This is a genomic window from Paenibacillus lentimorbus NRRL B-30488, from assembly GCF_000411595.1.
In the GTDB taxonomy this organism is placed as follows: Bacteria; Bacillota; Bacilli; order Bacillales; family Bacillaceae; genus Bacillus; species Bacillus velezensis.
The window spans coordinates 1-57,671 of record NZ_ANAT01000011.1; the positions used below are offsets into that span (position 1 = coordinate 1).

Consider the following 57,671-nt stretch of genomic DNA (forward strand, 5'->3'; position numbering starts at 1 on the left):
AAATACCGAAATAAAGAGCCGCACTGGCTAACAGATTAATCACAAAAATAAACAAAAAGATGTAACGAATGAATTTATTTTGCACGGGAGCAAATATAAAGAGATATAGTCCTGCCACCCCAAAAGTAAGAACAGGAAACAGCCACTCAAAGGATAAAGAAATGATATAACCGATAATCATAACAATCGGCACACCGATTAATGATAATTTACTTCTCATATGATTTCTGCCCCTTTTACTTAAAAATTGGTGTGATGTAAGCTTCAATAACGGCAGCGGCGATCAGCAGACAAATAATAAGCAGCACCAATATTCCAATATGCCTGAACATTGAAGCCATTATCTTTTTTTCCTTAGAAAAACACAGCCTGATGACCAATTCAACGCCCTTAAAACCAATGGCGCCACTTAATAATAACGCAGGAACTTCAAATATACCATGAGGAATTAGCAGTAAAAAAATCTGATAAAAAGGAACCCCGCTATGCAGATTTTCTATAATAGAGCCGCTTAAAATAAACCCATTGGTGAATAAATAAAAGATTGAGGTCAACCCAAAGGTAAAAAACCCGCGGCTAAAAACAGACAAGCGATTGCATTGTTTTTCAGCAGTTCAACCGCGCCTGACGAGCCGTTGTAAGACGCTGATGAAACAAAGTGATCGGAAAAAAACGCAGCGATCACACCGCCTGAAAAAAACAGCACTGACGCGGTTAACGGAATGGCGGACGTTCTGATTGCCGGCAACATGCGGTTCATCATGTATAGATACGCTCAGCCAATTCTTCAATCTCTTCTAATGAATGCTCGGATGACTGATACTCCGCCGCAAAAACGCCTTCATGTATAATACCGATCGTATCGCACAGCGAATGCGCCAGCTCCAGCAGGTGAGTCGATAACAGGACCGTATTTCCCTGCTTGACGTACTCCTTTAATAACGTCCGTATCGTTTTACCGCTGATTAAATCAATGCCCGTCAGCGGCTCGTCAAGAATTAATATCTTTGGCTGATGAATGAGCGCTGCCGCAATTGATAATTTTTGTTTCATTCCATGTGAATATGTTTTAATCAGCTGATTTCCGTCTTGAGAAAGCTTCAGCGTCTCCAACATATTCTTTATATAATCATTTGTCCGCTGAGACGGCACTTGAAACATCTCCGCTGTAAAACGCAAGTATTCGACTCCCGTTAAATATTCATACAAAAAGGCATGGTCGGGCACAAAACCGATATCAGCCGATATTTGCCCCCCCTCTTCTGAATCCAGTTCCTTGCCGTCAATCATGACGCGGCCTGAAGTCGGTTTAAGCAGGCCCGAAATGATTTTCAAAGTCGTTGTTTTCCCGACTCCATTAGTCCCCAGCAAAGCATAGATTGAGCCTTTTTTCACCTCAAACGAAATATCTTTCAATACCTGTTTTTCACTATAGTTTTTTTGTATATTCACTAATTTAATCATTGTTCGCAAACCTTTCCGCCATATTGATTCTGCGAAGAAACAGAAACATGACTCCATAGTTTAATAGTGTGAACAGGACAAAAATACCTGATGCAGAATGAATAAGCATCGTTTCAAGTTCCGGCTTTTTATAGATAAAATACGACGTGATCGCAGCGATTTGAAGCGACACAATGAAAATGAAAGAACTGTATAAGTTGTTATACGTCTTTGCTTTCCCCGCTTCTCCAATTTCGTACAGATGCTCCCAGTTTTTCTTAGGATACAGGGCGGTGCTTGAAATCTGGACAAGACTGTATAAAAAACCCGAACATAAAAACACAATAAACAAGTAGATCGTCAGCGCCGCGGAAGACGGAAAAAACACCGTAATCAAAATGGTGATGATGAACGAATAGATAAGAGCGGCGAGATTATAAATACATACTTTCGGAAACACCAGCTGCCACGCATGTTTGATATTCCGGTGAAACAGATGCTGATTTTTTATTTCCCCGTCAACTGATAATACTGTTTTGAGCGCATCTCCGACGAGCTGATACGAAAAGTTCGCAATGATAACCGCCGCAGACACGATGGCGGCTGCCGAATACCCGATAAAGTGATGCGATAGAAGCGGAATACAAAAACCTAAAAACAGCATGAACAAATACAGCATACTGCCGAAGTTCCTGATAAAAAACCCGTCAATTCTCGATAAAAACAGCAGATCCTTTTGAAAAACGGCATGAAATATTTTGTTATTTCTATATAATTTCAGCTTTGGCGCAAAATCTGCGTTTGTCAAAAACATGTAAGGAATAAGGTCCATTTTCTTCAGCGTGGCCGACCACAGTTTAAACATCCCCGCCGTTAAAAGGACGGCGGCCGCAAACACCGCGGCGAAAACGAGCACGGAATGTGAGCGGAATGCTAACCATACATACGGCGTATTCATGAGGACGTTCCGGAAAGCCGGTGACTCCGTAAAGCTTGAAATATCCTTTGCGGTATACTCCTCAAACACGAGAAGATAAACGGCATACCCGACTGCAAGCGGAACCAGCAGGCTGACGCTGAATAAAATGCCTTTCATGATTTTCAAGTAAAACAATTTGCTCCATATATTTGTAAGAAGATAAACAACATAAGAAAACAGCATAGATAAAAATAAATTGAGAAGAAAATAAACGAAGCCCAAGAAAAATACGATGATCGCCGCAGACCCGGTCATGCCTGCGCTCGATAAAAACAAAAAGACCGGAAAAACAAAAAGATACCATACGAAAATGGTTTTTTTGATCGCCTGGCCGGCAAAAACAGAAAACAGCTGTAAAAAACGCACCTTTTTTAATTGATGAATGACCTTGCGCGTATCCAGCAGAAAAGCATTGTGATGTTCTTTAAAGAAGCCGGCAGCCCAAAAAAGCTGCTCAAGTGAAACGGCAATTAAAACAAATTGCCCCCATGCGCTGAGGGGCAGCTGAATCAGTTTTGTCCCGAATACAACACCGCATCCCAGGAAAACGAGATATAAACATAACAGAGAAATAATAATGGCAGACAGCAGTTTGCTGTTGAGTTGAGGAATGCCCCAATCTTCCTTTCTTTTTCGAAACGATGACAGGGTATTATATTTGATAAGAGCCGCAATTTGTTTGACTATCATACTTTCAATCCTTACATATGTATTTGGGAGAGAGGCTCTTTTTGCAGCTTGTACAAAAAGAGCAATTATTTATTGGTCGATTTTACCAAGCAGCTGCGTATTTTTTGCCGTATTTCTTAATCATTGTTTTTGCTGTTGCAACGATTGCATAAGAAATCGCGCCTGCGCCTGTAACGATACCGATGAGAGAAATGATAGAAGCAATTGTTGATGCCGCATCAATAATATCAATTGCTTTTTTAGCTGCTGCTGTAGAGATGCCCAGAGTCGAAGCTAATTCAGCATTGGCTGAGAATGCATGAGCCGCCGCCACGTTTAATTCAGTTCCCGTTAATAATAGTGCATAAACCAATGTTGCTGCAGCAAGAGCCGCGCCAAACAAAATGAAAGACTTTTTATTAGATTTTACTAAGTTCATCATAACATCTCCCTACTTTGTTTTTAATTTATAATAAAATTCAGCTTAATTGACTCTCTCCCGAGCTAAATTTTATCCGCCATAAAATAATTAAAGAAAATAGTAAAAAGTTTTAATAAAACAAAACATCCAGTCAAAATGATTCTCTTGCCTTTACTGAGATCGGTAAGTTTTCCTGCGGCAGCATAAAGAGCCGCAATTGATATGAGCAGAAATGGATCCAGCAGCTGCAGACTCAAGCTGGTGCCGCCGGCAGAATATATAAGCGAGGAATCAGCCGTTAAGTAGTTAACAACTGAAAGAATCAACATTTTAAATGCCGAGGTTAAAGAAGTCAGCGTATATAGAAGCAAATATATTTTTTCGGTTTTTTGTACCGAGAATAAAAGCGGCAACGAATAACAGAAATCCGCCTATCAGAATTTCCACAAAAGTTGTGAAGATCATAAACCCTTGCAGAAACATGACAATCGTACGAACACTTTTCTCCCCGATATCGTAGGTACTTTCTCCGACGGAAGAATAATATGACTGCAGAACTTTATCTGAAATACTGAATTGGAAGAGTAATGAACAGATCAAAATGATGAAAAAAGAACTTAAAAATATTTTTTTATTGCTCAATTGACCTATCATATTATCATCCTTTTCTTACAAAATAAATTAACTATTCTATACTTTTACAATTTAGTTTATTCCTATCAAAAAATCAATATCCTTTCGAAAAATATGACTTTAGAACGTGTCGACTAAGAGCACATCTTTCAGAGTTTTTGGTTCTATATACCCTTTATTTTTTTCCGAATTTGCAAATAGTACGATTTGGACAATGGATTTGAGGTATTAGAGAAGAATGATCTGTGGAATGAGACGCAGGGTATAAAAAAGGAGGATATTGTTATTTATCCTCCGGATGTATGATCGCCAGCACCTGATGATCTTCCCATTTTCCATTTATCTTTACATTTTTTCTCGCAATGTCTTCTTTATGAAAGCCAGCTTTTTCGAGCACCCGGATTGACGCCTTATTGTGCGGCATGACTCCGGCTTCTATCCGATGCAGTTTCAGCTCATTGAATGCATAATCGACTGCCAGCTTGACAGCCTTCGTCGCATAGCCTTTTCCGTTATGTTCACCATCTGAAAAATAACCGATGAAAGCGCTTTGGATGGCGCCCCGAACCACCTGAAAAAGGCTGATCGTGCCAATCAGGGTCTGATCCTGAAGAAAAATGCAGAAGAAGTTGTATTCTGTGTCATTTTCCGCATTCTTCAGTGATTGTTCAATTCGTTTTTCCGGCCTTCCAGCGTATAAAAATCCTCCTGTCCCGACATGGCAAACCGTTCAAAAAACGTGCGGTTTTCCGTCTGCAAAACCAGCTCCTGCTCTGCATCATTCAGGCTGAGCGGCCTGATATCAACGCTGTTTCCTCCTGCATATACATCGGCATCACCATCCTTTTGTTTTGATCAGAAACGTTTTTTAATTGCCTCTCACCCTTGTTATACGGTACGCTTTATCGCATCGAGAAAATCCAAGACTTTACGTTCACCTTTCCTTTCGTGCAAATGAAATCACAAGGTTCTTTTGTTGACTTAAACCGCGCTTTAAGCCGTATCATCATATTGTGACAAGGAAAGAATAGTTTTGGCGGGTTTCCCGATGATCTAAAAATCAATTTTACAGAATCACTGCTGTCTTAGTTTGCGGGATGAAGCAATATATTGATTGGATCAAAGCTGAAATGTTGACAAAGAAATGTAAAACAATCGGAAAAGAGGAGTTAATATGAAACTGACGGGAAATACAATACTGATTACAGGCGGAAATTCCGGAATAGGATTGGCTTTCGCAGAACGTTTTTTAAAAGCGGGAAATAAAGTCATCGTGACCGGACGGCGTGAGCACGCTCTTCAAAAAGCAAAGGAAACATTCCCGGATCTTATTACCTATGTCAGTGATTTGAGCATTCCATCTGAACGTATATCACTGTTTGATTGGGTGAAAGAAAATTATCCGGAAGTGAATGTGTTAGTAAACAACGCGGGGATTCAACAACGTTTTCATGTGCTGAAAGCGGATGCGAAGGACAATTGGGACTATTTTAATAAAGAAATCACAACGAACATTGAAGCTCCCTTCCACCTGTCTATGCTGTTCGCTCCGTTTTTTGCCGGAAAAGAAGATGCGGCTGTCATTAACGTCTCTTCGGGATTGGCTTTTACACCGCTTGCCATTGCACCGATCTATTCAGCAACGAAAGCTGCGCTTCATTCATTTACAATGAGTCTGAGACATCAGCTTTCTGATTCATCTGTAGAAGTGATTGAAGTTGCGCCTCCGGCGGTGAATACAGATTTAGGCGGAGCAGGGCTGCATACTCAAGGAGAACCGCTGGATGAATTCGCGGATGGGATTTTTAAAGGACTGAAAGAGGGCAAACTAGAAATCGGTTACGGTTCTTCAGCGGAACGGCTGCGCATGTCACGGGATAAAGCCGATGAACATACGGCAAATATGTACAATGCGATGAAACATACAATTGAATAACATCTTGAAAAAGCAAAACCCGCTTCTGTTGAGCGGGTTTTGCTTTTATTAAACAGAAACGCCTTTCTTAACAATGGTGCAAGCGCCATCGAAAAGAAAGACGTCCTATTTTTTCATCCTGAGAATGGCGGGCTGACCCTTAGCACTCTTCCGGCGTGCCGGCGTTTTTGGCCGTGCGGAAAGAAGATCCGCAGCCGCAGGAAGCGATGGCATTCGGGTTGTCAATGGTGAAACCGCCGCCCATCATGGACTGTTTGAAGTCAATGATCGTGCCGGTCATAATATCAAGGCTTTCGCTGTCAACCAAAACGGTGATTCCGTGCTGTTCAAACATGCTGTCTTTTTCGCCTTTTTCGTGCTCAAATCCCATTCCGTAAGACAGGCCGCTGCAGCCGCCGCCTTTTACGCCCACACGGAGAAACGCGTTTTCTTCTTCATGCTCTTTCATCATATCTTTTATATGCAAAGCCGCTGCTTCAGTAATAGTTACTGGAACACTCATAGGTAGACCTCCTTTTTTAAAAACGGATGCTGATATCTATTATAAACCTTGAGGAGCGTATTTCTCAAACGAGCTGTTTACAAATAATAGACGCCGCTGCATACGGTTTCGGCGGGTCCCGTCATCAGCACGTGCCCGTTGTCCCGCCAATTAATCACAAGATCGCCCCCCGCTAAATGAACGGTGATATCCCGGTTTCGTTCGGAAACACCGTTCAATACGGATGCGACAGCCGCCGCACAGGCGCCCGTTCCGCAAGCCTGTGTAATGCCGGAGCCGCGTTCCCATACGCGGAAATGAAGTTCATCGGCGCTGACGGTTTCCACAAATTCGACATTGACGCCTTCCGGAAATCTCGGGTCTTTTTCAATGACGGGACCGAGCGTTGTAAGAGGCGCTTGATTGATATCCGCAACCGGAAAAACAATATGGGGGTTTCCCATTGATACGGCTGTTCCGGAAAGCTCCGTTTCTCCAAAAACAAAAGTTTCATCGATCGTCCGTTCATCTTCATTGCCGAGCATCGGCAGCTCTTTTTTGGTGAGGCGCGGTTCGCCCATATCGACGGCGACTTCACGCACAATCCCGTTGTCTTCCGTAATGTCTGCTTTCACAAGACCTGAAAGCGTCTCAATGAAAAAGGACGTTTCTTCTGTCAGCTTATGTTCGTATGCGTACTTTGCCACACAGCGAAGGCCGTTGCCGCAATTTTTCCCTTCTGAGCCGTCATTATTAAAAATCCGCATTTTGACCGGCGCTTTTTCTGACGGACAGATGAGGATCATTCCGTCAGAGCCGATGCCCGTGTGAATGCTGGACACTTTAACGGCAATCTCAGCCAGCCGTTCTTCCGGCAGCTGTTCTTCTAATTGATTTACATATATATAACTGTTTCCAAGACCGTGCATCTTGGTAAAACGGAATGAATTCATATCGGCCTCCAACTTTTTTCTTTTACTTAGTATAAAAGCTCTTCCCCTCGGACACAATACAAATATCCCCCGTTTTTCATACATAAAAGCTCCCTGCATATGCAGGGAGCTTTTATCGTTTACTAAATAAACATGCCGGCAATCGCCGCGCTGAGAAGGTTTGCGAGTGTTCCCGCAATAACCGCTCTTAATCCGAGGCGCGCAATGTCCGAACGGCGGCTTGGGGCCAAACCGCCCAGTGTGCCGAGCATGATCGCAATCGAAGAGAAGTTGGCAAATCCGCACAGCGCAAAGCTGATAATCGTAGACGTTTTTTTAGAAAAGTCCGCAATATGCGGACCGAAGTTTGAATAAGCGACAAACTCATTCAGCACAAGTTTCTGTCCGATATAGCTTCCCGCTCCAAGCGCTTCATGCCAAGGAACGCCGATTACAAATGCGATCGGTGAAAACACGTAACCGAGAATGGATTCTAATGTAATATGTTTGAAACCGAACCAGCCGCCGATTCCGCCGAGAATTCCGTTCACTACGGCGATGAGCGCGACAAACGCAAGCAGCATGGCGCCGACATTTAGAGCAATCTGAAGGCCCGTGGACGCGCCTTTTGCCGCTGCATCAATCACATTAGCGGCGCCTTCGCCTTCTTCGTCCATATTAAAATCGCCTTTTATCGTCTGCGTTTTTTCCGTTTCAGGTATTAACATTTTTCCGAACACGAGACCGGCGGGAGCCGCCATAAAGCTGGCCGCCAGCAAGTATTCGATCGGAATGCCTAACAGGGCGTAACCGAAAAGCGTCGAACCCGCTACAGCCGAAAGGCCGCTCGTCATAATCGTAAACAGCTCGGAACGGGTCAATCCCGCAATCAGCGGTTTAATGGCAAGCGGTGATTCAGACTGTCCGACAAAAATATTCGCAGCCGCCGCAAGCGATTCCGTTCTGCTTGTCCCAAGAAGTTTTGACAGTCCGCCTCCGATAACGCGAAAGATGAGCTGCATGATTTTCAAGTGATACAAAACGGCAATCAGCGCTGAGAAAAAGATAATGACCGGCAGAACGCTCAGCGCGAAAGCCGGGCTGCTGCCCACTTTTAACAGCGGGCCGAAAATAAAGCTGATGCCTTCGTTCGCATAATCAATGAGAAGCTGCACACGGCTTGAGAACCATAAAAATACGGCCCGGCCGGCGTCCCACTTTAATACGATGAATCCGAAGGCCATTTGTAAACATAAACCGACAATGACGGTTCGCAGGTTAATTTTGCTTTTCTTCTCTGATAACAAAAAAGCAATGGCTAATATAGCAACTGCCCCGAGCAGCCCCCAAACGATATTCAATGAATCCACCTCTAAAATTTTATTTAAAAAAAGTCTTTATTAAGATAACAATATTTATTTTTGCTGTCTACAAATTTTTTATTTTGCCAAAACCCGGGGCGCAATAAAAAAGAGACCCCGTTCGGAGCCTCTGATTAAAACATCGGATTTTCTTCTATGAATGTATATATGTTGTCAACCAATTCAGCAGGCGTGCCCCCCGTGACCACTTCCCCGTTAACCAAGGCGAACAGGGACTCCATGCATTTTCCGCAGTAGCTTAAACAGCCGTACTCAAGCACGTCCAAGTTCGGATCCTTCTCTAAGATCTCAAGTGCTTCCTGGGAACCGCGCGCTAAATTGCTGACACAGAATTCAATCATCGGATTCATGCGGTTTCACCTCACATATGTACCTTATCCTAACGGAATTTCCTCTATTCGTCAAAGATCCGGTTTCACGCTCAATGTTATCGTAACATATTAATTCAGGTTAAAGGTTTTACTATTGCGTGTTTTCTGGTCAATTTGTAGGTTATTTTAAAACTATTATTGTGGTTTTAGATCAAATTCGATATAATTCTAGATGTTATTTTACATAGTTCGTTATTTTGTAACAACATTGACTACCATATTTTTCGGGCAAAAGGGGAATCATTATGAAAAAATTGGTCTTGATCGGCGGGGGTTACGGAAACATGCGGGTGCTGCACCGCTTACTGCCGAACCAGCTTCCGTCAGATATATCCATCACGCTGATTGACAGAAACCCGTATCACTGCTTAAAAACAGAATATTATGCGCTCGCAGCCGGCACGATTTCTGATCATCATATCAGGGTGTCTTTTCCTGAGCATCCGAATCTGGATGTTCAATACGGTGAGGTGGCTTCCGTCGACACGAAAAACAAACAGGTTCTGTTTCATGACCGCGAACCGATTTCTTACAATGACGCGGTGATCGGACTGGGCTGCGAGGATAAGTATCATAACGTGCCCGGCGCGCCGGAACATACTTACAGCATTCAGACCATTGATCAGTCACGCGAAGCCTATCAAAAGCTGAACAACCTCGGCGCCAATGCATCTGTCGCTATCGTCGGAGCGGGATTAAGCGGCGTGGAGCTTGCCAGTGAATTAAGAGAGAGCCGTGACGATCTGAAGATTATGTTATTTGACCGGGGCGACCTGATTTTATCAAGCTTTCCGAAAAGACTCAGCAAGTACGTTCAGAAATGGTTTGAAGAACACGGCGTCACCATTATCAATAATGCGAATATTACAAAAGTGGAAGACGGCATCGTTTATAATCATGATGAAGGAATACCGGCCGATGCCATCGTGTGGACGGCGGGAATTCAGCCGAATAAAGCCGTCAGAGAACTGGACGCTGAAAAAGACCCGCAAGGCCGCATCGTTTTAACACCGCATCACAACCTTCCGGGCGATGAGCATGTTTACGTCGTCGGTGATTGCGCGAGCCTGCCGCATGCGCCGAGCGCCCAGCTGGCTGAAGCACAGGCGGAACAAATTGTGCAGATCCTCCTGAAACGCTGGAACAATGAAGAGCTGCCGGAAACAATGCCGCAATTTAAGCTGAAAGGCGTCCTCGGTTCACTCGGAAAAAAAGCGGGCTTCGGTCTTGTCAACGACCGTCCGCTCATCGGGCGTGTGCCCCGTTTATTAAAATCAGGCCTTTTATGGATGTACAAGCATCATAACGGCTGATAAGAAAAAAGCCGCTGATTGCGATCAGCGGCCATTTTTAAGAGCCCGCCACATAGCCGCGCTTTTCCATTTCTTCATATATATCTTTTAAATGCGGATTCCCTTCCCCCACAATGACATCCTCCACCAGCACGAGCGGATAGAAAAATTCATCGTTTCTGATGCGCTCCGCAAGCTCTTCTGTCTCCTTTTGCTGAGGCGGTGCGTCAATATCAATATACCGCATGTTAAAAGGCTGCTCCGGGTATTTCCGTTTCAGCGCCGCCTCCAGCCATTCAAACGTATCTTTGGCGCTCGGCATATTCACGCAGCTTGCGCAAAGCGTTTCAGCGCCGTAAACACTGAGCGTAACCGGCTTTGTCATGTATATCATCCCCTTTACACCAGTATACAAAGGACGGGGCAGCTTTTGTATAAAAAACGGTTTTTATGTTCAAGTTTAAATATGCTATAATGGAGAAAGCAGCTTTGCAAACCAAACATTAGATTTTTACCGTTACTGTGAATATAATGGTTTTATGTATATGAAAGGAGCGAATCTCATGACTGAGGTTGAAATGAAAGAGCAAGTACAGGAAGTATTGGATAAATTACGTCCGTTTCTGCTTCGTGACGGCGGTGACTGTGAGCTTGTTGATGTAGACGAAGGCATTGTAAAGCTTCGCCTCCTTGGCGCATGCGGCAGCTGCCCAAGTTCAACGATTACGCTGAAAGCCGGAATTGAACGCGCCCTTCTTGAAGAAGTACCGGGTGTCGTTGAAGTAGAACAAGTATTTTAATCATAAAACCAGGCTGCATGACAGCCTGGTTTTTTATTTTTACAAATAGTCATCAAACCATGAACAAATATAACGGATGCGTTTCATCCGCTGTTCGGGATGGCCGCTTCTCGACAGCTCATGCGTAGCTTTCGGAAATCGGATGAACGACGTCGTTTTGTTCAGTTTCTTCAACGCGGTAAAGAGCTGCTCCGCCTGCTCTATCGGACAGCGGTCATCGCGCTCACCGTGCAGGATCAAAAGCGGCGTCGAAACGCGGGATGCATATTTTACAGGAGAACGATCCCAAAGCTTATCCGCTTCCTCAAACAAATCATGTCCGAGCTGCCAGTCGGTAAAAAAGAAGCCGATATCGCTGACACCGTGGAAGCTGAACCAATTTGAAATGGAACGCTGCGTGACGGCTGCTTTAAAACGGCCTGTCTGTCCGACAATCCAATTCGTCATAAACCCTCCGTAGCTTCCGCCTGTCACACCGAGACGGCCGCTGTCAATAAACGGATACGCCTGAACGGCTTCATCCACCGCCTGCATGACATCACGGTAATCTCCGCCTCCGTAATCACCCCTGACACGATTGACAAAATCCTGCCCGTAGCCGTGGCTTCCTCTCGGGTTGACATACACGACAGCATATCCTTGTGCGGCCAGCACTTGGAATTCGTGAAAATACGTATGGCCGTACATCATGTGAGGCCCGCCGTGTATGTATAGAATGAGGGGATATGTTTGACCCTCTTCAAAAACGGCGGGCTTTAAAAACCAGCCGTTTACCGTCAGCCCGTCCTTTGTTTCATATTGCAGCTTTTCCGGCACGGATATGATACGCTCCTCTATAAACCGATCATTGTCAAATGTCAATTGCTTTTCTTCCCCATTTTCAAGTGAAATGCTGTAAAGCTCGGAAGGCTGTGCGGGTTTGGCAATTGCGGCGATACAGCTTTTCTGATCGGGATGAAAAGCAAAACCGTTCACGTACTCTTCTTCTAATCGGATCGGATATACGAGGCCGTCAATCGAGATATAATAAATACCGGTGCTTCCCTGCTCGCTCCCGAGAACGTAAAAACCCTGCCCGTCGTTTGCCCATACCGGCCGGGGCGTCACTCCTCCTATGATTGAATCCGCAATCAGCGCATCGCTCAAATGAACATCCAGCATATCGGTCAGGCAGGACAGCCGCTCAGTTTTCACGTCGTACAGCCACGCTTTCTCTAAAGTCGCATTGCGAAATTCATTCTCATGGCCCAGCATCGCGATATAAGAACCGTCCGGTGAAAACACGCAGGAACCGAAAGAACCGCGGTGCGGCGTAATCTGCTTCAGGCTTCCGTCCGCCAGATTCATCAGATAGACATCGCTCGGCTTTCCGGCGTCACCCGGTTCGCATAAATTGGCGGTAAACGCAAGCTGCCTGCCATCCGGTGAAAAGGCCGCGCCATAATGATCCGCTTCATGATCCGTCAGCTGCTGAATCTCACCCGTTTCAAGATGAATCAGCACAAGCTGGGCCCAGCTTCCGTTCAGCAGGCCTTTCCCGTCACGTTTATATGTTAATGACTGAATCTCAACCGGCTCATACTCGTCATGCTTCTTTTTTTCTTTCTCCTCGGCGCGCTCCGCTGATGTCAGACTGACGGACACAAGCACGGATCTGCCGTCGGGCGCCCATATCGGATCTGATACGCCCCAAGGAATATCGGCCGCCTGTTCCGCCTCTCCGCCGGCAGCGTCGATGATGTACAGCTGAGGGATGCCGTCCTCCCTGTCAGAAACAAAGGCGAGGCGCCGTCCGTCAGGCGACCACCGCGGACTTGTATTTTTATCGTCCCCGAAAGTCCACGGGTTTGAGATGCCGGATTCTGTGTCATATACCATAATGGCTGAGGAATAGGAATCCCGCTTATGATTGACTGTTGTCCGGACGTAAGCGGCTCTTCTGCCGTCAGGGGCATATTGCGGGTCTGTCACGGATACGAGAGACGCAATGTCCTCCTCGGTTATGAGTTTTTTCAAATCGTTTCTCCTCCTTTTCTTTTTATTTCGCTTCCCTAAATAAAAATCCTTCTCCAGAAAAAGAAAGCGTCCTTCTCTGATGGGAAGAACGCTTTTTTATCATTATACACTTTTCACCTGTTCTAAAGGATTCCGTTCAATTACGCTTCCTTCTGACGGGACAGTAAGCGCCGCAATCTCACAGTGAGGGAAATGCTCAGAAAGCTGCTTTCTCAGCTCTTCTCCCTTTCCTTTTTCAATCAGGACAAGAATCGTCGGTCCCGCTCCGCTCAGCGCCGTTCCGTAAGCGCCTTTCATTTCGGCCGCATGTTCCACCTTTGAAAGCTCAGGAACAAGCATGGCGCGGTACGGCTGATGGAGGATGTCTTTTCTCATCATTTTCCCGGCGAGCGCCCAGTCATTTGACATGATCGCAGCAACGAGAAGGTTGCTGACGGCGCTTGCTTTAACGGCGCGTCGGTACGGCAGCTCTTTCGGGAGCACGTCTCTTGCGTCCCTGGTCAGAACTTCGTAAAACGGAATCACTGCCACAACGTCGATATCCGCTTCGGCAACACGCACGATATGTGTTTCATCTTCTTCGTGAAGGCCGATTACAAGCCCTCCTGCAAGGGAAGCAGCGGCATTATCAGGGTGTCCCTCTTCAAGACTGGCTAAGTGCAGCTTGTCGCTTTCCGACAGCTGCAGGCCGCATAACTCATCCGCAAGCTCAATGGCAGCGACGATAGCGGCCGCGCTGCTTCCGAGACCCCGCGCAAGGGGGATATCACTCCAAACTTTGACATGGGCGGGCGGCAGCTCTTTCTGATAGCGGTCAGCCGTCCGTTTGGCGACTTGGTAGATGAGGTTGTCCGTTCCTTGAGGGATGCCCGCGACAGTTTCGGTTTCCGCCGAGAACTGCCATTCATCGTTTCGGAAAACGGAAAGCTTCAAATATCTGCTGAGCGCCATCCCGATGGAATCAAACCCAGGCCCTAAGTTGGCAGTGCTTCCCGGAACCGTAATGGAAAACAGCATCTCCGCCTCATTCATACACGCGCCGCTCCATTTAAGTATTCCAGAATACTGTCCTCATCTGTCGGCAGCGTGATCGGTTTTATGTCAGATACGTCCACAGCCGTATTCGGATCTTTCAGGCCGTTTCCGGTTAAGACTGCGACAACCTTGCTTCCTTTTGGAATTTCACCGGATTTCACCTGTTTTAAAACACCGGCGATGGATGCACAGGAGCCCGGTTCGGCAAACACGCCTTCTTCACGGGCAATCAGCTGATAAGCGTGAAGAATTTCTTCATCTGTGACTTCATCAATTTTTCCGGCTGATTCTTCCGCAGCGAGCACGGCTTTGTCCCAGCTGGCAGGGTTCCCGATCCGGATTGCTGTCGCAACGGTTTCGGGATTTTTAATGACTTCGCCGCGGACGATAGCCGCAGAACCTTCCGCCTCAAAACCGCGCATCTTCGGAAGTCCGGTGCCGTTTTTCTCATGATATTCTTTGAACCCTTTCCAGTAGGCCGTGATATTCCCGGCGTTTCCTACCGGGATCGCCAGAATGTCCGGCGCTCCGCCGAGCTGTTCACATACTTCAAAGGCCGCTGTTTTTTGCCCTTCAATCCGGTAAGGGTTTACTGAATTCACTAATGCAATCGGTGATTTTTCACAAATCGACCGGACGATGGCCAGCGCGTCGTCAAAGTTTCCGTCAATCGCGATGATTTCCGCACCGTACATGACGGCTTGCGCAAGCTTTCCGAAGGCGATTTTCCCGTCCGGGATGATGACGATGCATTTCATGCCGGCTCTCGCCGCGTATGCCGCAGCCGCCGCGGATGTGTTGCCTGTTGAGGCGCACATGATGGTATCATTGCCTTCTTCTTTCGCTTTGGCGACCGCCATGACCATGCCGCGGTCTTTAAAGGATCCCGTCGGATTAACGCCCTCTGTTTTCACATGCAGTTCAATTCCGAGCTTTTCAGAAAGCTTCGGGAGGTGAATCAGCGGCGTGTTGCCTTCATGCAATGTCAGGGCCGGCGTCCGATCCGTCACCGGCAGAAATTCTTTATATTGATGGATGAGTCCTTTCCACATTAGCTCCAACCGTTCCCTTCTACACGATATGTGCTTTTTACTTCTTGTACAACTTCGAGGTCATTTAAGTTTTGCAGAATGTCACTGAAATCTTCTTCCGATGTATGATGCGTGACGATCACGATTTCCGCGAGATCGTCATGGCCTTTGATCGGCAGCTGCAGAATTTTTTCAAAGCTGACGCCGCGCTCTGAGAAGGCTGATGTGATTTTTGAAAAAGAGCCGACCTGGTCTTTGACATGAATTCTTAAAAACTGCTGGGCGTAGATATCAGACGGCTGCTTCAGATTTCTTTCAAACTGCGGGGCGACAAAGCTGTTTCCGTTTACGCCGAGACGCATGTTTTTCATGACCGCGACCAGATCGGAAACGACTGATGTCGCAGTCGGCATGCTTCCGGCTCCGGGGCCGTAAAACATCGTTTCGCCTACGGCTTCTCCGTACACGTAAACGGCATTAAACTCGTTATGCACCGCAGAGAGCGGATGATGATCCGGGAGCAGTGTCGGCTGAACGCTGACTTCGATTTTATTGTCATCACGCTGGGCGATGCCGATCAGCTTCATCGTATAGCCGAGCCGTTTGCTGAAGCTGATGTCTTCATCCGTAATCCGGGAAATTCCTTTTACTTTGACATCGTCCAGATCGACGTTCATAGAGAAGCCGAGACGGGCTAAAATCGCCATCTTGCGTGCGGCATCGAGTCCTTCTACATCGGCGGTCGGGTCCGCTTCCGCGAATCCGAGATCCTGCGCTTCCTTCAGCACTTCTTCATACGGGCTTTTTTCTTTAATCATTTTCGTTAAGATGAAGTTCGTCGTTCCGTTGACGATTCCCATCATTTTTGTGATCCGGTCAGAGGAAAGGCCTTCTTCGAGCGTGCGTAAAATCGGGATTCCGCCGGCGACACTCGCTTCATAATACAAGTCACAGCCATTTTCCTTTGCGGCGGCTAAAAGCTCTGACCCGTATACGGCGATCAGATCTTTATTTGCGGTCACAACATGTTTTTTCGCTTTCAAGGCATCAAGAAGATATTGCTTCGTCTGTTCGACACCGCCGATGACTTCAATAATCACGTCGACCTCAGGGTCATCGATCACATCATAGACTTCTGTCGTCAGCACTTCTTTCGGCAGGTCTGCGTCTCGTTTTTTATCAATATCTTTAACCAGCACTTTTTTGATCGTCACCGGACAGCCGACCTGGTGCATAAGCTTATCCTGATGATCTTGTATAATTTTGACGACTCCGCTTCCCACGGTTCCCAGTCCTAACAGTCCAATACGAATCGCTTCCAAAGAGAAACTCCACCTTTCTTCCTTTTGTCCACTAGAAAAGGACAATTGTTAACCCTTCACAGACATTTAAGTTACAAATATTATATAAGCCCGCATTTGTTTTGACAAGCGGCTGAATATTGTTTCTGCGGCTATGAAAACGCTTAACACACTGATATGACAAGATTCCCTATTTTCTAAATATTTTTACGTCATATTTTCTTACGAACTGATTCCTTTTCCGAGCCACGCCACAGGCGGGACAAAAACCTGCGCCGCTCTGACATTCAGCATGTCGTGACATGTCTGCAAAAACTGTTCATAGCGGGTGCAGTCTGCAAGAATGTAGTCAAGCTGCTCTTCGTAAAACTGTTTTTCAGAATCATGAGAAATGTAATAGCTCTCCACCGTCTCAAAGAAATGAAGCGGAAACAGCAGGCGGCTGTAAAACAGGCGCTTGGAAAAGGAGGATAACGGCGTAACTTGCTCATATTCCTGCAAAAACGAAAACCCTTCGTTAAGCAAGTCGTCACGATGATACAAATATGTGCTGCGCATATATTCCGCAATATCACGGGCGGCATGGTCGAATACCCAATCGCCCGGAATGCGGATCAATGATTCCTCCGACCAGGTATCCCGTTCCATCCGCTGATGGCAGATTGTCCCCGAGTCTTCTGCGCCGGGATTGTCATCCAGCTCCGTATCCACTAAATATTGAATCGCATTTTCCGCTAAGCCTGAATAATAAGGAAATGCTTCGATCATTTTCTTTTCGAACGGTTCGAGCGGAGACATATGAATTTTCCGCATCCAGAATGATTCCAGCTGATCCACCCGTTTTCCCCATAAGTCCTTCCATTGGCCGATCCTGCCCGCTTCTTTCACTTCGTACGGAAAACCCCGCCCTTTTCTGTGAAATTCGGCAAGCTCCCCTCCGACAGAAAACGACCGGTTTGCGACGGGGATCGGCGCTTTTAAGAGCGCATACGTTTTGCCTTCGTCCTCAAAGGTCAGTTCTCCTTCCTTCGTAAAGATAAACACTGAAACGTATGGGTCACTTTGTTCTTGTAAATACTGACTCATGTAGTAAAGCTCCGTCAGCTCTGATTGCGAAAATCCGGAAACGGGAATAATAAGAAAGAAGGAATTAGGCGTCTGGAAGCATTGGTATTTCTGATAAACGGAAAGCTGTCTGACGTGGATGCCGTACTTTTCTTTAATGATGCTTTTCATCATAATCACCTGCCTGAAAAATTAGAGCTATTCACATCGTAGTCATACGCCGGCGGAATTATGAATACATATTGTAATCCTTTGAATCAAGTGGAGAAACATCGTACACATCGGAAGGGTGTTGTATAAACTAGTAAAAAAGATTGGGTGAAGCAAATGTCAGAAAAGGAACAACTGAATCACGTGGAAGCTGTCGCCAGAACGCGTTTAAAAGAACGGGGGGTTGAGACGGACGATATTGCCGAGCTGGTGTATTTCCTTCAGAAAAAATATCATCCTGATTTGACGATGGAAGTATGCAGGCTCAATGTGGACCGTGTCATCGCAAAACGCGAGGTGCAAAACGCCATTTTAACGGGAATAGAATTAGATGTGCTCGCCGAACAAAAAAGCTGTCTGAACCGCTTCAGACCATTCTGGCGATTGATGAAAGCCTGTATGGGGTTGACGAGGTGCTCGCCTTCTCTATCGTGAATATATACGGCTCAATCGGCTTTACGAATTACGGCTACATTGACAAAGAAAACCCGGCATTCTCGGGCGTTTAAATGATAAATCTACGGGCGAATGCCATACGTTTCTTGATGATATCGTCGGCGCAATCGCAGCAGCGGCTTCAAGCCGGCTTGCCCACAGCGCCAGAAATACAGAATAAGGACGGCCGTCATGGCCGTCCCTTTTTTATAGATATTCAATCCATTCGGTTAAAGAGTCAATCGCATATGTCGGCTTCCGATCGTAATCTGCCATATGCTCACGCTTTGTCACTCCGGTATGAACCAGCAGCGTATCCATGCCCGCATTGATGCCGGCCATAATATCCGTTGCATAGTTATCGCCGACCATGAGTGTTTCGGAAATATCCGTTCCGAGCACACGCATCGCCTGTTCCATAATAATCGATTCAGGCTTGCCGATAAAGACAGGCTCAACGCCCGTTGACACCGTCAAAACGGATGTGAGCGAACCGTTCCCTGGTAAAAGCCCTCTTTCAGTCGGAATGGCGACGTCGCCGTTTGTTGAAATGAACCGGGCGCCGTTTCTGATCGCAAGGCATCCCGTTGCCAACTTTTCATATGTAATGCCGCGGTCGATTCCCACAACGACAAAGTCCGCGTTTTCTTCTCCGAAGCTCAGCCCGTTTTCTTCAATGGCCTGACGGATGCCTTCTTCGCCGATCACATACACCGACGCGTCTTTTTTCTGCTGGGCGATATGCTGCGCAGTCGCCATGCTCGTCGTGAAGACCTGCTCTTCAGATGCCGGAATGTCAAAGCTCATCAGCTTGTCCGCCACCTGCTTCGGCGTCCGGGAAGAATTGTTCGTCACGAATAAATACGGAATGCCGCGCGCTTTAAGCGTTCTCACGAATTCACACGCTTCTTCGATTTTTTCCGTCCCGTTGTACATTGTGCCGTCCAAATCTATCAAATATCCTTTATAATCCTTCATACTCAACACTCCTGTGGATTTTCTCACTCGTTGTTATTTAAATGCGGAAACAGGCCCTAATTCTGTTTCCAGGTAGGTTCTTACACGGGCCGGAAAGGCTTTCAGCACATCCCTGTTTGACGTGATCAGCGTAAACAGTTCCTGATGATCGGCTTGCTGATATTCCTGAACAAGCCGCTTTCTGGAAGAGATCAGCTGCTTGAGCTTATTCGCTTCATCCTCAGCTACCACCTTTTCATCCGTCAGAATATCCATGATGTCGTCATAACTCCCCGGATCGCGCATGATAAAGCCGTCAATCATATCATTTCCGACATCGAGAATGCATTCGATCATAAGATGGCTGATCCGCTCAAGCGCCCTTTTTTCGATTTCGCTCTGCCATGCAGGCGTGCTGTCAAACAGCGCCAGCTGGGTCTCAAAAAAACGGAGTGTTTGTTCGATATTATTTCTGTCAACAAAATACACGTGACAGCATCCCCTTCTGCATCAATTATTTTCTGATTCGTTTTAAAACAAAATACGCGCAGCCGAAATTGCAGTATTCATAAATGTATTCGTCCAATGTGCTGATTTTCGTTTCAAAGGTTGCTTTTTGATTCTGGTCATCAAAGAAGCCTTTGAGCCGCAGCTGACTGTATCCCCAGTCTCCCACAATGTAATCATATTTATTTAATATGTCCGAATAGCGGGCTTTGAACGCTTCTTCATTAAAGCCGTTTTTAAAATCGTGTACGAGTTCAAACTCGGCATTTTGAATAAGAATCATGTCTTCACCTCTTTTATCACTCTTTACTATCATAATTCATTGACTTCTGTCCATCAATTGCAAAATGAGACGGTTCTGACGGACGGAAAAATTTTCCCCTTTTATATCCAGTGTAGCGGTTCTGACGATCCTTATTCAAGAATGACTTTTTCCCTGCACAGACGGCTCCATCACAAAAAACCCAAAACCTGCGGCGTTTTGGGTTTTTTCGGCTTATCTTATGCTTGGGCCTGGCGTTTTTTAGACGCTTCGTTCACTTGTTCATCCGCATGGTAGGAAGAACGGACAAGCGGGCCTGCTTCACAGTGGCTGAAGCCTTTTTGCATCGCGATTTCTTTCAGTTCGGCAAATTCGTCCGGATGATAATATTTTTGGACTTTTAAATGTTTTTTCGACGGCTGCAGGTATTGGCCGATCGCCATGATGTCGACATTGTTCGCAAGCAGGTCGTCCATCACTTCAATAATTTCTTCCTTCGTTTCGCCGAGACCGATCATAATGCTTGATTTCGTCGGGATGTCAGGCTGCATTTCTTTCGCACGGCGCAAGAATTCCAAAGAACGGTCATATGTTGCACGGGCGCGGACTCTCGGTGTCAGGCGGCGCACGGTTTCAATGTTGTGGTTCAGAATATCAGGACGGGTATCCATTAATGTTTTCAGGTTGTCGTAATTTCCGCCCATATCGGATGGCAGCACTTCAATTGTCGTGAACGGGCTTTTTCTGCGGATCGCCCGGACCGTTTCCGCAAAGACGCCTGCTCCGCCGTCTTTCTGATCATCACGCGCCACGGCCGTGATGACGGCGTGTTTTAAGTTCATCAGCGCAACCGAATCAGCTACGCGTTCCGGTTCCTGCAGATCCAGCTCAGTCGGCAGACCCGTTTTGACAGCGCAGAAGCGGCATGCTCTCGTACAGACGGAACCGAGAATCATGAACGTCGCCGTACGTCTGACAGCCCAGCATTCATGGATGTTCGGGCATTTTGCTTCTTCACATACGGTATGCAGATTATTTTCACGCATTAATTTTTTCAGACCCGTATAGTTTTCATTCGTGTTCAGCTTTATTTTGAGCCATTCCGGCTTTCTCAGATGCTCGTCTTTCTTTGCCATTTCCCCATCATCTCCATTATCCCTTTATTCATGTTCGTGTGCGAAAAATTTCTATTTCACGATGGATATAAAACTTGCAGATTTCTATTCAATAGTCACTTTAACATAGGAAAAATTTCTCGACAAGGGAAGAGAATTACTTACATTTTCTCGGATTGTTGCCGCAAACTATTTGTATTAATCCTGAAAGGAGATCATGTTGTGAAAGTTCTGTTATCTGCTCTTCTCCTTTTATCATTTTTCTGTCCGGCTGCAAGCGGGAAAGAACAATCGGCTCCTGTTTACGGCGAACGGATGCAGTTGTACCGCAAAGCCGAAGCAGTCACGCAGATTCCTTGGTATGTACTTGCGGCGGTTGATCAATATGAAGAAAATGTCCGCTCGAACCGAAAGGATCTGCCGGAAAAAGCGGGAATCATCAGCATTTATATTCCGGATCATTTGTGGAGCGGGCCTGAAAATCCAAATCCTAAGGACGAGGCGCCCCTCAGCATTAAAGTATTTGACGGGATCGGCCTGGACGGCGACGGCGACGGAAAAGCCGAGGTCAGCAATGATGAGGATATCCTTTATACATTTGCACAGTATTTAGCGGGATTCGGAACGAATCTTGACCATATCCGCATCGGCCTCTGGAATTATTACCGACGTGATCAGACGGTCGGCATTATCACCGAATTCATGACACTGTTTAAAACGTTCGGCCGCCTTGATCTCGGAGAGCACGCTTTTCCGCTTCCCGTGAAGACGGATTACAGCTACCGCAGCACATGGGGCGCCGCACGGGGTTTCGGCGGGCGCCGGATTCACGAAGGAACGGATCTGTTCGCTCATTACGGACTTCCCGTCAGATCGACCTGCTACGGTATTGTTGAAATGAAGGGCTGGAACCGTTTCGGCGGCTGGAGAATCGGCATCAGGGATATCAATAATACGTATCACTACTTCGCTCACCTGAACGGCTTTGCAAAAGGTGTGCATAAAGGCCAGATCGTCAAACCCGGAGAGGTGATCGGCTCTGTCGGCAGTTCCGGATACGGACCGCCGGGCACCGCGGGAAAATTCCCGCCGCATCTTCACTACGGGATGTATAAAGATAACGGCAGATCGGAATGGTCTTTTGACCCGTATCCCCATTTAAGGGCATGGGAGCGAAAAGAAATCCGCAGGAAAAAGTAAACACACAGCCGCCAGGAAAGATTGCGGCTGTGTGTTTTTATTTATCTTTCTTCTGTTTTTCACTCGGCAGCTGGACAGAAGGCGTCACACCTGATCCGCCGCTTCCGTTATAAAACTGCGGCACCTCTCCTTGAATCGCTTTAATGGAGACCGGAATATTATTTGTGACGACTGATGTCTTACTGGCAAACGGAATAATGACCTTCACTTTAATTTCCACAAAAATACTGATATCGATCAGGGCATTGTTAATGCCGTACGGCTTTATTTTTGTTTTTACATCAGTTAACGCATCACCGATCAGGTTAAAGCGCACGGGGATTTTCGGCCCCAGATTTCCGAGAATGCTGTTTCCCGTGACCTGCCCTAAAGGGATGTTAATCATAATTTCATCGGCCGTTTTCGCGCCTTTTTCCGTTTCATGCTGCTTATTGTTAGACTCCGCTTCCTTCAAATGAGCCTGAAGCTGCTTTGTCACTTTCGCCTTCATACTGTTGACCATTTGTGTATTAAAATCCATCGTTGTGACTTTTCCGTTTTCATCCGTTTTCATATCGACCATATCTTTCACATTGTCGCTGTGAGACATGTATTCTTCAATGGATTCCGTAATGACCTCTGTCGCCACCCGTTTGGTTTCCATTTCTCCTATGTTCATCAGCACCGGTTTGATTGAGGAGTTGATCATCCAGAGGCTGATGACCGTCGATATGATAAAAAAAGCAAACGACAGAAGAAGCACATATCGAAAAGGCAAAGGCCCTCTCTTGCGAAGAGCGCTCCGGTATCTAGGCAAGAAAAATCCCCCCTTACATATCACAATGTATGCTTGTAAGGGGGGACATAGTATTTTATTTTTACTCTTAAAAAGTCAAGCTTACCTTCACTCAAATGAGATGGAACGGCGGGCAGCTATTTGACATTACGGCTGCCGCGCGAGCTCCCAGGCGAGCAGATCTCTTAAAAACTCCGGCATAAAGTATTGTTTTCTTTTGAATCGCGGATGTAAGGGAACAGCTTTCCGAGTGTAAACATGTCGAGAACGGCAACCGAGTATATCCGCTCCGGATCCACCTCTTCTCCGTTCACTTTCACATTGAGGAGATGCGTCACACCGTCTTCAAGAATGCCGGCCTCTGCCTCCGCTCCGGCATATACCATCCTGCCCATCACTTCCCCGCGGAAGCCGAGGCCTTTAATCCGCAGCTGCTCCATTTGTTCCGAGGCGGCCTGGCTGATTGTTTCCTGGAGTTCCCTGCCTGAAAGACGAACGGCGACCGGATTGATCGGATGAGGGCAGATGCGGTGCAGGTCAAGCTTTGTGACAGGCCCCTTCTGTAAAGGCCCCAAAATGACGCCTGAATTCACCATGCTGACTTCACAGCCGCACCAGCTTTTCAGCGCTTCGGCTAATAGAAGCGGCAGCGGCGATTCCTCAAACCACTTCACGCCGGCTTCTTCATTCAGATTGGCGACTTGTACGGAGAGCAGGTTTTCCGCTTCCCGTTCTTTCTCTTTCAGAAAAGCCGCCGTATCTTCAGATTCTCCGTGCCAATCAGCCATTTTCTGTACAGATGCCTGTTTGCTGACAATGGTTCGTGATTCACTTTCTATCGTGAGCTCGACACAGCCGACATAGTTCCCGTATTTCTCCGCACATGCAAGCAATACGCCGTTTATGTCCTGTCCGTCCTCAAGAAGATGGTGCGTATGTGATTCAAGAATGACATCGATATCGGGAAATTTTTCCGCTGCGGCCCGGTCATCGATCAGGCCTAAATGAGAAAGCAGAATGATGATGTCCGCTTTGTCCTTGATATCGTCAAGTGATTCTTGAATGCTTTTTTCCGCATCCGTCACCGTCCAGCCGAGTTTTTGATAGACGGGATAATACGGCACCGTGACGCCGAGTATGCCGGCGGTCATCCCGTTTTTCAGCGTTTTGATCACGTAGGGCTTGGCCCATTCCGGCCGATGTCCGTCCGCGTCAAACAGGTTGGACACAATGACGGGAAACGCGGCATGAGTATATAAATCCGCCAGCTCATCGTGAGGCAGCGTAATCCCTTCATTATTCCCGACGGCAGCCGCATCAATCTCAAGACGGTTTAACAAGTCGACATTCGCTTTGCCGAAGGTCGCTTCCGTTATCATTTGGAATCGGTCCATATGATCGCCGATGTCGAATACGAGTGTTTCCTCCCCGTTTTTTCATGCTCTTTTCTCTTCTGCTCAATATAATGTACGATTTTCGGCCAATTTTCGAAATGGCTGTGCAAATCATTCGTATGATATAAACGGAGCTTCTCTAACATACCATCTCTCCTACCTTTTAGCTGAATATCCCTTGATAAATCAATTCACAGCCGATCAAAATCAAGACGACCCGCATGAAAAGCACGATCGTTTTCGTCTGCACCCGCTTATTGACCCACGCGCCCATTTTGCCGCCGAACCACGCGCCCGGAACGAGGCACAGCGCATACAGCCAATTGACATGGCCCTCTGCGATATGTGACACGGAACCCGTCACGGAGGATAAGAAAATAATGAGCATTGACGTCGCCACAGCCACTTTCGGCGGGAACAAAAATAACAGCATCATGGCCGGAACCATAAGAGAGCCGCCGCCGATGCCGAAAAGACCGCCCAATAAACCGACGAAAAAGGCAATGGCGATACCGGTAAAAATACGGTACGAATATGTATAAAGCTCACCCGATTCATCCTCATAAGTCCGGATCATGCCTTTATGCGCTTTATTGACCGGTTTTGCTTTCGCCTTCAGCATTAATGTAATAGAAATCAAAATCATAAAAAGTCCGAACCAGACGGAAAACGTATGCGCATTAAAAAGTTTAGACAAATACGCGCCGATGATGCTTCCCGGGCCGGAACCGATAAAAAAGATCAGTCCGCTTTTGTAGTCAACGGTTTTATATTTCATATAGGCCAGAGTTGATGACAGGCCCGTAAAAATAATCACCAAAAGGGACGTGCCGATGGCAGTCTGCGGTGTTACGTCATGGAAAAACGGAGTCATCGTGCTTAAATAGAGCATCGCCGGCACGATGATAATTCCTCCCCCAAGCCCGATCAGGCTGCCGACCGTTCCCGCGATAAATCCCAATATGATCAAAATAAGATAAGACATGTGTCTTGAAACCTCTTTTCTAGCTGAATAGGTCGAGCTGCTTCGGAGCAAGCCCGGTATATGAGATATCTAACATTTCAAGCATCTCAAGCCCGTTATCGGCGGCGTCTCCGCCTGAGTTATTGTTGAAGAGCACATACACATTGCGCGACTGCTTTTTCAGCTCCTGAAGATTGTTTTTCCAATCTTTGAGCTCCTGTTTGTTATAGCGGTATAAATATCTGACCTCACGCCAGTTTTGTCCGCCGTCAGGTTTAATCCAGCCCTGCTTGTTCCGTCCGTGAAAACGGACAAGCGTTTTTCTTCATCCGTTGCTTTCAGGACGGTCGGAATGCTGCCCTCGCCGATTTGCGGCTCGTCACATATGCTGTGAATCCAGCCTTCCTCCTTCATAAAGGAAAGGGTCTGCTCGTAAAATGGCGGGGAAAACCAAGACCGGTTGCGGAATTCAAGCGCGCACGGGATATCCCCCATCTGCTGCCTGCACCATCTTAAATATGCGACGTTTTCTTTCTTGCAGTCAAACCACGGCGGGAATTGGAACAGCACCATGGCAAGCTTTCCATGCTCTATATAAGGCGATAATGACAGCTTAAACGCCTCAAACATTTCTTCCTTCGATTCAAAGGGAATATCGCCGCGCTGATGACCCGTCATTCCTTGATATGCCTTAATGACAAATTGAAAAGATTCCGGCGTCTCTTTGACCCATCTTTCGTTATTGCGGGCGGGCTGTATCGCGTAAAAGCTCGCGTCCAGCTCAACGATGGGAAAATGGGAGGAATACGCCTGCAGTTTTTGCGGGCCCGCTGTTTTAGGCGGATAGATGCTGTCATGATCCCCCCACCCCGTCAGTCCGATATAAATCACAATCCTTCACCTCTCATTCTAGTTTATCACAGGTGTTTTTCTCTTTCCGTTTCCATGTTTTTTCTGAATGCACTTTTCAGGAACCGGTACTGATGTTCATTGGTGTCCGAAAATGCCTCATCTCTGGAAGAAAGAATGTGCTGATAGACGATCGGCTCTGAAAACTGACTGCTCGTGAAATCATATATCTCCCCGTCTATTCGATTATAAAAATGCCAGCTTGTGCCGGTTTTTGTTTTGAGAATGTCACCGCCGTAAACATCTTGGATGACTAAAGCCGTCACGCCGCACTGGCCTTTGGCCGGGCAATCTTCCGTCCATTTTGTACTGGTCTTGCGCGACCAGGATGCCGTTAATATGTTCAAGATTTGATTATACAATGTGTTTTACTCCTTTTTATAAAAAGATACCACGACACCCGCTTTCCAAACGACAAAAAAAGCCGATTCTCATCAGAGAATCGGCTCTTTTTTTTCAGAAGGCTTCAGGAATGTTCCGAAAGCCCCGCTCTGCTTCCCACCGCCATCCTGATACACACAGCGTCCCTTGCTGTAGGTCGCAGCAATTCGGTATGGAAAGGTGCGGCCTTCATACAGGCTTTGCTTATGTTTGGAAAACATCGTTTCTTTTGTGACAGTAAAAGGTTCCGGCCGGACAATGGCAAAATCAGCGTCAAATCCTTCTTCAAGCCGGCCTTTATTCGTTAAACCGAAGCGCTTGGCAGGTGCTTCGGCCGTCCATCGGGCCACATGTTCAAACGGAATCCCATGATCGATCGCTAATTGAATCATGCCGAGAAGCGTAAATTGGCCTCCGCTGATCCCGCCCCACGACAGGAACATATTATCCTCGCGTTTCAAAGACGGATGACAGGGAGAATGATCCGAAGACACCATATCAATCAGGCCCTCAGCCAAGACCCCGATCAATTCCTCTTTATCAGCCTCTGAGCGGAGCGGCGGAGCGCATTTGGCGGCCGCCCCTTTTTTGAGGAAGTCTTCAAAGCTGAATAATAAGTAGTGCGGACACGTTTCAACGGTGACATCCAATCCGTCTTTTTTCGCCTGCTGAATGGAGAGCACGGCCCGTTTCGTGCTGATATGTACAAAATGAAGCGCGCATCCCGTCGCTCTTGCATATTCAATCGCCCGCTGCACAGCCTCGCATTCGGCTTCTTCCGGACGGGAGGAAGCGTAAGCGCGGGCATCAATTTTCCCTTGGAGCGCGTACTCGGCTTCAAGGAATCGGGTGAGGGCGTCGCTTTCTGCGTGCAGGGCCAAAATCTTGCCGCACGCCGCGATTTCCTTCATTCCCTTTAAAAGAGTCCGTTCATCGGCTGATTGAAATTCATCCGTTCCCGATTTAGACAGAAACGCTTTAAACCCGATTGCCCCCGCTTCTGCCATCGGCCGGATATGTTCGGTATACCCGGGCATCAAACCGCCCCAAAGCGCAAAATCAACCGCTGACTTCCGTTCGGCGATTTCCGCCTTTGCCAGCAGGTTTTCAGCAGTTACCGTCGAAGGAATGCAGTTAAGCGGCATGTCAAAATAAGACGTACAGCCCCCGGCAGCAAGCATGTTTGAGCCGGTTTCAATGCCTTCCCATTCTTCGCGTCCGGGTTCATTGAAATGCACGTGACAATCGACCGCGCCCGGAAACACATACATGCCGGCTGCCTGCACCACTTGTTCCGCGTTTTCTTCAATGCCGGGCTCGATCAAGGCAATATTCCCGTCCTTGACGGCGATATCGGCCCGCTCTGTCCCGCCTTTTCGCACAGCTTTCGCACCCTTTACAATTACGTCATAGGCCATTTTATCTTCCTCCCTGTAAGGATGACGATTTTCTGTCAGTTTTTATCACAACATGCGTCTATGATTGCCAGTTTACTGCTACTATGATCGTAATACATCAGCAAAACCGCTATAATTTTTGATGATTTTTATTCATATTAACTAATGGTTGTCTTTAGAACCTGAAAGGAGATTGACTGATGAACATTTATGATGTGATGAAGATTCCCGCTTATGAGCGGGCGGCATTAATCGCAGGCAGATCCGGCGGCTGGAGGGAGGTGCAGCACGTCAACATGATGGATGCGCCGGACATCGCTGATTTTTTACATAAAAATGAATTGCTCGTCACGACGGCTTACCACTTGAAGGATCGCCCGCAGCTGTTGAAAGATTTGATCCGCCTCATGGCAAAACGGGGCTGCGCGGGACTGGGGATCAAAACGAAGCGCTATCTTAATGTCATTCCGAAAGATGCCGCGGAGCTTGCCGACCGGTATGAATTTCCGATTATTGAGCTGCCGGAAGACATCAGGCTGGGAGATATCGTCAACGCCACACTGAGCCATATTCTTGATATGCGTTCAAATGAGCTGCAGCAGGCCATTTACACCCATAAAAAATTCACAAACCACATCATGAGCGGCAAAGGGCTGCAATCCCTGCTTAAGAAGCTCTCAGACATTCTCCGGCTTCCCGTGCTGCTTTTGGATCAGCATACAAAACTCTTATCATCGTCCCACAGCATACCCATTGACACGTCTTTATTGAAAAACATCTGTTATTCCCTTTCCGGTCCTTATTTCACCTGCTTTTCCATGCTCTCCGACAGAAAGGCGTATTCTGTCCTGCCGATTCTGAATGTTGAAAAAAACTGCGGTTATCTGGTGATTCCGGAGCTGGTGCAGACCGCTGATAAAGGCATGATTTTGACAATTGAACAGGCGGCCAACGTCATTTCCTTTGAACTGCTGAAAGAAAATGCCGTCAAACAATTCGGCAGACGGGCGCGCAATGAATTTTTCAGCAATTTCATCGACCGCTCGTTTACAGGCCATGAAGAAATCAAAAGCCGTGCCAAAGAATTCCGGCTCCGCTGGGATCAGAAATACATGTGCATTTGCGGAAAACTCGACCGAAATGAGAAAACGATCAGCTTTACCGAAAATCAGCTCGTTTCCGATCATGTATTTGATCTGCTTGAAGGAGAGCTGTCATCCTTTCCGTTTCCCCCTCATCTCTTTATTAAAGGAAATGTCGGTATTCTTTTAATTGAAGCGACAGACAGCTGGAATGAAATGCACGCGTCTGTCATCAGCTTTTTGGAGCAGTTTCAAAAGCAGGTCCGGACGCAGTTTAAACGGACTGTCTCCTTCGGCATCTCAAACATATGCCAAAAGCTGATCGACGTCCCTGACGCTTTTACTGAAGCTTCAGACGCCATTTCATCCGGGCATTTGTCCAGAAGCGCGGAGTTTATTCAAATCTATCATGCCAAAGACGTGCCGGAGCTGCTCCGCCTGCTTCCGGCGGAAGATGTGAAGAAGTTTTACGAAGCCACCCTCCAAAGCCTGGCCGACCGGCAAAAGGAAGATCAGAGCCTGCTTCATACGCTGTCTGTTTACCTGGAGACCCACTGCCAGATTTCAGAAACGGCTAAGCGCCTGTACGTCCATCGAAATACGGTGATCTATCGTTTAGAAAAATGCGAGGAACTGCTCGGCAAAAGCTTAAAAGATCCGGAGACGACGATGCGCCTGCGGCTCGCGCTGAGAATGCAGCGGCTGATCGGTTAAGGAATCGTTAGAGACAGGGATGCGGGGTGTTCTCCCGCATCCTATTTAAGGTGAATCATTCAGCTAAATCCTCAAAAAATGCTGCCATCAAAACCCTGACGAGTATCCTTTCAGGAAGCCGTGAGCGGCCTTCTCAATTTCTGCAGCTGTCATGAAATCCTCGTGAGCATCCACGGTGTCCGGCTCATAAACGATACCGTAAACAAGTTTTTGTGCGTCTGCTTCTTTCGCAAGGATCTTCACTTACCTCTCTTCCTCAAAATAAATAAGTATCATCTCAAAAGATGATACTTAAATTAGTATTTTATCTAACTGTTTGGATTCCTCCAGGAGTGAGTTGACTAGCCGAAACTACAGCTGAACCAGCTATACAGTTTCCGCCAATAGACAAAGGAAATACTATAGTAACAAATTCTTGACCTGCTGGTGTATACTCAGACCTGTGTATAAACACACGTGTACCAGCAGTAAGCAACCGTCCATTTGGCAAAGTTAGATTAAAAAGGAGAGTGTGAAATTGACCAATTAAACCTTCAAAAGCACGACTTTCCCCAAAATATGGGTAATAATAATTTGGATACATTGAACATTTACCTCTTTCCTATATAATGAATTCACCTTACAATAATTGTATATTCCATATATTGAAAATTCGTGTGTGGAACAAAAGGCTCATTTCCTACGTATACAGCCGCCTATACGTCTGAGGTGTCACGTCTCGTTCCCATGATTTCTTCCCAATTCCTGTTCATCTGCCTTTGTAGAAGGACTTAACACTTTTTTAAGCTGCTGTTTCGTGTCAGCAGATAAAACGTCTCTCATCTTCATCTTTCTTTCATTTCTCCTTGCCGAATAAGCACCGCCTTACGCTATTCGCTTTTATTTATTTGCGGCCCGCCGCTTTATTCCTCAGAAGGTAAGCAAAGAAAATGAAGAGCCGGTTTAAAAAGACTTTCCTTGCAATGAGATTTCACTGCTTGTGTTCCCCGTGACTATCCGCGCACAATACTGCATACTTCAGTCGCCCTCCCGAGAAGGCACTTTCATTGTTTAAATTTTGATACGCAGAAATGACTTCCTCCTAAAGGAAAGAGGGAATGCTCTTTTCCTTTTTCACGCGGAGTTTTGGCTACGCTGATACATTCTCCGTTCACAGCGGAAAAAATCTCTCCAAAAAAGGAGGGGCGCTTCCCCTCCGTGAACCGTAATAAAGCTTCGTGTGTTGACTAATGGCTGTCTGGATAATGGTCTCACTGTCATCTTGGAAAGATCACTTACTTCTATAAGTCTTTCTTTTTAACAGAAACCGCAGATATAGCAGCAGAAATAACTATCCGCTCCGCTTCTTATGCACTCTCTGTAACATGGAGAATTATAAAAAGGAGGGCGCGCGGAAACATAGGGAGAGCTCCCTGAATGAGTCAATTGATGGGCCCATGGATAATAATTAAATTCTTGCCGCTGATACAAATGGAATGACGGGTAATAATACAACATTTTCAACTCCTTTTCCGTACACCATATTGTACTTACCGACACCCTTTTTAGATGATTGTCTCTTGCATAATTGTGTGTTGGCCTAATTGCGGGTTTTAATCTGCAAAATTCGTGCAGGAGAACCATCACAACATCTTCCGTGAGAGGTTATAAGATAACCTCTCCTTGTTGTCACCAATCGCCCCCTACTGAACAGTTCGTATTATTTCAATGACCCGTTTTATCAGAATGCTCTCCCCCTGCATACGAAACAGCAAGTTCCAAAACACTGCTTTTTCTTCCTCAGCATTTACGCCGCTCAATATTGTCCCTGCCTGACTGCTTTCTTTTTTGATCAACTTCCGGCAGATCAAATTCGTCAGACTCGTCAAGCAATAAAGCTGGTTTTACTTTATCTACACCTGTTCCGGTTTCCATTCGCGCCATGCTTGAGCATACGGAACAACTGGTTCGATATGATTTTCCCTCTATGCGCATCCCTGCAATTTCAGAGATGCAGACCGCCAAAGAATAAACGACAATCAGCAAAAAGCCTCCGGATACCCGGAGGCTTTTGATTCTTATCCTTGCTGCGTGAACGGCCGGGTCTGTGTCTTTTTGCCCCAGCCAAGCGCGGCCAGAAAACTGATGGCGAGAATGGCCGCTCCCAGCATATACGGAAATTCCATATTTACATCAAAGAGAAAACCGGCGGCTGACGGTCCGGCGATATTCGCTAAGCTGATGAATGAGGTGTTCATCCCGCCGGCAAACCCCTGCTGGTCACCGGCGAGCTTCGACAGCATCGTATTAACGGCCGGCCGGAGCAGCGATGTCAGCGTCAGAAAAAAGATTGCCGCGGCAAAAACGGCCCAATATGAACCCGCAAACCGGCACCACACAAGTCCTGCAGCAGCCCCGATCAACGTCACGTTAATGACGCGCTTTTCCCCGAACCTGCGGACGAGATAACTGACGCCGACCGCCTGCACAAACACGCCGATGAGACCCGCAGCCGTAATAATAAAGGCAATATCAGAGGCTTTAAATCCGTGTTTATGGTCAACGTAAAGGCCGAAAACGGATTCAAAGTTCATAATTCCGAAGTTCAGCACAAAAACCAGAACCAGCATAAACGCGAACGGCGATTTGAGCGCGCGTGACATTTGCTTAAACAGATGCTCACGTTTTTCCGTTTTCGCCCGGGCTTCCAGCTGCTTTTCACGTCCAAGCGTTTCGGGCAGAAAGAAAAATGAAAGCACCGTTGAAAAGCAGGCGAGACTTGCGGAGACGATGAACGGCACAGACATGCCGTAATGAACCAAATAGCCTCCGACACCGGGCCCGATGACGACACCGAGCGTCATCGCCGCGCTGAACAGCCCCATTCCTTTCCCGCGTTCTTCTTCGGTCGTAATATCCGCAATGTAAGCGAACATTGACGGCATTAAAAACGCCGCGCCCATCCCGCCCAAAAGCCGGGATGCGAACAATTGCCACAGGCTTCCGGCAAAGGCGAAGATCAATTGTGACACGGCAAAGGCGGCAATGCCGAAAATAATCAGTTTCCGCCGTCCGTATTTGTCGGTTATTTCCCCGGCAATAGGCGCAAATAAAAGCTGTGTAAGCCCCGCCGCCGCAACAAGCAGACCCATCGTGCTCCCCGTCGCTCCGAATTCGGTAATATATGCGGGCATAATCGGAATAATCAATCCGATTCCAAGCATCGCAATAAACATATTCAGCATTAAAATTGACAATCGGCCTATGTACGCCATGATTTCTTACCTTCTCCCCAGACAAACAGATGATCATTCCATATTTGTCATTTTTTATACCATTCAGTATAACGGGGAAAAGGGAAAAAGTCCAGATGATTTCAATCTCGTTTTCATGTCTCATGACAGCACACCGGTTTCAGCCGGCAAATCATATATGTTAAGGGCCGCCTGCAGCGCTTCCCCGGCTTTAACGGCAACTCCGTGTCTGATCAGAACCGCCTCAAGTCCGGCCAGCACAAACAGCACATTTTCCTTTCTGCAGCTGTAGCCCATCGTTCCGATTCGCCAAATTTTCCCCTGCAGCGGACCGAACGAGCTGGCGATTTCAATTCCGAATTGAGACAAAAGCATACTCCTGATCGATTCGCCGTCTGCTTCCGGCGGAATCTTCACACATGTGACGACAGGCAGCTTCGCCTCCGGATCGCCGAATAAATCAAGGCCCATCGCTGCAAGTCCCGCCGTAAGCGCTTTTTCATGACGCTGATGCCTGCGGAACCGTTCTTCAAGTCCTTCTTCCAAGACAAGGCGCACACCCTCCCGCAGCGCATAAAGCATTGCTGTCGCTTCTGTATGGTGATTCAGCCTTCTTTCACTCCAATAATCTTCGAGCTGGCTCAGATCAAAATAGTTGCTCGTAACCGGCCGATGACCGGACAGCATTTTACCGTCAGCTGCCGTCGCAATGCCACGTTCTACCTTTTTACGCGCGGCAATGACAGCTGCCGTCCGGTCATTATAAGTAATCGGCGCCATTCCGGAAGGGACCGATAGGCATTTTTTGCGTTCCCCCGATAACTGCGTCAATCTTCCATTCATCCGTTTTTACGGCGCAGCCTCCGATCGTGGCCACGGCATCCACGATAAAGAGTGCGTCTTGGGCGCGGCACGCTTCCCCGATTTCTTTCAGCGGGTGAATCCGCCCCGTTGATGTTTCTCCGTGCACCATAGCGACGATTTTCGGGGAAATCTTTTTCATCTCGCCGATAATCTCTTCAGGCCGGAAGACCGTTCCCCATTCACACTCGATCGTATGAACGTCCGCTCCGTACCGCTCGGCGATTTCAGTCAGCAGGTGTCCGAAGCGTCCGTATATCGGAACGAGCACGCTGTCGCCCGGTTCTATCACACTTGCGAGAACAGCCTCAATCCCCGCTCTTGATGTGCCGTCAATCGGATAGGCCCAGCGGTTTTCCGTTTGAAACAATTCACGGAGCATTTGCATCGTTTCGTTCATGATACCGGTAAATGCCGGGTCAAACTGGCCGAGGATCGGAGCGCCCATCGCCCTCAGCACTCTCGGTTCAGCTTCTGTCGGTCCCGGTGTCATAATCGTTCTTTGCGGAATGCACAATTCTTTTCTGGTCGGCACGCCGATTCCCCCTTTACGTTAATAGGCAAGTTTATGTAATACATTCGCCAGCGTAAGGACGCCGGTTTCAAGCTGATGTGCGGGTGTGAATTCAAGCGGCGAGTGGCTGATCCCGCCACGGCTCGGCACAAACAGCATGCAGGCCGGAAAGGTTCTGCCGAGCATCTGGGCGTCATGTCCCGCTCCGCTTACGATCTTCTCCGGGTCCGCCCCCTGCTCTTTTGCAGCCTCTGCTGCGGTTCGTGTCAGTGTCTGATCCATTTGAACCGGCTCTATCCTCATATATTCATCAATAACAGGTCTGACTCCTTTGCTGAGGCTGATGTTTTCAATAATCGACACCAGTTTCTGATGGAAGGCTGCCAGCACGTCTTCCTGCTGGTGGCGAATATCAACGGAAAACTGGATACGGCCCGGAATGACATTCGCCATATTCGGCTCAACCGTCATTTTCCCGCACGTCAGGCGGAGCTCTTCCGGCTGTCTTTCCGCTGAGAGCATGAGTTCGTGGATGATGCTGCTTCCCGCCGCGAGCGGATCTTTCCGCCATTTCATTGAAGTGGTCCCCGCATGGTTGCATTCACCGTCAAGCGTAACGGTATAGCGTCTCTGTCCGGCAATCCCGGTGACAATCCCGATATCCTTTCCCGATCGTTCAAGCGTTTGCCCCTGTTCTATATGAATTTCCAGAAAGGCACTAATATCAGTGCGCAGCGGCGCCGGATAACGGCCTGCACCGAAGCCGTTCTGCCGCATGGCTTCTTTCAGAGAAATGCCGGACGCGTCTTTCGGCGTTTCCGCATCTGAAAGCGAGAAAGCACCGGTGATATTGCCTGAGCCCCAATAGGTGATGGGAAAACGGCTCCCTTCCTCTTCACAGAGCGACACAGCCTCCAGCGTTTTTTTCGGACGCCCGCACGTCTCATGCAAATGCCGGATCGCCAGCATGCCCGCCAGCACGCCGAACGCACCGTCATATTTGCCGCCGTCAATAACGGTGTCAATATGCGATCCGGTCAGAATCACCTCATCAGGCGATTCTGTGCCGCTCAGACGGCCGAATACGTTACCGACATCGTCAAATGCCGTTTCCAGCCCGAACGCCTCCATTTTCTTTTTGACGGCAAGCTGGGCGTCCATCCATTCTTTCGTATATAAAAGCCTCGTCACTCCGCCGGAAGCGGAAGCGCCGAATTGAGACAGCCATTGTATGTCGTCGGAAATCCCGATATTCGCCGCCGAAAGCTGCTGATGTTCCATACACGCCCTCCTTTTAAACTGAAAAACTGACAAGATGATCTTCATTATAGAAGGAGCGCATTATGAGTTCATTATCATATCCTCTAAAAAATCAATGATTTTCCGGATACTTTGACCAAGAAACCGCCCCTCTGTCCCATAAGCCGAAGGAACCATTTTTCAAAAAAGATAGAATATTAGATTTATTTTTTGGATAATAGAGGTAAAGGAGGGCAAGTCATGACAAAAAAACTTTGGTTTCTGCCGATTGTCTGCCTGTTTTTCATTTTTGGATGGGCCGCGCCGTCAGCCTCTGCGGGCGAGCCGGCTGACACAAATCTGTACAGCCGGCTCGCGGTTTCAACTTCCGGCGGCACAACTCTTTTTCCGCAAACTGCCTCAGCTGTCATCACTCCGTCTGCGGATACGGACACATATTATAAAGAAGCTTCCGGAAAAAGCGGAACAGCCTTAAAGAGCGCCCTGCACCGCATCATCAGCGGACATACTAAGCTGTCTTACAGCCAAGTATGGAATGCATTGAAGGAAACTGACGAAGATCCGGCAAATCCGAACAATGTCATCTTGCTCTACACCCAGGAATCACGGGCCAAAAGTAAAAACGGCGGCAGCGTCGGGGACTGGAACCGTGAACACGTGTGGGCAAAGTCACACGGAAACTTCGGAACAGCTGCCGGCCCCGGGACGGACATTCATCATCTGCGCCCTGCAGACGTCCAGGTGAACAGCGCCAGAGGAAACATGGATTTTGATAACGGAGGCTCAGAATACCCGAAAGCGCCGGGCAATTATTATGACGGTGATTCCTGGGAGCCGCGCGATGAGGTCAAAGGAGACGTCGCCCGCATGCTGTTTTACATGGCGGTGCGTTATGAAGGCGGCGACGGGTATCCCGACCTTGAGCTGAATGATAAAACCGGAAACGGCTCAGCTCCTTACATGGGAAAACTGTCCGTTTTGCTCAAATGGAATAAACAAGACCCCGTCGACAGTAAGGAAAAACGGCGGAACGAAATCATTTACGAAGACTATCAGCATAACCGCAATCCGTTTATCGACCACCCGGAATGGGCGGACGAAATCTGGTAATCGTATCATAAGAAGTGATAAGGGAGCCCCGATCATCAGGCTCCCTTTTTCAATATACGGCGTTTTCAGTGTCGGCATCAAAAAAGACGGCCCGGTTCATATTGACCGCAAGCAGAATGGCATCGCCGGGTTTCACCTCTGAAGCGCCGTCAAGACGGATCGTCATGCGGTCATCTCCGCTCACCGCATGAACGTACATCTCCGCGCCTAAGTTCTCACATACTTCCGCCACAGCGCGGCACACCGCTTCAGGCGGGTGCTCTGATTGTCCGGCAAGCGTCAAATGCTCCGGACGCAGCCCCGCAGTCATCTCCTTACCGCTGTATCCTTTCTGCACAAGAACAGCCGCTTTTTCTTTCAGAATGGGCAGACGAACGGACGAACCGGCAAAATACCATTGCCCGTGACTTTCTTCTATGACGCCTTTTATAAAATTCATACTCGGAGAACCGATAAAACCCGCCACAAACATATTCGCCGGATAATGATAAATCTCATGGGGGCTTGCGGCCTGCTGAATATCTCCTTCATTCATCACGACAATCCGGTCGCCCATTGTCATCGCTTCCGTCTGATCATGCGTCACATAAACGATGGTCGCTTTCAAACGCTGATGGAGCTTGCTGATTTCGGCGCGCATCGTCACACGCAATTTCGCGTCTAAGTTGGAAAGCGGCTCGTCCATCAGAAACACTTTCGGCTCCCGCACGATCGACCGGCCGAGCGCAACCCGCTGCCGCTGCCCGCCTGAAAGAGCCTTCGGTTTCCGCTTGAGCAGATGCCCGATTTCCAAAATATCAGCGGCCGTCCGGACTCGCTTTGTGATTTCTTTTTTCGGCAGCTTTCTGAGCTTCAAACCGAACGCCATATTATCAAACACCGTCATGTGGGGATACAGCGCGTAATTCTGAAAACCATTGCGATATCACGATCCTTCGGGGGCAGATCGTTCACCGCGTCTCCATCGATATAAAGCTTCCCTTCAGAAATGCTCTCCAGTCCGGCAATCATTCTGAGTGTCGTAGATTTGCCGCAGCCGGAGGGACCGACAAGCACCAGCAGCTCCTCATCCTTTACATCTAAGTGAAAATCCTTCACTGCCGCCGATTGGGCGCCGTATGTTTTTTTGATATGGTCAAATGTTAATGATGCCATTCGAAACCTCCTCCAATACTGGAAACCGCCACATCTTTCTGTTATGTTAAAAATGTTCGGGGTTTCTGACAGATTCATAAATGAAAAGCAAATTTGTATTATAACGTCATAATACATATAATAGTACTACTACTTGACAAAGGAGGTCCGTCCCATTGTTAAATAACGGGAGCTCGAAACCTTTATATATTCAGCTGAAACAAATTATCGCGGACGATATCAAGAAGGGCGTTTATTCGCCGTCCGTAAAACTGCCGACTGAAAATGAGCTGTGCGAAACGTACAACGTCAGCCGCATAACGGTCAGGAAGGCCATCCTTGATCTTGTGGAAGAAGGCTGGCTCGTCCGGCAGCAGGGAAAGGGAACGTTCGTTAAAAGCCCTAAACTGAAGCGGGAGCTCATCGCGGTCAACGGCTACTCTGAATTTATGGAATCAACGGGAAAAAACCGAAACACCAGATCCTTTCCCATGAAATCATTGAAGCGCCTAAATCCATCGCTCAAAAACTTCGCGTCGCTTCCGAAAGTCCCGTTCTTGAATTAAAACGCATTTTATTTCACGACGACCAGCCGCTCTCATTCGAAATCGCCCACTATCCGCTCAGTTTATTTCCCGACATCGGCAAGCATATTAAAGGCGGCGTGTCGATGCATGACATTTTGAAACAGCACTATCAGGTGGTGCCCACTCATAATACAAAGCTGTTAAATGTCGTATACGCCAAGCAGGAAGAAAGCCGCTATCTGGCTTGTGATATCGGGGATGCGCTTTTTGAAATTGACAAAACCGCTTTTATGTCAAAAGACCAGCCGATATACAGCTCGCTGTTTGTAATGCATACCGACCGCGTCACGTTTACCATTAACAGTCCCTATGTGTAACAAGTATAAAAAACGAGACAATGCTTATCGTATTCTCGTTTTTTCACTGCTTTTCCCGCCGCCCGGCCTGTAGGGATGCCCGTAACCGAACGCTCCGAACCCTCCGCATGTTTTGGCAGCCGTCCCGGCGGCCGCAGTAAGCGCTCGCCGAATATCCTGATGCTCGAAGAAATCGGTAAGAAACCCGGCGATAAAAGAATCACCCGCGCCCAATGTATCTATTATATCAGCTCTTACCACCGGCTGATGATAGACGCGTTCCCCATCCGATAACACCGCGCCATGTTCTCCCCTTGTCAGACAGACGATTTTCGCTCCGAAACCGCGGGCTTTTTCGGCAAGCCGCACACATTCACTTTCACTCAAATCACTCCCGGAAAAAAATGCATACGTTACGTACGGACAGACCGCTTCTAAATAGGCTTCGTCACGTTTTACAGAGAAGTCAAAGGAAATCGGCACATGGCCGCTCAGCATCGGAAGGTCACGTTCTATCCTGCTGTATACGCTCGTATGCAGCAGATCATGTCCGGAGATAAATGAGATGTCATTCTCCTGAAAAGCGAGCGTCAGACGCGATTGCACGCCGCCTTTATTTGATCCGGCAAATATCCTGTCCCCTTTTTCATCAAGCGTGACGACCGCCATCCCATTTTCTCCGTATGCCCGGCGGATCAGATCGGCATTCACCTTTTCCAGTTTGAGCACATTCAATACGTGATCCGCCGCTTCATCACTGCCGAGAATCCCGATATAAGAAGTTTCGTGGCCTAAGCGCCGGGCAAGCACGGCTACATTTAACGCATTTCCGCCCGGGTAAAACGTCTCCTGATCCTGATAATAATCTACTACATTATCTCCGGCCGCTATCAGTTTCATCTTTTCATCCCCCTTATCCTTTCACGCTTCCCGCTGCAATGCCGCGGATAAAATATCTCTGCATCAATAAAAACAGCGCGATGATCGGAGCAGCAGAAATCGTCAGCCCGGCCAGCAGCACGCCCCAATCCGTCTGCAGCGCATCTCTGAACTGCATCAGCCCGGCCGGAATCGTCCGTAAATTTTCATCATCGATAAAAATAATCGCAAACATAAACTCATTCCATGTATGGTAAGCCGTCAAAATGCCTGATGTCACCAGAATCGGCACGCTCATAGGTAAGAATATTCTGAAAAATATTCCGAAACTTGTACATCCATCCAGATAGGCCGCTTCCTCAAGCTCTTTGGAAATCGACAAAAAATAGGAACGGATCAGAATCACGGTAAACGGAATACGGTAGGCTGCGTACGGAAGAATCAATGCCCAATACGTATTGTACAGTCCCAATGACTGGATAATGGAGTACAGCGGCACAAGACTGACCTGCGGCGTCAGCATCAAGCCGCCAAGACAAATGATCAGCACAAACCCTTTTCCTTTAAATTGAAAACGGGCCAGCCCGTATGCCGCCCAGGCACTCACAAATACGGTGATGAGACAAGTCAGCACGGTCACAATGACGCTGTTCATAAAATAAGCGGAAATCCCTTGGTTCCATGCGGATACGAAGTTTTCGGGATGCCAGACAGAGGGCAGCGACCAGCTGTGCTCAAAAATCTCATCCGAGCTTTTAAAGGCGCTGACCGCCATCCATAACAGCGGATATGCAACGGCAATGAGGTAGATAAAGAGAAACAGCCACACAGACGTTTCCCCGACATACCATTTTCTCGGTTTTCCGCCTGTTCTGACGGCCTGACGGGCATGACGCAAGTCCGTCTTTTCAGGAAGCATCGGCTACTCCTCCTTTCCGGTCTTAAAGAATTTCATCTGAATAAGCGACAGAGCAAGCGTCAGCAAAAGCACCACCGTCGCGATCGCAGAAGCGTAGCCCATCATATCCTTTGTAAAAGCGCTCTTATACAAAAATGTGCTCAGCACTTCTGAAGCATTGCCCGGCCCTCCGCCGGTCAGAATATACGGTTCATTAAATACGGTAAATGCGCCGGTCAGCGTCATCACCACGGCAACAAACGACATTTCTTTCGTCTGCGGCACCGTAATGTGAAAAAACTGCTGGATTTTTCCGGCTCCGTCCAGCTGCGCCGATTCATATAATTCAGCGGGAATGCTCTGAATCGAGACAATGTACAGCATGGCGATGTAACCGACAGACTGCCATTGAGACACAAAAATGACAGACAGCATAGCGGTGTTTTCATCGCCCAGCCACGCCCGGGTCAGTTCATCAAGTCCGACGGCTTCCAGCAGCTGATTCAAAAGCCCGATTTCCGGGTTATAAATAAAATCAAACAACAGCGCAATGACGGTCATGGAAATGACGACCGGAAGAAAAAATACCGTACGGAAAAACGGCGACCATTTTCTTACCAATCTGTCTTCCAGCACGGCCGCCAGAATTAACCCGCCGCCAACCTGGAAAATCAGCGATATGACCGCATACAGCACATTGTTGCGGAGTGCTGTAAAAAACACGGGATCGTGAAACAGGTCAATATAATTTTCCAAACCGATAAACGTCTTTTCGGGTTGAAATGAGCTCCATTCAAACAGACTGAAAAACACATTCTCAATAATCGGAATGTAAACGAACAGCAGAAAAATCAGCGCGGGCGCGAGAAACAGATACGGAATGAAACGTTTTCGGCTGACCAAGGAAATCCTCATCTCCTTTCTCCAAAGAAATCTGTTCTATTCAGATGACGCTTTGACCTGACGCGCCGCTTTCTGCACGGAATTCATCACCTCGCGCGGTGTCATTGTGCCGCCGAGCATCTGCTGAACGCCTGCCGCATACACATCGGCGATTTCAACATCAACATCCATATCAAACCACGGCACCATTGTTTCGGCACGGACGATATCCTGCACGGCTTCGCGCTGGATCGGGGTGGAATTGTTTTCTGTCGCCGTTCCCTGAACCGCGCTGTATTTACCGACGTCTTTTATCAGCTTCTCTCCCATTTTTTTCGAAGTTAAAAACTGAAGAAATTCCATGGCTTCTTTCGGGTGCTTCGTTTTTGAGGAAATCATAAATCCTTCGGGAGATCCGGTCAGTGCACGGGGAGATCCCTTTTCGCCGCTGATTTTCGGGAAAGGAAACAAGCCCAGATTGACCGGTTCGACGAGCTTAATTTCTGCCGTTTCCGCATAAATCATCGCCGCTTTGCCGCTCGTAAACTGCTGGCGCACGTATTCGTGATCAACGGAGTTCACGTGCTTTGTAAAGTACGGCAGAAGTTCCTGAAGCTTTTCAAGCGCTTTGACATAGCCTTCGTCCGTAAACTCCCCGGTTTCCGGGCTGTAATCCTTCGCCCGCGTTTTCTCATCCACCATACGCTGGTTCAGCGTCCCGATATAATGAGAAATGGTCCAAGGCGCTTTTGTGCCGAAACTGATCGGAATATATCCGTTCTCTTTCAATTTCTCACAGACTGTGATCAGTTCATCCCATGTCGCCGGGGGCTTCAAATGTAATGTATTAAAAATGTCCTTATTATAAAAGAATGATTTAGCGTCCATTTGCCACGGAACACCGTACTGTTTTCCGTCATGCGTAAAGGGTTTGATTTGTGACTGCACAAGCTGTGAGGACCAATCTTTATCCTGCTGATAGTAAGACGACAGATCGAGGGCTTTATCTCCTTTGATGAATTTATAAGCAAACCGGTCGCTCCATGAAAAGAAAATATCAGGGGGGCTCGTTGTTCCGAGCATGACTTTCACCTTGTCTTTATAAGAATCGTTTAAGACCGCTTCCGTTTGGATATGAATATCCGGATGAGCGGCTTCAAATTCTTTGACCGCTTCTTCAAAATAGCTTTTTTCCGGCTCCTTCGGCCACCTGTGAAAAAACTTCAGGGTCACTTTTCCGTCAGAGGAACTGCTTTGGCTTGAACAGGCGGCGGCTGACAGACATACGGCTAACAGAACGAACAGGCAGATGAGCTTTTTCAGATGCTTTTCCTCCTTTGTCACCGGACTATAACGTTATATATCATTATAGTCCGGTGAAATATAATGCGCGTTCTTAATATTCGACTTTCCACATGTAACGCCGCTGGCTTAACGGATGGTTCCTTGCTTCCGCCAGCGCATCCGCATAGCTTCTGAGCACCCGGTTTAATACGAGAGGAGCCAGATAGCCTTTTACAGAATCGTCAATTTCGGAAAAATCATATGCTGCCGCATCAAGCACAGTCAGTTTTTTGCCGTATCTTTTTGAGAAGGAAAGCGCCCGCTCTTCAAGGGGTCTTGTTTCGTCTAAGCCGAGCAGGATAATAAATGGAACGGATTCATCAATGATTTCGAACGGTCCGTGAAAATATTCTCCGGCATGAATGGCGTGGGAATGAATCCATTGCATTTCCATGAGAATGCAGATGCTGTAGGAGTAAGCGACGCCGTAGTTCGCACCGCTTGCCATCGTGTAAATGATATCTTCTTTTTCGTGGGCTTTCGCGAATGCCTTTGCGTGATCCGCTTCTTGTTTAAGCGCTTTGTCATATACGGTCTGGAGCTTATTGAGTCCGTCGATCGCCTGCTCAAACGCGGGATGGTTTTCCAGCACGTGTAAAGCGCCGAACACGATTTGATACAGAACCCCGTAATTCGTATTTATCGCCTGTGCGTTCTCACCCCAGTCATACACCGCGACATATTCGGCTTCTTTCGCTAACGGCGAATCAGGCTCAAAGGTCATCGCAATCGTAAGCGCGCCTTTTTTCTGGCGAAACCGGCGGCTTTCACCGTTTCCGGCGTATTGCCTGACTGAGAACATAAAATCACGAGAGAATTCTCTCCGAGCTGAATGGGATTGCGCTGAATAAATTCATTTGAACTGTAGAGATCAGAGCTGATGGCTTTCGCCTCTCTGTCAAACACGTACTTGCTCGGATACATAATGGCTGAAGAACCCCCGCAAGCGACGAAAAAGACGTGGTCAATCGTTTTTCCTTTCAGATCATCCAAGAAAGCCTGAACCTTGTGATTCACTTGTGCGGCAGTTTGACTCAAATCCTTCACTCCTCAGTGTTTTATTATATAATGTTATATAACATTATATAACGTTATATTAATCGCAACAAAGGTGCGTTGTCAATCATATTTTCTGAAATTTCTAAAATATAAAATAAACCCGTCTTATTCCCCGCCCTCTCTTGACCTGACCCTTAGAGACACGTTTAGAATGAAAAGCAGGGAGTGATTCAGAATGAATATAAAAGAAGCCGCCAGGCAGACGGGTCTCACGAAAAAAGCCATCAAATATTATGAGCAGGAAGGTTTAATCACCGTCAGCAAAAACCCTGATAACGGATACCGTGAGTATTCCGCTCAGAACGTGAATACGCTGAAAATGATTGCCGCCCTTCGAATGCTGGCACTGTCTGTAAGCGATATTAAAGCGTTCCTCTTAGAGGGCAGCAGTCTGCATGATATACTGCGCCAGCAGCATCAAAAGCTCAGCCGGCAGATTGAAGAGCTTGAGCAGGAACGGAAACTGACTGAAATGCTGATTAAGCGCGTGGAAGATGCGGAAAATGTCGATTCAATTCTGCATGATATCGGCGAGGTCAAAATAGATGAACCGAAGTATATGGGACTTCAGCTGAAAAAACTGTTCCCGGGAGATTTCGGAGAATTTATCGCCGCGCTGTTTGAACCGTTCCTCGACTTTTCTATTGATACAGATGAGAAAAAACGATATGGGCAAAGCTTATTAAAGTATTGGATGATATGGAAGAAGTTCCGGCTGCACACCCGATGATGCAGCTGGTCGGCAGGGAGGATCCGGCTCAGCTCCAGCAGCACAAAGTCCAGCATGACCAATTTATCGAGCGGATTTTGGAGAGAGACCCCGCCACTTGGGACACTCATAAAAACATCATCATTCAGCTTGTGAAAAGAGTGCAGACAGATGAAGAATACAGAGAAAGCCTGATCAAGGTCGGAGAATCCGCTTCTGATCTGCCCGCGCTGAAGGAAGGATCGCCTTTCAGCAATCTACTTCAAAAGCTCAGCCCGAAATATGACACGTATGTGCGACTTCAGCTTGAACTGAAAAAAGAAGCCGACGAGGAACTCGGCTTTGATTCAGAAGCATATTTAAAACAGATGCTTCAATCAAAAAAACGCTAAGGTTCGTCTCCTTAGCGTTTTCTTTCTTCAGCCTCAGTGCTGCGCGTTAATGCGGTCAACGACATTAGCGATGAGCTGCTCTTTTCCTAAGTCGGAATCTTCGTCAACGCTTGCTACTGTCAAAATGATAGCCGCTACCGCAAGAGCGATCGTCTCAATGGCGGCCGCCGCGTTTAAAAATACCCATACAGCCGTTGCGCATTGGCCGATGGCCGTTGATTTTCCTTTGTCCATGCTCTTTTTGTCAAACTCTTCTTTCAGCACTTTCGCCATAATCTGCGAACCTTGATCAATGACGCTGTTCACTTTCTCATAATCGCCGCTGTAGACCGCCGCTTTTAACTCTTTAAAATAATCCGGCGATGACTTTTTAATATCAGCAATCACCTGATCGGAAACTTGCTTTAATTCATCCTGATCAATCTTTTTAACAGCCTTGGTATCCCATACTTCAGGAAGGAGCTTTGCGACCTCACCTTGTCCGAAAAAGATGCCGGAAAAAATGTCTTCACCCGAATAAGAGACGGACGGCTCAGTTTTTGCCGCGGCATGCGGGCCGACTAATGCGACCATTAAAACAAACACCAGCATCATGGCAGCTGCGGACTTCTTGCTTTTAACCATATAATTTCCTCCTTTTCCTTTTATTGAAAAAATTGTATCTGATAAAAAGGGGATTGTAATGGTTCAAAGCTACTGTTTTCTCTGCCGGCACCAAAAACAGGACCAAAATACCAGCCACCGTAATGGAAAACGAGGTCAGTCCCAGCATAACGGCAAAGATTTCGTGCATAAAAATGGATATAAACAATATCGGACGCCAATATGTTTTCGGAGCGAACAAAGCGCAGAACATAATGGTTTGCACAATGAGCGTGCCCCAAGTCGGGATGATGACAAGCTTGGACTGCAGGATAAAGTCAAACAGACCGTGAAGCGCATCCGGCAGACCCAGCATCGGATCATTCAAATAGTAATAAACGGCGGTCCCGTTCTGCCACTCTTCTTCCATCAGTTTGGCAATGACAGAGTTAAAGTACAGCATCGCGACCTGTATTCTGATGATTGTCAGTGTGGCCCAGCATAAGGAGCGGTAATAAGGCTCAAGCGGCCTTTTCTCAAAAGACGCCTCGTACGGAGACCAGTGCCATTTCCGCGGATCGGTTAATGTCAGCGGGAGCAGCAGCAGCGTAAAAACGGCAGCCACTTGATCTCCCCCGTCAAGGGTAACGGCGGAGTTTTGGAAGCTGTACGAAATCCACCAGTGAAAAAAACCGGTGAGGCGGGGCCGCCAGCCAATGATGACAAGGATTAACATACAGATACAGACGGCTTTGACGATCTCAATGTAACGGAAATCGGGAAACAGCAGAAACAGGCTGAACGTGTCGGAAAAGCTGAGCATTTGATTTTGCGTTTTGAAGAAGACAGACGCCGGATTGAACAGCAATGTCAGCAGCGTGCCGAGCGCGATTAAGCTTCTGGCAAGCCCGTACACATTTGTCCAAGGCGGATTCTTCATCATCCATAAGGTGAGCTGCTTTTTTGCATCCTGAATCAATTGACATCCACTCCGATGTATTTTTTGATGGTTCTTTTCGTTTCGGTATGCTGGCTCCATGCCCATGGGGTAATGCGTTCATATGTAATGATCATTTTCCCTTTCAGCCTTGGGGAGGGAGACTCATTTTTCATTTTCAAAAATGTGGTATCCTTAATGTCTTGGCCAGTCGTGAAGTCTTCCCACTTCTCTTTGGAAGGCAGCTTTTCCAGCATAAGGCCGAGCTCTATCCCTTGCGTCCGGCCGTAACGGTTTAAGCCGATGACATTTTTCATAGAATTATTCGGCCATCTGAGCTCCTCATCGGCATCAAGAAGATAGATGTTCAAGCTGTCTTCTCTCGGATCTTTACTGAAAAATCCCCAGCTTTGCGGATAAATCATGGAAACGGTTTTGGATTGGTGCTTGGTTAATTGGATGGCGGAGCTTGGCAGTGCCGCGATGATGGTAAAAAACAAAACGATGATCCAGGCGGCCATGATAAAAAGAAAGAATGAAAACATGCTGGTTTGCTTCTTGTCAGTCAATTGAAACCCTCCTAGCGTATGGAAATTTCATTGACATGATTATACACCATTCAACAGGTAAAATATTGATAAATTAGATTTTTCGGACTAATATACTATTATATGTAAAAAGGGAGTGTTCATATGTTTTTGATGAATGATAAGGTGCTGTGGGGAGCTGTGGTTCTCGCCTTTATTCTGTCGATTGTGTTTTATCCGTTTCTTCCTGCTGATATGGCCATTCACTATGACGTGTCGAACCGTCCGAATACATCAATCAATAAAACGGCCGGCGTCCTGATTTTTCCTGTGCTCATGATGATCTGCATGTTATTCAGAAAAAAGGTCGTCCAGCTGTTCCTCGTCGTTTACTGTCTGCTGATCGTGCATATTGCAGTAATGTGGCTGGCACTGTAAACATAAAGAAAACCGGAGCCCTTAAGCTCCGGTTTTTCTTATTTATAAAATACTTTCTCAATGTTGTATTTCGACTGAAGGGTATTGATCGCGTACGTTTCGTAAATCTCCCTTTCCATCGGATCATTGACGACACATACTTCAATTTTATACACTTCGTCCCTGTGATGTTTAACAGGCGACACATTGTCTTCAAAATGCTTTTTGATTCTTTGTCTTAATTTACGGGCTTTCCCGACAAACAGCAGCTCATCATGAATGTTATAAAACATAAAGATGCCGCCTTTGTCTCTCGGAATTTGATGAAAATCAATGAAACCGTAAATCGCTTTAATCGCCGGTTCATTTTCCGACGGTGACTGCTGCCGTTCCGTAATGGTTACATCAGGAGCAGGAAGGTTTATTTTTATCAAAATGGGTCACGTCCTCTTATTCATTAAAGCTCCATCCTATCATAAGAATGCGCCAAAAGCTATTTTTTATTCAAGCGCCCCGGCCGGATCATAAAGGCTCAAATCAATTTCTGTCTGCTGACCGAGCGCGAGTTTCGCCAGTTCAGCCCCCAGATACGGCCCGCTCGTCAGCCCTGAGGCGCCCAGCCCGTTGGCAACGAGGAGCCCGCTGATATTCGGCACTTTGCCGATGACGGGAAGAAAACCGGGAGTAAACGGCCTGAAACCGACTCTTGTCTCTATCACAGTACTGTCTGAAAGGCCCGGCGCCACGGTTAATGCTTTGTCAAAAATCTCGCGGAGGCCGCCGGCCGTCACCCGCAAATCCATGCCGGTATCGTTTTCATGAGTCGCGCCCGCTATGATTCTGCCGCTGTCAAAGGCGAGAATGTATTGATCGTTTGGGGGCATGACGACGGGCCAGCCGCCCGTATCCTCTCCCTGAAGCTCTAAATGAACGATCTGTGCCTTTTGGTATGATACTGAAAAACGGATGCCGAGCGGTTCAAGCAGCTCTCTCGCCCAAGCGCCGGCCGTTACGAGAACCTGGCCGGCAGTAAGCGTGCGTTCTGCGGTTTTCACACCGATAACGGCACCGTCCTCTGTCAATATTGACGCTTCTTCATTGTAAACAGCCGCGCCGTGCTTAACGGCCGCGTTTAACAGCGCCTTACGAAGCGCCCTCCCGTTCACCCGGGCCGCGCCGCTGACATGAACCGCCCCGTATTCCTCCGACAGCGCGGGGAACAGCGCCTTCGTTTCTTCCGGAGTCAGTCTTGTAATGTCACCGATTTCAGGAGCGTCCTCTCTTCTTTTATAAGCTCTTTCCTCCATTTGGCTGAGCTTTTTTTCATCCGTATGGAGACTGACGGCACCGACCTTTTGATAACCGGTGTCCGTTTCTCCGTCAGCTTCAAGCTGCTGTATCAATTGGTTATAATAGCGGGCTCCGCCTTTTGCGATCGCATACCATGCCTGATTGCGGCGCTGCGACAGCCACGGGCAGACGATCCCTGCCGCGGCGTCTGTCGCCTGCCCCGGGTGTTTCCTGTCAAAGACCGTTACATCCGCACCGGCCTTTGCGAGATGATAAGCCGCGGACGCACCGAGAATGCCGGCTCCGATAATTATATAAGACTTCATGTGTAACACCTTTTCTATCTGTTTTGTCTTATTTATTTTAACAAATGGAGCGCCCGGTTCCTACCGGAGTCCTGACGGCGACAATGAGTTTTGAAAACGGAAACGTATAATAAAAGGAATATGTTCTTGTGTGAAAGCCGTTTTCCTCAAGAATTGCTCTGTATTGTGATGTATTTTTATATCTGACACGGCCAATGTGCCGCCAGGCTTCAGCACCCTCACCATTTCCGTGATCGCCCGTTCCCTCTCTTTTCTGCCTGAAATGTTGTGTACGACAAAATGCGAAATGACAAGGTCAAACGATTTATCAGGAAACGGCATGGCTTGCGCGAGTCCGTCATACAAATCAATTTCCAGCGCTCCTTCTGCCCGTCTGTTCTTTTCAAATGCGTCTCTACCGTTTCCGCCCAGATCCCAGCTTGACCATTTGTCAATCGCTGAGACGTCAGCGCCTTTTTGAGCCGCGGCGATGGCTAGCAGCCCCCGTCCCGTCCCAATATCAAGCACTTTCATGTCCGGCTTTAACCCGGAAAGCGCAAGAATGCGATGGCGGTGTGAAAGTTTAATGGCCGTTGAATACAAGAGCATCCAAAGACCGAGCACTAAAAACAAGGCACCCGTCAGCCAGCCCCAGAAAAGAGGAATCATGCCGTATAATGTGCCTGCGGCATAAAGGAGCGCAAGAAAGATAAATCCAAACGCTCCATAAGGCGCATCAATTCCGTATCTTGTTGTCATAACACTCACCCCTTTCAATATTTATCCAAATGGCATACCATATTATTCTAGCAAAAGCCGAAAGGAGATACGACCATATGAAACGCGGCATTACTTTTAACATCCCAAATGAAATCGGACGGTTTGCGGCAGATATATTACAACCGTTCCCCATCTCTTCCTATACGTGGTTTATCGGTGATGGAGAGGCGTATGCTGAATTCAAAGAAGACACCGATACAGACCTGTTTCCGCAAAATCAGGGCATCATTCAGGGCCAAGAACTCCGTCAGCGTCTGGAAGGAGACCCTTATTATATGATTTTTGCTGAATTGAAAGCTTTCCCGAGCGGGATGGTAACGGAAATCAATACGTATGAGGAATATTTGGATAGTTCCTGTGAACTTGTGCTTCTCATCGCGGATTGCTCGTATGTAACGTTATATTGCAAAGATCCGGACATGCTCGAAGCCCTTTTTCAGCAGGCTGTACAATGCGGGTTTCACCGCGTTGACTATGTTACAGATGAGAATGACGCGAGAACGGGATTGTCTGTCTGGTGAAGATGCGTTCTTTTTATGAAGCGCCGGATAGGGCTTAGTATTCAAAATATTGACAAATTCGTGTGTTTTCAACAACAAAACCACCCCCTCATGTATACTGAGTGCGTAACTTACATATGAAAGGGGTATGGCAATGAAAATCAGTTTGAAGAAAAAAACAGGTTTTTGGAAGAAGACGGCGGTTTCATCTCTTATTTTCACCATGTTTTTTACCCTGATGATGAGCGGTACGGTTTTTGCGGCCGGGCTGAATAAGGATCAGAAGCGCCGGGCGGAACAGCTGACCAGCATCTTTGAAAACGGAAAGACGGAAATCCAATACGGATATGTTGAAGCCTTGGATGACGGAAGAGGTTACACTTGCGGGCGGGCCGGCTTTACGACGGCTACCGGAGATGCGCTGGAAGTAGTCGAAGTATACACGAAAGCGGTGCCGAATAACAAATTGAAAAAGTATTTGCCTGAATTGCGCCGTCTTGCGAAGGACGAAAGCGATGACATCAGCAATCTGAAAGGATTCGCTTCTGCCTGGCGCTCACTTGGCAATGATAAAGCCTTCCGCGCTGCCCAGGATAAGGTAAACGACAGCTTGTATTATCAGCCGGCGATGAAACGTTCAGAAAATGCCGGACTGAAAACGGCCTTGGCCAAAGCGGTGATGTACGATACGGTGATTCAGCATGGCGACGGCGATGATCCAGACTCCTTTTATGCCCTGATTAAACGCACGAACAAAAAAATGGGCGGGTCACCGAAAGACGGAACGGACGAGAAGAAATGGCTCAATAAATTCTTGGATGTGCGCTATGACGATCTGATGAATCCGTCAGATGAGGACACCCAGGATGAATGGAGAGAATCGGTTGCCCGAGTCGACGTTTTCCGCGATATTGTCAAAGAGAAGAACTACAATTTAAACGGGCCGATTCATGTCCGGTCAAGCGAATACGGAAATTTCACGATTCAATAAAACAAAAAAACCCCGCCATATGGCGGGGTTTTACTATTAACCGATAGAACCTTCCATTTCGAACTTAATCAAACGGTTCATTTCAACTGCGTATTCCATCGGAAGTTCTTTTGTGAATGGCTCGATGAAGCCCATAACGATCATTTCTGTTGCTTCTTCTTCAGAAATACCGCGGCTCATCAAGTAGAAAAGCTGTTCTTCAGAAACTTTTGATACTTTCGCTTCGTGCTCCAATGAAATGTTGTCGTTCAGGATTTCATTGTAAGGGATTGTATCAGAAGTTGATTTGTTATCCATAATGAGCGTATCACACTCGATGTTTGAACGGGCGCCGTCCGCTTTCCGTCCGAAGTGGACGATACCGCGGTATGTTACTTTTCCGCCCTGTTTCGAAATCGATTTTGATACGATTGTGGATGACGTATTCGGTGCAAGGTGAATCATTTTCGCACCTGCGTCCTGATGCTGTCCTTTGCCCGCAAGAGCGATAGAAAGCGTCATGCCGCGCGCGCCTTCACCTTTCAGAATGACAGCCGGATATTTCATCGTCAATTTAGAACCGATGTTTCCGTCAACCCATTCCATCGTCGCGTTTTCTTCACAAACCGTACGTTTCGTTACTAAGTTGTAAACGTTGTTCGCCCAGTTTTGAATTGTTGTATAACGGCAGTAGCCGCCTTTTTTGACGATGATTTCAACAACCGCGCTGTGAAGCGAGTTTGTTGTGTACACAGGAGCCGTACAGCCCTCTACGTAATGAACGCTTGCTTCTTCGTCAACGATGATCAGCGTACGTTCGAACTGACCCATGTTTTCAGAGTTGATGCGGAAGTAAGCTTGAAGCGGTGTTTCAACCTTCACGCCTTTAGGCACGTAGATGAAAGATCCGCCGGACCAAACAGCTGAGTTCAGCGCCGCAAACTTGTTATCAGTCGGCGGAATGACTTTCGCCCAGTGCTCGCGGAAAATGTCTTCATTTTCTTTCAGCGCGCTGTCTGTGTCTTTGAAAACAATGCCTTGCGCTTCAAGATCTTCTTTCATGTTGTGGTACACAACCTCAGATTCGTACTGTGCAGAAACACCGGCAAGGTATTTTTGCTCAGCTTCAGGAATACCGAGTTTGTCGAATGTCTGTTTAATTTCCTCAGGCACTTCATCCCAAGAACGCTCTGAACGCTCAGACGGTTTTACGTAGTACGTAATTTCGTCAAAGTTTAAAGAGTTTAAATCCCCGCCCCACTGCGGCATCGGCATGTTGTAGAAATGCTCAAGAGATTTCAGGCGGAAATCAAGCATCCATTGAGGCTCTTCTTTCATGCGTGAAATTTCTTCTACGATTTCTTTTGTCAATCCGCGCTCTGAACGGAAAATGGAAACGTCCTTATCGTGAAAACCGTACTTGTATTCACCAATTTCAGGCATTTTTTAGCCATCCATTTTCACTCCAATCTTTTAATTGCCGCCTTTTTCGCCAGCGACTCCTTTTTCAAGTGCTTTCCATGAAAGGGTGGCACATTTAATCCGGGCCGGGAATTTCGAAACGCCTTGAAGAGCTTCAATATCCCCGAGATCTATCGAGTCGTCATACTCTTTCCCTTGCATCATGTCTGAGAAAATCTTAGACATGGAAAGGGCGGTATCAATATCTTTTCCTTTAATCGCCTGCGTCATCATGGAAGCTGAAGCCATGGAGATAGAACAGCCTTCCCCTTCAAACTTCGCTTCCTGAACGGTATCGCCGTCAAGCTTCATTGTCAGTCTGATCCGGTCGCCGCAAGTCGGGTTGTTCATATCGACGACGATGCTGTCATCCAAAACCCCTTTGTTGCGCGGATTTTTGTAATGATCCATGATCACTTGTCTGTATAATGTATCTAAATTTGCATTAAAAGACATTTGTAAAGTACTCCTTTGTCTTTTGGAGGGCTTCCGCGAGCTTATCGATCTCTTCCTCTGTATTATACAGATAAAAACTCGCTCTCGCAGTAGCAGATACATCCAGCCATTTCATGAGCGGCTGGGCGCAATGATGGCCGGCTCTGACCGCAATGCCCTCAGCATCGAGGACAGTCGCGACATCATGAGGGTGAACCTCATCAAGATTAAATGTCACAAGTCCCGCCCGCTCTTTCGGACCGTATACCGTCACGCCGTCTAGCTGCTCGAAACGGTCAAGCGCATAGGCTGCAAGTTTATGCTCATGCCGGGAAATCTCGTCGAGTCCGATCTCTTCAAGAAAATCAATCGCGGCTCCCAATCCGATCGCGCCTGCGATAATCGGCGTGCCTGCTTCAAATTTCCACGGAAGCTCTTTCCAAGTTGATTCATAAAGCCCTACAAAGTCGATCATTTCGCCGCCAAATTCGGCCGGCTCCATATTCTCAAGCAGTTCTTTCTTGCCGTACAGCACGCCGATTCCCGTCGGGCCGCACATTTTATGGGAAGAAAGCGCGAAGAAGTCGCAATCCAAGTCCTGAACGTCGATTTTCATGTGCGGTGTGCTTTGCGCCCCGTCCACCACGATGACCGCGCCATTGTCATGAGCGATTTTGGCGATCTCTTTAATCGGGTTGATCGTGCCGAGCACGTTTGACACATGAGCGACTGCCACGATCTTCGTATGGCTTGTGACAGTCTGCCGGACGTCGTCCAGTGAAAGCGTGCCGTCTTCCTGCATCGGGATATATTTTAAAGTCGCGCCGGTTGCTTTTACTGCCTGCTGCCACGGAATGATATTCGCATGATGCTCCATTTGGGTGATGACCACCTCATCACCGGGTTTTAAGCTGGCGCGGGCATAGCTCAGCGCCACCATATTCAGTGAAGTTGTCGTGCCTTTTGTGAAAATGACCTCAGCCATTGACTTCGCATTGATAAACTTACGGACTTTTTCACGCGCACCTTCATAGCCGTCTGTCGCTCTCGTGCCAAGAGTATGAACGCCTCTGTGGACATTGGAATTGTATTTGCTGTAATACTGATCCACTGCTTCAATGACAGCACGCGGCTTCTGGGAAGTCGCCGCGCTGTCAAGGTACACGAGGTCATGTCCGTTCACTTGCTGATGAAGGATCGGGAACTGTTCACGAATATCGGTGATATTCATTATTTTACTTTCCTTTCGATGACGGAGACGAGCTGTTTCTTAACTCCTTCAATCGGAAGCTCTTTTACCACCGGAGCAAGGAATCCGTAAATGACTAAGCGCTCCGCTTCTTCTTTCGGAATTCCGCGGCTCATTAAGTAGTAAAGCTGGATCGGATCCACACGGCCGACAGATGCCGCATGTCCTGCAGTTACATCGTCTTCATCAATTAAGAGAATCGGGTTTGCATCTCCGCGTGCTTTTTCACTCAGCATCAGGACGCGGGATTCCTGTTCAGCGTTCGCTTTAGACGCGCCGTGCTCGATTTTGCCGATTCCGTTAAAGATGGAAGATGCGGCATCTTTCATGACTCCGTGCTTCAGGATATAACCTTCAGAAGCCTTACCGAAGTGGATGATCTGCGTCGTAAAGTTTTCCGTCTGTTCTCCTCTTCCGACAACTACGGTTTTCGTATCGCCGTATGTGCCGTCTCCGTAGAGGTTTGTCGTATTTTCAGAAATCGTGTCGCCGTCGTTCATCAGTCCGAGCGCCCACTCGATTTTGCTGTCGCGTCCGCGCGCGGCTCCGCGGCGGTTGACGTATGTTGTGACACCTGCTGACAGGTTGTCAACAGCGCCGTACGTCACGCTGGCATTATCACCTGTGACCACTTCACTGATAATGTTGAATACCGCTTCTTTCGGATTCACCGTGCTGATGTAGTTCTCAACGTAAGTGACGGAGCTGTGGTCTTCAGCGACGATCAGCACGTGGTTGAACAATGCCGTGTCATTGCTTTCATGAACGTAAACGGCCTGAACAGGCGTCTCCACCTGAACGTTTTTAGGAACATAAAGGAATGCCCCGCCGTTCATTAATGCCGCATGAAGCGCAGTCAGTTTATGTTCGTCGACCTTTACGCCGTCTTTCATGAAGTATTTCTCAACGAGGTCGCTGTGCTCACGGGCAGCCGTTAAGATGTCCGTGAAAATAACGCCTTTGTCTTTCAGTTCTTTGGAAAGAGAAAGGAAAGCGGGCGTTTGATCACGCTGCACATATAATGTTTTGTCTTCGTTTTCGATATCGATCAGCGCTTTTGCTTCATCAGCTAAATCTTCTAAAGAAGCAAGCGGCGCGTTTTCTACTGTATGCTTGTTGAACTTTGTAAAGTTCCAATTTGTGATTTTTGTTTTATCAGGCTTAGGCAGCGGCAGATCTTCAGCTTTTTCAAGAGCCTGTAAGCGCAGGTTTTTCAGCCAGGCAGGTTCTTGATGCTTTTCGGAAAAGCCTTTGACATATTCCTGATCTACGGATAGTTTCGTTTCCAATGTCATGATTATCCCCCTAACGCTTACGCTTCTTGGCCTACAGTTTCGTCTTCAATGCCTAGTTCTTGTTTAATCCAGTCATAACCTTCCGCTTCAAGGCGCTGTGCAAGCTCCGCGCCGCCGGATTTCACTACGCGTCCCTGCATCATAACGTGAACGACATCAGGCGTGATGTAGTTCAGAAGGCGCTGGTAGTGAGTGATCATTAAGCAGCCGAAGTTTTCACTGCGCATTTTGTTGATTCCTTTAGAAACGACTTTAAGCGCATCGATATCAAGACCTGAATCGATCTCGTCAAGAATGGCGATTTTCGGCTCGATCATCATAAGCTGAAGGATTTCGTTGCGTTTTTTCTCCCCGCCTGAGAAACCTTCGTTCAGGTAACGCTGCGCCATTTCAGGGTCCATTTCAAGGAACTCCATGTTTTCGTCCATTTTGCGGATGAATTTCATAAGAGAAATTTCATCGCCTTCTTCACGGCGTGCGTTAATCGCAGAGCGAAGGAAATCGGCATTTGTCACACCGCTGATTTCGCTTGGATACTGCATCGCAAGGAAAAGACCCGCCTGAGCGCGCTCGTCCACTTCCATTTCCAGTACATCTTTGCCGTCAAGCGTGATGCTGCCTTTTGTAACTTCGTATTTCGGGTGTCCCATAATCGCTGCTGAGAGCGTGGATTTACCGGTACCGTTCGGCCCCATGACAGCGTGGAATTCGCCGCCTTTTATTTCAAGGTTTACACCTTTTAAGATCTCTTTTCCTTCGATTTCAACGTGAAGATCCTTGATCGTTAATGTTGAAGCAGCCATATCTATACCTCCAAAATATATAATCATTATTCTCAATTTATTCTCATTCTAATTTTATAACAAATGAAAAGTAAATACAACTTTTTATATTACCCGGAACATTCCTAAAGTTTATCAAAGATCAAGGCGTAATTAAAGCTGTTTGAAACAGAAAAAGGGCGGAAATCCACCCTTTTTTACTGACCGATTTTCTCATTAAGCTGCGCTGCGAGGAACTTGCTTTTTTGATATTCAAGCTCCCTCTGCCGTTCGACTTCCATCCTTTTTGAAAGACGCCGTCCGTATTCCTCGTAGCCGATGCCGTGTGACTTCTGCATCGCTTTTTCCATTTCAGGCGTATAGTCAAGGTCCAGTCTCTCGTGGCTGGTGCAGATAATGAATCAATCCCTTCATATATTTGTTTCTATTGTAACAATGATCCGCTGCTCCGGCCAAAGAGAGTGTGCCCCTGAATCCTTTCGAATGTGCCGGAAACCGGCGCTCGCTTTATCTGAAAAACGGTATTCACACGATTGCTCATTCTAATGCGTCGTATGTCCGAATTCCTGAATGCACTGCTGCACGAGGGTCACTCCCTGACTGAGAGCCGCGCCGCCCCCGAATGCCGCCGCTACGCTGATGACCTCAAGGATGTTTTCTTCTGTGGCCCCTTGGTCAAGGCAGCCCTTCGTATGATAAATCATGCAAAATTCATCTTGAGCGCTGATGCTGATGCCCAGAGCGATTAATTGTTTCTCTTTTTCAGTTAATGAATCCGCTGAGAAACACTGCTCAGTAAATTCATTAAACTTCCGCCCCATCATCGGCATTTTTTGCTCGAATATGCCTAAACCTTCTTTATATTGTTTCAATGCGTCATGCACGCTTTTTCCG

General features: G+C 47.4%; 52 protein-coding genes and 12 pseudogenes (1 of these 64 running past the window's edge). 12 read left to right on the forward strand and 52 right to left on the reverse strand.

Translation table 11 applies throughout. The features are described 5' to 3' along the window. The 7 genes and pseudogenes from D368_RS06705 to D368_RS06735 all read right to left on the reverse strand — a co-directional run. A partial coding sequence (locus D368_RS06705) for a DUF5970 family protein (RefSeq protein WP_003151978.1) occupies positions 1–220 on the reverse strand: 220 nt, incomplete at its 3' end. A 16-nt stretch (positions 221–236) separates the two neighbouring features. Next, positions 237–763: pseudogene (locus D368_RS06710) on the reverse strand (stage II sporulation protein M). After that, positions 760–1,464, reverse strand: a complete 705-nt coding sequence (locus D368_RS06715; protein ID WP_031378397.1) for an ABC transporter ATP-binding protein — start codon at positions 1,462–1,464, stop codon at positions 760–762. Before D368_RS06715 ends, D368_RS06710 begins: the two are co-directional and overlap by 4 nt. Then, complete coding sequence (locus D368_RS06720) at positions 1,457–3,112, reverse strand: hypothetical protein (protein WP_128574658.1); 1,656 nt, start codon at positions 3,110–3,112, stop codon at positions 1,457–1,459. The genes D368_RS06715 and D368_RS06720 overlap by 8 nt, the downstream gene beginning before the upstream one ends. An 82-nt stretch (positions 3,113–3,194) precedes the next feature. Beyond that, positions 3,195–3,530 (reverse strand): uberolysin/carnocyclin family circular bacteriocin, encoded by a 336-nt coding sequence (locus D368_RS06725; RefSeq protein WP_003151973.1) that lies wholly within the window; start codon positions 3,528–3,530, stop codon positions 3,195–3,197. Positions 3,531–3,595: 65 nt separating this feature from the next. Further along, positions 3,596–4,166, reverse strand: a pseudogene (locus D368_RS06730) (hypothetical protein). 262 nt (positions 4,167–4,428) lie between these two features. Further along, positions 4,429–4,865, reverse strand: a pseudogene (locus D368_RS06735) (GNAT family N-acetyltransferase). Between the two features lie 454 nt (positions 4,866–5,319). Here D368_RS06735 and D368_RS06740 point away from each other — a divergent pair. Further along, positions 5,320–6,081: an SDR family oxidoreductase gene (locus tag D368_RS06740; RefSeq protein ID WP_071392243.1), complete on the forward strand. Its 762-nt coding sequence runs from the start codon at positions 5,320–5,322 to the stop codon at positions 6,079–6,081. 139 nt (positions 6,082–6,220) lie between these two features. On the opposite strand, the gene D368_RS06745 is transcribed toward D368_RS06740, so the two are convergent. The 4 genes from D368_RS06745 to D368_RS06760 all read right to left on the reverse strand — a co-directional run bounded on the left by D368_RS06745 (position 6,221) and on the right by D368_RS06760 (position 9,226). Beyond that, on the reverse strand, positions 6,221–6,583 hold the full coding sequence (locus D368_RS06745) for a HesB/IscA family protein (protein WP_003151967.1): 363 nt from the start codon (positions 6,581–6,583) through the stop codon (positions 6,221–6,223). A gap of 77 nt (positions 6,584–6,660) precedes the next feature. Further along, positions 6,661–7,515 carry a diaminopimelate epimerase gene (gene dapF / locus D368_RS06750; RefSeq protein WP_128574659.1) on the reverse strand — a complete coding sequence of 285 codons (855 nt, stop codon included), beginning with the start codon at positions 7,513–7,515 and terminating at the stop codon, positions 6,661–6,663. 122 nt (positions 7,516–7,637) lie between these two features. Beyond that, the gene (locus tag D368_RS06755) at positions 7,638–8,855 is read right to left on the reverse strand and encodes a NupC/NupG family nucleoside CNT transporter (protein ID WP_024085753.1); all 1,218 of its coding nucleotides are present in this window, start codon (positions 8,853–8,855) and stop codon (positions 7,638–7,640) included. Positions 8,856–8,989: 134 nt separating this feature from the next. Continuing rightward, positions 8,990–9,226: a YuzB family protein gene (locus D368_RS06760; protein ID WP_007408721.1), complete on the reverse strand. Its 237-nt coding sequence runs from the start codon at positions 9,224–9,226 to the stop codon at positions 8,990–8,992. 266 nt (positions 9,227–9,492) lie between these two features. On the opposite strand from D368_RS06760, the gene D368_RS06765 reads away from it, so the two are divergent. After that, positions 9,493–10,560: an NAD(P)/FAD-dependent oxidoreductase gene (locus tag D368_RS06765; protein ID WP_101562394.1), complete on the forward strand. Its 1,068-nt coding sequence runs from the start codon at positions 9,493–9,495 to the stop codon at positions 10,558–10,560. A 37-nt stretch (positions 10,561–10,597) separates the two neighbouring features. Here the strand turns inward: D368_RS06765 and D368_RS06770 are convergent, their stop codons facing one another. After that, positions 10,598–10,924 carry a YuzD family protein gene (locus D368_RS06770; RefSeq protein ID WP_017419453.1) on the reverse strand — a complete coding sequence of 109 codons (327 nt, stop codon included), beginning with the start codon at positions 10,922–10,924 and terminating at the stop codon, positions 10,598–10,600. A 79-nt stretch (positions 10,925–11,003) separates the two neighbouring features. On the opposite strand from D368_RS06770, the gene D368_RS06775 reads away from it, so the two are divergent. Continuing rightward, on the forward strand, positions 11,004–11,339 hold the full coding sequence (locus tag D368_RS06775; RefSeq protein ID WP_169510385.1) for a NifU family protein: 336 nt from the start codon (positions 11,004–11,006) through the stop codon (positions 11,337–11,339). Positions 11,340–11,378: 39 nt separating this feature from the next. On the opposite strand, the gene D368_RS06780 is transcribed toward D368_RS06775, so the two are convergent. The 5 genes from D368_RS06780 to cotNH all read right to left on the reverse strand — a co-directional run bounded on the left by D368_RS06780 (position 11,379) and on the right by cotNH (position 17,958). Then, positions 11,379–13,355 (reverse strand): S9 family peptidase, encoded by a 1,977-nt coding sequence (locus D368_RS06780; protein WP_128574660.1) that lies wholly within the window; start codon positions 13,353–13,355, stop codon positions 11,379–11,381. 102 nt (positions 13,356–13,457) lie between these two features. Then, a complete protein-coding gene (gene thrB, locus D368_RS06785) occupies positions 13,458–14,387 on the reverse strand; it encodes a homoserine kinase (protein WP_003151940.1) in 930 nt (309 codons plus the stop codon). Continuing rightward, positions 14,384–15,442, reverse strand: coding sequence for a threonine synthase (thrC, locus tag D368_RS06790; RefSeq protein ID WP_014721762.1), 1,059 nt, complete (start codon positions 15,440–15,442; stop codon positions 14,384–14,386). The genes thrB and thrC overlap by 4 nt, the downstream gene beginning before the upstream one ends. Beyond that, entirely contained in the window at positions 15,442–16,743 is a 1,302-nt protein-coding gene (locus D368_RS06795) for a homoserine dehydrogenase (protein WP_003151938.1), read from the reverse strand. The genes thrC and D368_RS06795 overlap by 1 nt, the downstream gene beginning before the upstream one ends. A 201-nt stretch (positions 16,744–16,944) precedes the next feature. After that, positions 16,945–17,958, reverse strand: coding sequence for a spore coat-associated protein CotNH (gene cotNH, locus D368_RS06800; protein ID WP_128574661.1), 1,014 nt, complete (start codon positions 17,956–17,958; stop codon positions 16,945–16,947). Between the two features lie 156 nt (positions 17,959–18,114). On the opposite strand from cotNH, the pseudogene D368_RS06805 reads away from it, so the two are divergent. After that, positions 18,115–18,613 (forward strand): annotated as a pseudogene (locus D368_RS06805) (phosphatidylglycerophosphatase A family protein). Positions 18,614–18,639: 26 nt separating this feature from the next. Here the strand turns inward: D368_RS06805 and D368_RS06810 are convergent. The 4 genes from D368_RS06810 to lipA form a co-directional block, all read right to left on the reverse strand. Next, positions 18,640–19,410, reverse strand: a complete 771-nt coding sequence (locus D368_RS06810) for a TIGR01457 family HAD-type hydrolase (protein WP_070082312.1) — start codon at positions 19,408–19,410, stop codon at positions 18,640–18,642. Between the two features lie 33 nt (positions 19,411–19,443). Beyond that, on the reverse strand, positions 19,444–19,878 hold the full coding sequence (locus tag D368_RS06815; RefSeq protein ID WP_003151930.1) for a DUF86 domain-containing protein: 435 nt from the start codon (positions 19,876–19,878) through the stop codon (positions 19,444–19,446). Between the two features lie 25 nt (positions 19,879–19,903). After that, positions 19,904–20,179 (reverse strand): YutD family protein, encoded by a 276-nt coding sequence (locus tag D368_RS06820; protein WP_003151928.1) that lies wholly within the window; start codon positions 20,177–20,179, stop codon positions 19,904–19,906. Between the two features lie 218 nt (positions 20,180–20,397). After that, the gene (gene lipA / locus D368_RS06830; protein WP_003151923.1) at positions 20,398–21,294 is read right to left on the reverse strand and encodes a lipoyl synthase; all 897 of its coding nucleotides are present in this window, start codon (positions 21,292–21,294) and stop codon (positions 20,398–20,400) included. Between the two features lie 201 nt (positions 21,295–21,495). On the opposite strand from lipA, the gene lytH reads away from it, so the two are divergent. Beyond that, positions 21,496–22,473: an L-Ala--D-Glu endopeptidase gene (lytH, locus tag D368_RS06835; RefSeq protein ID WP_128574662.1), complete on the forward strand. Its 978-nt coding sequence runs from the start codon at positions 21,496–21,498 to the stop codon at positions 22,471–22,473. 37 nt (positions 22,474–22,510) lie between these two features. Here the strand turns inward: lytH and yunB are convergent, their stop codons facing one another. From yunB to D368_RS06865, 6 genes and pseudogenes are all read right to left on the reverse strand, one after another. After that, the gene (gene yunB / locus D368_RS06840) at positions 22,511–23,269 is read right to left on the reverse strand and encodes a sporulation protein YunB (RefSeq protein ID WP_014305752.1); all 759 of its coding nucleotides are present in this window, start codon (positions 23,267–23,269) and stop codon (positions 22,511–22,513) included. A 126-nt stretch (positions 23,270–23,395) separates the two neighbouring features. Beyond that, positions 23,396–24,788: pseudogene (locus D368_RS06845) on the reverse strand (bifunctional metallophosphatase/5'-nucleotidase). A 17-nt stretch (positions 24,789–24,805) separates the two neighbouring features. Beyond that, positions 24,806–25,627 carry a sulfite exporter TauE/SafE family protein gene (locus tag D368_RS06850; protein WP_003151913.1) on the reverse strand — a complete coding sequence of 274 codons (822 nt, stop codon included), beginning with the start codon at positions 25,625–25,627 and terminating at the stop codon, positions 24,806–24,808. A 19-nt stretch (positions 25,628–25,646) separates the two neighbouring features. Further along, positions 25,647–26,497, reverse strand: a pseudogene (locus D368_RS06855) (DUF72 domain-containing protein). A 26-nt stretch (positions 26,498–26,523) separates the two neighbouring features. Then, the gene (locus tag D368_RS06860) at positions 26,524–26,877 is read right to left on the reverse strand and encodes a YunG family protein (RefSeq protein ID WP_003151911.1); all 354 of its coding nucleotides are present in this window, start codon (positions 26,875–26,877) and stop codon (positions 26,524–26,526) included. Between the two features lie 72 nt (positions 26,878–26,949). Beyond that, positions 26,950–28,314 (reverse strand): allantoinase, encoded by a 1,365-nt coding sequence (locus D368_RS06865; RefSeq protein ID WP_128574663.1) that lies wholly within the window; start codon positions 28,312–28,314, stop codon positions 26,950–26,952. Positions 28,315–28,493: 179 nt separating this feature from the next. Between D368_RS06865 and D368_RS06870 the strand changes: the two genes are divergently transcribed. Further along, positions 28,494–30,089, forward strand: a complete 1,596-nt coding sequence (locus D368_RS06870; protein WP_039253981.1) for a PucR family transcriptional regulator — start codon at positions 28,494–28,496, stop codon at positions 30,087–30,089. Positions 30,090–30,197: 108 nt separating this feature from the next. On the opposite strand, the pseudogene D368_RS06875 reads toward D368_RS06870, so the two are convergent. The 6 genes and pseudogenes from D368_RS06875 to allC form a co-directional block, all read right to left on the reverse strand. Beyond that, positions 30,198–30,332 (reverse strand): annotated as a pseudogene (locus tag D368_RS06875) (XkdF-like putative serine protease domain-containing protein); the annotation flags it as partial. A gap of 61 nt (positions 30,333–30,393) precedes the next feature. After that, the gene (locus D368_RS06880; protein WP_077722787.1) at positions 30,394–30,672 is read right to left on the reverse strand and encodes a hypothetical protein; all 279 of its coding nucleotides are present in this window, start codon (positions 30,670–30,672) and stop codon (positions 30,394–30,396) included. 1,196 nt (positions 30,673–31,868) lie between these two features. Further along, entirely contained in the window at positions 31,869–32,114 is a 246-nt protein-coding gene (locus D368_RS06885; RefSeq protein ID WP_039253979.1) for a hypothetical protein, read from the reverse strand. 32 nt (positions 32,115–32,146) lie between these two features. Continuing rightward, complete coding sequence (locus tag D368_RS06890) at positions 32,147–33,343, reverse strand: MFS transporter (RefSeq protein ID WP_128574664.1); 1,197 nt, start codon at positions 33,341–33,343, stop codon at positions 32,147–32,149. Positions 33,344–33,463: 120 nt separating this feature from the next. Continuing rightward, positions 33,464–34,676, reverse strand: a pseudogene (locus tag D368_RS06895) (pyridoxal-phosphate-dependent aminotransferase family protein). Between the two features lie 60 nt (positions 34,677–34,736). Next, entirely contained in the window at positions 34,737–35,978 is a 1,242-nt protein-coding gene (allC, locus tag D368_RS06900) for an allantoate deiminase (RefSeq protein ID WP_101562399.1), read from the reverse strand. Positions 35,979–36,197: 219 nt separating this feature from the next. Between allC and D368_RS06905 the strand changes: the two genes are divergently transcribed. Next, on the forward strand, positions 36,198–37,067 hold the full coding sequence (locus D368_RS06905) for an endonuclease I family protein (protein ID WP_071392248.1): 870 nt from the start codon (positions 36,198–36,200) through the stop codon (positions 37,065–37,067). 49 nt (positions 37,068–37,116) lie between these two features. On the opposite strand, the pseudogene D368_RS06910 reads toward D368_RS06905, so the two are convergent. After that, positions 37,117–38,222, reverse strand: a pseudogene (locus D368_RS06910) (ABC transporter ATP-binding protein). Between the two features lie 155 nt (positions 38,223–38,377). Here D368_RS06910 and frlR point away from each other — a divergent pair. Continuing rightward, a pseudogene (gene frlR / locus D368_RS06915) lies at positions 38,378–39,105 on the forward strand (transcriptional regulator FrlR). A 24-nt stretch (positions 39,106–39,129) separates the two neighbouring features. Here frlR and D368_RS06920 read toward each other — a convergent pair. The 5 genes and pseudogenes from D368_RS06920 to D368_RS06940 form a co-directional block, all read right to left on the reverse strand. Continuing rightward, on the reverse strand, positions 39,130–39,984 hold the full coding sequence (locus D368_RS06920) for a PfkB family carbohydrate kinase (protein WP_128574665.1): 855 nt from the start codon (positions 39,982–39,984) through the stop codon (positions 39,130–39,132). A 13-nt stretch (positions 39,985–39,997) separates the two neighbouring features. Next, complete coding sequence (locus D368_RS06925; protein ID WP_003151895.1) at positions 39,998–40,882, reverse strand: carbohydrate ABC transporter permease; 885 nt, start codon at positions 40,880–40,882, stop codon at positions 39,998–40,000. A 3-nt stretch (positions 40,883–40,885) separates the two neighbouring features. Further along, complete coding sequence (locus D368_RS06930; RefSeq protein WP_486129235.1) at positions 40,886–41,776, reverse strand: carbohydrate ABC transporter permease; 891 nt, start codon at positions 41,774–41,776, stop codon at positions 40,886–40,888. A 24-nt stretch (positions 41,777–41,800) separates the two neighbouring features. Continuing rightward, a complete protein-coding gene (locus tag D368_RS06935; RefSeq protein ID WP_071392604.1) occupies positions 41,801–43,066 on the reverse strand; it encodes an ABC transporter substrate-binding protein in 1,266 nt (421 codons plus the stop codon). Between the two features lie 73 nt (positions 43,067–43,139). Beyond that, a pseudogene (locus tag D368_RS06940) lies at positions 43,140–44,125 on the reverse strand (SIS domain-containing protein). Between the two features lie 196 nt (positions 44,126–44,321). On the opposite strand from D368_RS06940, the pseudogene D368_RS06945 reads away from it, so the two are divergent. Further along, positions 44,322–45,247, forward strand: a pseudogene (locus D368_RS06945) (MerR family transcriptional regulator). 33 nt (positions 45,248–45,280) lie between these two features. On the opposite strand, the gene D368_RS06950 reads toward D368_RS06945, so the two are convergent. Genes D368_RS06950 through D368_RS06960 form a run of 3 tightly spaced genes read right to left on the reverse strand, consistent with a single transcriptional unit; the run spans position 45,281 to position 47,335 of the window. Next, positions 45,281–45,871: a sporulation delaying protein family toxin gene (locus D368_RS06950; protein WP_007410098.1), complete on the reverse strand. Its 591-nt coding sequence runs from the start codon at positions 45,869–45,871 to the stop codon at positions 45,281–45,283. Then, entirely contained in the window at positions 45,864–46,808 is a 945-nt protein-coding gene (locus tag D368_RS06955) for a sporulation-delaying protein SdpB family protein (RefSeq protein WP_071392252.1), read from the reverse strand. The genes D368_RS06950 and D368_RS06955 overlap by 8 nt, the downstream gene beginning before the upstream one ends. Next, positions 46,805–47,335, reverse strand: coding sequence for an SdpA family antimicrobial peptide system protein (locus tag D368_RS06960; protein ID WP_128574667.1), 531 nt, complete (start codon positions 47,333–47,335; stop codon positions 46,805–46,807). The genes D368_RS06955 and D368_RS06960 overlap by 4 nt, the downstream gene beginning before the upstream one ends. Positions 47,336–47,458: 123 nt before the next feature. Here D368_RS06960 and D368_RS06965 point away from each other — a divergent pair, with 123 nt between their 5' ends. Further along, positions 47,459–47,731 carry a DUF1648 domain-containing protein gene (locus D368_RS06965; RefSeq protein WP_007410095.1) on the forward strand — a complete coding sequence of 91 codons (273 nt, stop codon included), beginning with the start codon at positions 47,459–47,461 and terminating at the stop codon, positions 47,729–47,731. 38 nt (positions 47,732–47,769) lie between these two features. Here D368_RS06965 and D368_RS06970 read toward each other — a convergent pair whose 3' ends face one another. From D368_RS06970 to D368_RS06980, 3 genes are all read right to left on the reverse strand, one after another. Then, positions 47,770–48,144, reverse strand: a complete 375-nt coding sequence (locus D368_RS06970; RefSeq protein ID WP_007410094.1) for a nucleotide excision repair endonuclease — start codon at positions 48,142–48,144, stop codon at positions 47,770–47,772. A 66-nt stretch (positions 48,145–48,210) separates the two neighbouring features. Then, on the reverse strand, positions 48,211–49,326 hold the full coding sequence (locus D368_RS06975; protein ID WP_101562402.1) for an NAD(P)/FAD-dependent oxidoreductase: 1,116 nt from the start codon (positions 49,324–49,326) through the stop codon (positions 48,211–48,213). 60 nt (positions 49,327–49,386) lie between these two features. Then, a complete protein-coding gene (locus D368_RS06980; protein WP_486129236.1) occupies positions 49,387–50,064 on the reverse strand; it encodes a class I SAM-dependent methyltransferase in 678 nt (225 codons plus the stop codon). Positions 50,065–50,141: 77 nt separating this feature from the next. On the opposite strand from D368_RS06980, the gene D368_RS06985 reads away from it, so the two are divergent. Both D368_RS06985 and csn read left to right on the forward strand, forming a co-directional pair. Continuing rightward, a complete protein-coding gene (locus D368_RS06985) occupies positions 50,142–50,606 on the forward strand; it encodes a DUF2691 family protein (protein WP_101562404.1) in 465 nt (154 codons plus the stop codon). 133 nt (positions 50,607–50,739) lie between these two features. Then, a complete protein-coding gene (gene csn, locus D368_RS06990; RefSeq protein WP_101562405.1) occupies positions 50,740–51,576 on the forward strand; it encodes a chitosanase in 837 nt (278 codons plus the stop codon). 36 nt (positions 51,577–51,612) lie between these two features. On the opposite strand, the gene sufB is transcribed toward csn, so the two are convergent. The 7 genes from sufB to D368_RS07025 form a co-directional block, all read right to left on the reverse strand. Next, positions 51,613–52,998: a Fe-S cluster assembly protein SufB gene (gene sufB, locus D368_RS06995; protein WP_128574668.1), complete on the reverse strand. Its 1,386-nt coding sequence runs from the start codon at positions 52,996–52,998 to the stop codon at positions 51,613–51,615. A 30-nt stretch (positions 52,999–53,028) separates the two neighbouring features. After that, on the reverse strand, positions 53,029–53,472 hold the full coding sequence (gene sufU, locus D368_RS07000) for a Fe-S cluster assembly sulfur transfer protein SufU (RefSeq protein ID WP_003151877.1): 444 nt from the start codon (positions 53,470–53,472) through the stop codon (positions 53,029–53,031). Then, positions 53,462–54,682, reverse strand: coding sequence for a cysteine desulfurase SufS (gene sufS / locus D368_RS07005; protein WP_007410089.1), 1,221 nt, complete (start codon positions 54,680–54,682; stop codon positions 53,462–53,464). Before sufS ends, sufU begins: the two co-directional genes overlap by 11 nt. Further along, a complete protein-coding gene (sufD, locus tag D368_RS07010) occupies positions 54,682–55,995 on the reverse strand; it encodes a Fe-S cluster assembly protein SufD (RefSeq protein ID WP_003151874.1) in 1,314 nt (437 codons plus the stop codon). The genes sufS and sufD overlap by 1 nt, the downstream gene beginning before the upstream one ends. A 17-nt stretch (positions 55,996–56,012) precedes the next feature. Continuing rightward, positions 56,013–56,798 (reverse strand): Fe-S cluster assembly ATPase SufC, encoded by a 786-nt coding sequence (gene sufC, locus D368_RS07015; protein WP_003151872.1) that lies wholly within the window; start codon positions 56,796–56,798, stop codon positions 56,013–56,015. Between the two features lie 176 nt (positions 56,799–56,974). Continuing rightward, complete coding sequence (locus tag D368_RS07020; RefSeq protein WP_003151857.1) at positions 56,975–57,127, reverse strand: YuzK family famiily protein; 153 nt, start codon at positions 57,125–57,127, stop codon at positions 56,975–56,977. A 192-nt stretch (positions 57,128–57,319) separates the two neighbouring features. Further along, positions 57,320–57,671: the 3' portion of a carboxymuconolactone decarboxylase family protein gene (locus D368_RS07025; protein ID WP_031306536.1), read on the reverse strand. 26 nt of this gene lie beyond the right edge of the window; 352 of the gene's 378 nt are visible here — the last part of the coding sequence; its start codon lies beyond the right edge, outside the window — the gene reads right to left on this strand; it ends in the stop codon at positions 57,320–57,322.

What these genes read in the sequence shown, in the direction of transcription:
- D368_RS06715 (WP_031378397.1), bottom strand. Translation starts at nt 1,464, where the DNA reads ATGATTAAATTAGTGAATATACAAAAAAACTATAGTGAAAAACAGGTA.
- D368_RS06720 (WP_128574658.1), bottom strand. Translation starts at nt 3,112, where the DNA reads ATGATAGTCAAACAAATTGCGGCTCTTATCAAATATAATACCCTGTCA.
- D368_RS06725 (WP_003151973.1), bottom strand. Translation starts at nt 3,530, where the DNA reads ATGAACTTAGTAAAATCTAATAAAAAGTCTTTCATTTTGTTTGGCGCG.
- D368_RS06740 (WP_071392243.1), top strand. Translation starts at nt 5,320, where the DNA reads ATGAAACTGACGGGAAATACAATACTGATTACAGGCGGAAATTCCGGA.
- D368_RS06745 (WP_003151967.1), bottom strand. Translation starts at nt 6,583, where the DNA reads ATGAGTGTTCCAGTAACTATTACTGAAGCAGCGGCTTTGCATATAAAA.
- dapF (WP_128574659.1), bottom strand. Translation starts at nt 7,515, where the DNA reads ATGAATTCATTCCGTTTTACCAAGATGCACGGTCTTGGAAACAGTTAT.
- D368_RS06760 (WP_007408721.1), bottom strand. Translation starts at nt 9,226, where the DNA reads ATGAATCCGATGATTGAATTCTGTGTCAGCAATTTAGCGCGCGGTTCC.
- D368_RS06765 (WP_101562394.1), top strand. Translation starts at nt 9,493, where the DNA reads ATGAAAAAATTGGTCTTGATCGGCGGGGGTTACGGAAACATGCGGGTG.
- D368_RS06770 (WP_017419453.1), bottom strand. Translation starts at nt 10,924, where the DNA reads ATGACAAAGCCGGTTACGCTCAGTGTTTACGGCGCTGAAACGCTTTGC.
- thrB (WP_003151940.1), bottom strand. Translation starts at nt 14,387, where the DNA reads ATGAATGAGGCGGAGATGCTGTTTTCCATTACGGTTCCGGGAAGCACT.
- thrC (WP_014721762.1), bottom strand. Translation starts at nt 15,442, where the DNA reads ATGTGGAAAGGACTCATCCATCAATATAAAGAATTTCTGCCGGTGACG.
- cotNH (WP_128574661.1), bottom strand. Translation starts at nt 17,958, where the DNA reads ATGAAAAGCATCATTAAAGAAAAGTACGGCATCCACGTCAGACAGCTT.
- D368_RS06810 (WP_070082312.1), bottom strand. Translation starts at nt 19,410, where the DNA reads ATGAAGGATTATAAAGGATATTTGATAGATTTGGACGGCACAATGTAC.
- D368_RS06820 (WP_003151928.1), bottom strand. Translation starts at nt 20,179, where the DNA reads ATGATTCTTATTCAAAATGCCGAGTTTGAACTCGTACACGATTTTAAA.
- lipA (WP_003151923.1), bottom strand. Translation starts at nt 21,294, where the DNA reads ATGGCAAAGAAAGACGAGCATCTGAGAAAGCCGGAATGGCTCAAAATA.
- D368_RS06850 (WP_003151913.1), bottom strand. Translation starts at nt 25,627, where the DNA reads ATGTCTTATCTTATTTTGATCATATTGGGATTTATCGCGGGAACGGTC.
- D368_RS06865 (WP_128574663.1), bottom strand. Translation starts at nt 28,314, where the DNA reads ATGGCCTATGACGTAATTGTAAAGGGTGCGAAAGCTGTGCGAAAAGGC.
- D368_RS06870 (WP_039253981.1), top strand. Translation starts at nt 28,494, where the DNA reads ATGAACATTTATGATGTGATGAAGATTCCCGCTTATGAGCGGGCGGCA.
- D368_RS06880 (WP_077722787.1), bottom strand. Translation starts at nt 30,672, where the DNA reads ATGTATCCAAATTATTATTACCCATATTTTGGGGAAAGTCGTGCTTTT.
- D368_RS06890 (WP_128574664.1), bottom strand. Translation starts at nt 33,343, where the DNA reads ATGGCGTACATAGGCCGATTGTCAATTTTAATGCTGAATATGTTTATT.
- allC (WP_101562399.1), bottom strand. Translation starts at nt 35,978, where the DNA reads ATGGAACATCAGCAGCTTTCGGCGGCGAATATCGGGATTTCCGACGAC.
- D368_RS06905 (WP_071392248.1), top strand. Translation starts at nt 36,198, where the DNA reads ATGACAAAAAAACTTTGGTTTCTGCCGATTGTCTGCCTGTTTTTCATT.
- D368_RS06920 (WP_128574665.1), bottom strand. Translation starts at nt 39,984, where the DNA reads ATGAAACTGATAGCGGCCGGAGATAATGTAGTAGATTATTATCAGGAT.
- D368_RS06925 (WP_003151895.1), bottom strand. Translation starts at nt 40,882, where the DNA reads ATGCTTCCTGAAAAGACGGACTTGCGTCATGCCCGTCAGGCCGTCAGA.
- D368_RS06930 (WP_486129235.1), bottom strand. Translation starts at nt 41,776, where the DNA reads ATGAGGATTTCCTTGGTCAGCCGAAAACGTTTCATTCCGTATCTGTTT.
- D368_RS06950 (WP_007410098.1), bottom strand. Translation starts at nt 45,871, where the DNA reads ATGGTTAAAAGCAAGAAGTCCGCAGCTGCCATGATGCTGGTGTTTGTT.
- D368_RS06965 (WP_007410095.1), top strand. Translation starts at nt 47,459, where the DNA reads ATGTTTTTGATGAATGATAAGGTGCTGTGGGGAGCTGTGGTTCTCGCC.
- D368_RS06975 (WP_101562402.1), bottom strand. Translation starts at nt 49,326, where the DNA reads ATGAAGTCTTATATAATTATCGGAGCCGGCATTCTCGGTGCGTCCGCG.
- D368_RS06980 (WP_486129236.1), bottom strand. Translation starts at nt 50,064, where the DNA reads ATGACAACAAGATACGGAATTGATGCGCCTTATGGAGCGTTTGGATTT.
- D368_RS06985 (WP_101562404.1), top strand. Translation starts at nt 50,142, where the DNA reads ATGAAACGCGGCATTACTTTTAACATCCCAAATGAAATCGGACGGTTT.
- csn (WP_101562405.1), top strand. Translation starts at nt 50,740, where the DNA reads ATGAAAATCAGTTTGAAGAAAAAAACAGGTTTTTGGAAGAAGACGGCG.
- sufB (WP_128574668.1), bottom strand. Translation starts at nt 52,998, where the DNA reads ATGCCTGAAATTGGTGAATACAAGTACGGTTTTCACGATAAGGACGTT.
- sufU (WP_003151877.1), bottom strand. Translation starts at nt 53,472, where the DNA reads ATGTCTTTTAATGCAAATTTAGATACATTATACAGACAAGTGATCATG.
- sufS (WP_007410089.1), bottom strand. Translation starts at nt 54,682, where the DNA reads ATGAATATCACCGATATTCGTGAACAGTTCCCGATCCTTCATCAGCAA.
- sufD (WP_003151874.1), bottom strand. Translation starts at nt 55,995, where the DNA reads ATGACATTGGAAACGAAACTATCCGTAGATCAGGAATATGTCAAAGGC.
- sufC (WP_003151872.1), bottom strand. Translation starts at nt 56,798, where the DNA reads ATGGCTGCTTCAACATTAACGATCAAGGATCTTCACGTTGAAATCGAA.
- D368_RS07020 (WP_003151857.1), bottom strand. Translation starts at nt 57,127, where the DNA reads ATGGAAAAAGCGATGCAGAAGTCACACGGCATCGGCTACGAGGAATAC.